Raw genomic sequence first — 55,307 nt, 5'->3', positions numbered from 1 at the left:
ACGTCGAAGTGCTCGGCCACGCACGTCTTCACGTCCTGCAGCAGCTCGGCGGCGTGGCCGTCCCGGAAGCACTCGTCCTCGACCACCACGTGCGCGCTGATGGTGGGCAGGCCCGTGGCCACGGTCGAGGCGTGGATGTCGTGGACGTCCACCACGTGGTGCAGGCCCATGATGTGCTCACGGAAGAGGTCCAGATCCACGCCCTGCGGCGTGAACTCCATGAGCACGGCCGCGGTCTCCCGCATGATGGTCACCGCACGCGGGAGAATGAGCGCGGCGATGAACAGGGCGGCCACGGTGTCCGCCCGCTGGAATCCGGTGGTGGCGATGACCACGGCCGCCACGATCACGCCCAGCGAGCCCAGGGCGTCGTTGGCGACCTCCAGGAACGCCGCCCGCATGTTGAGGTTGGCGCCCCGCCCCGAGGCCAGGACCAGGATGGCGACCACGTTGCACGCCAGACCCGCCGCGCCGAACACGAGCAGCTCGGTGGGTGGGACGGTGTGCGGCTCCAGTAGGCGGCGGATTCCCTCCACCGCGGCGAAGACCCCCACACCCAGCAGCAGAGTCGCCTGGGCGAGCGCCGCGATCACCTCGCCGCGGCGGAAACCCCATGTCCGCCGGGAGTTCGCCGGGCGGCGCACGAGGTGTGCCGCGACCAGAGCGACGAGCAGGCCAAGGGCGTCGGTGAGTGCGTGCACGGTGTCGGTGAGCAGGGCCAGGCTCCCAGTCACCACCGAGCCCACGGCCTGCGCGACCACCATGCCCGCCGTGAGACCGAACGCGATCCAGAGCCGCCCGCGGTGGTCCCCGGCGGCTGCGCCGTGGTCGTGGCCGTGGGAGTGTCCGGCGCCCATCAGAGGGAGTCCCGACGCGGCGTCGTCGCCCCCGGGGCCTCCGCGCAGACCGGGTCCGCGCTGTGGAGCCCGGACGCGGGTGCTGCCGCGGGGAGCCCGTCCGGAGACTGGTGCACCGGGGCGGGACCCCCAGGGAGAGGCGGGTGGTGCAGGTGGGTGCACAGGACGGCGTCGGTGCCCGTGGCGTGCAGCAGGTGCTCCGCGGCCGAGATCACCGCAGCGAGTTCGTGGGGGTGGGCCAGCGAGTACCACGTGGCGCGGCCCTCGGGGCGGGTCTCGACGAGTCCGCACTCGCCCAGGAAGGCCAGGTGCTTGCTCACGGTGGACTGGGCGAGACCCATGTGCCCCACGAGATCCCGGACCCGGTGCTCGCCGGAGGCCAGGTGCTGCAGGACCGCCAGCCGCGTGGGCTCGCTCAGTGCCTGGAAGAGGTGTGCGTACGCGGTGGTGGCACGCGCATCGAGGGAGGGAAGGTCCTCAGGAATGATCGCCATAGGGCGATGATACAGCGTCACGCGGTGGTACGACCGCACAGGTGACATCTGCGCCGCAGGGAATTCACGTCCCAGCTGCCCGGGCCCTTTCAAGCGAGCGTTCGTTGGGCTGGACGCGGCTCACCCGCCAGACGACTCAGGATGAGTGAGTTCGTGCCTCCCTGGCGACCGTGCGCACCACGGCCGTCAGCGCGCGCACGAGGTCGTCGACACTCAGTGTCGACTTCGCTGGCGACCCGTCCGGGTCGGTCTCCGCGCCGACACCTGCCGACCCCCGGGACCTGACCGCGGGCACGTGGATGAAGGTGGCCGGAAGATCTGTGGCGTGCAGCGCGGACCAGAACACGGCATTGCACAGGAACGCGCCGGCATCGTTGGAGATCTCGGCAGGCACACCGGCTTCTTGAATGGCACTGGTGAGCACGGCGGGATCGATGCGGGACTCGAGGCGTTCGGGCCCCCGCGTGAGCGGGGCAGGGTCCCGGACCACGCCCTCGTTGTCGGGGATGCGCCCGTGTCCCATGTTCCTGGCCCAGCGCTCCGGGGTGACTGCCACTCGGCCACCCGCTTCGCCCACCGCCACGACCGCGTCCGGCCGGTGGGTCTCGACGGCCCGCAGCAGCGCGGGGCGCGCACCGGACCACGTCACGGGGAGGATGGCCGTCACCACCTGCGCGCCGTCAGGCGCGGTGAGCCCACCGAGCCGGTGGACGACGACGCCGCTCGCGTTCTCCCTCTCACCGCCAAAGGGTTCGAAACCGGTCACGAGGATTTTCATGAACTCACCGTATCCCCGCACCGCAGTTGAGCTGCGGAGATGGTTGCCCATGACGTCGCACCGTTCTGCACCGCGTGCTCGGGCCCGCGTGCCCCACGGTCCTTGCCGGGCGGGGGGGGTGGTGACACCGGGAGGGCACCTGCACCCACGACGAAGGGCCCCACCTCTCGGTGGGGCCCTTCGTGCCATCGGGTGGAGCCTAGGGGAATCGAACCCCTGACCTTTTCATTGCGAACGAAACGCTCTACCAACTGAGCTAAGGCCCCGAACAACAGGCATCACTGTAGTCCTCCCGGGCGGATTTCGCACATCAGCGGCCCGTGTGCCGCCCGCGGGCACCACGTGGGCCTGGTGGGGGAGCGCGAGCACCCGCCCTCTAGTCTGGGGGCATGACCGCAGCCGAACCAGCCCTGCCCCGCGACCCGTCTGCCCCGGACACGCCGGACACCCCGGCTGATCCCGTCGCACCAGGCCTCCACTCGGGTGCGAAGGGCGCGCCGGGTGTCCAGGCCACGGACGATGCCGTCGCACCGGCCTTCACCGTGGGCTACGTCCCCGGCGTGATGCCCGGCAAGTGGCTCGGGAGGTGGCGGGACCGCCAGCTCACGCCCCTTCTGCGGGACGAGCTGGTCCCCGCGGGCCAGTGGCGTGAGGTGCTGCAGGACGGCACCGTGACCGCGTGCTTCGTGCGCCTCGGCTGGTCACCCACGGACCCCAGCCTGGAGGAGCTGCGGGCCACCCACCACGCCGTGCACCTCTACGACGAGCTCCAGGTGGCCGTCCTGCCCACCGAGGACCTGCTGAGCGTCCTGGACTGCCTCACCACCGCCCAGCTCCGCGAGGAGTCCACGCCCCAGCCCCACGCGGACATCGACGACGCCGCCATGGCCGTCGAGCTCGCGGCCGCCGGTGTGGGGCCCGTGGTGCTGCCGATGTCCGTGGCGCGCCTGCACGCCCGCAAGGACGTGACCACCCGCGAGCTCACGGACGCCCCCGTCCTTCCCGTGGTGCTGGTGTGGCCGAAGACCGTGGACGAGGCCACCGAGGACGCGGTGCAGCGTTTCGTGGGCATTGTCCGGGGACGCAGGGAGTCCAGCGGACGGGACGAGGCAGTACCACCCCGCCGTGCGGCGTCGTCCGCGAAGGACGAAGGGCGCGGGGCGGAGACGGCCGTGGAGAAGACGCCGGAGAAGCAGCGCGGCGGCAAGGCACAGTCCGGGGGGTGGGCCAAGGCCGGAGCGAGCACCAAACCCGGTCTGCGGCGCAAGCCCGGCCGCAAGGTCAAGAACGGGCGGAACAGGAAGCGGCGCTGAGCCGGATCAGCCGTCGCCGCGGCGTTCGGAGGAGCTGGTGCCCTCACCCGTCTCGTCCCGGCTGGGGGTGCGGCCGTCCGGGGTGTGGCTGTCCTCCGCAGAGGTGTGGGGGAACAGGGGAGTGGTGCGCACCTGACCCGTGGTCGGTACGCGCGGCATCGGGAAGGACGTGGTGGGGGCGTCCGTGAAGGTCTCGGGCTCGGAACCGGTGCGCACCGTGACCTGGTGGGTCAGGGGGATGCGCAGCCCGTCCCGGTCCAGCATCTTCTTGATCCGCACGCGCATCACCCGGGCCACGTCCCACTGCTCGAGCGGTGCGGTCTTGACGGCCAGCCGGATGGTGATGCTCTCCCCGGAGATGTTCTCCACACCCCAGACCTCGGGGTCGGCCACGATGCTGGGGCCCACATCGGGATCGTCCCGCACGAGCAGCGCCTCGTGCTCGATCATGTCCGCCACGAGGTCGATGTTCGTGTCGTAGGGCACGGGGATGTCCAGCACGCAGCGGGCCCAGCCCTGGGACTGGTTGCCCACGCGCAGGATCTCGCCGTTGCGCACGTGCCACAGGGTGCCCTTGACGTCCCGCACCTGGGTCACGCGCAGACCCACGTTCTCCACCGTGCCGATGGCTTCCCCCACGTCCACGGAGTCGCCGATGCCCAGCTGGTCCTCGGCCACCATGAAGATGCCCGAGAGGTAGTCCTTCACCAGGGACTGTGCGCCGAAGGACAGGGCCACGCCCGCGATGCCCGCGGAGGCGATCACCGGGGCGATGTTGAAGCCGAGCTCCGAGATGATCATGAGGATGGCAATGGCCCACACGATGATCGTGGACACCGAGGCCAGCACCGCGCCGATGGTGCGCGCCCGCAGCGCCTGACGCTCCGAGGCCACACCGGCGTCCTGGACCCAGCGGGACTGCCCGTGGTCGAAGCGCTTGATGATCCGGGACTGAGTCCCCCGGGCGATGCCGCGGGTGATCTTGCGGATCAGCAGTCGCACCACGGCGGAGACCACCACGGCGCCGAGCAGCACCAGGAGCACGCGGAAGGGTTTGTCGAGCCAGAATTCGAGGTTGTGCATCCCCGCCAGGCTAGCCGCCCGGGGTGGGAGACCGCTCAGAGCCAGTCCTTGACCTTGAACACCACGTAGAGCACCACGCCCACGAGCACCATGAGCACGAGCGCCATGGGATAGCCGAATGCCCACTCCAGCTCGGGCATGGCCTTGAAGTTCATGCCGTAGATGGAGCCCACGATGGAAGGCGCGAACAGGATGGCCGCCCACGAGGAGATCTTCTTCATCTGCTCGTTCTGCACCATGGCGGCCTCGTTCTGCCGGGCCGTGGTGAGCGTGGAGTCCAGGCTCATGGCGTCCGTGAGCGAGGAGCGCATGGACTCGAGCTTGCCGCTCACCGCGATCACGTGGTCCAGCACGTCCCGCAGCCGGTGCTGCAGCTCCTCGTGGGTGCCGTACTTGGTGAAGCCCGCGAAGTAGCGCTGCATCACGTTGCTCAGGGGTGCCACGCCGCGGTGGAACTCGTTGATCTCGCGCGCGAGCTCGTAGATGCGCTGGGAGACGGTGGACTCCCCGGCGAACAGGGCGTCCTCGATCTCGTCGATGTCGTTCTCCAGCCCGGACAGCACCGGGAAGTAGTCGTCCACGATCTGGTCCAGCAGCGCGTACAGCACCCCGTCCGGGCCGAAGCACAGCAGCTCGGGGTCCGCCTCCACGCGCTTGCGCACCCGGCTCACCCCGCTGGACTCCGAGTGGCGGATGGTGATGACGAAGTTGGGTCCCGTGAAGATGTGGATCTCGCCGATCTCCACGGTCTCGGTCTCGTCCTGGTACACGGCGGGGCGGATCACGGTGAACAGCGTGCGCCCGTAGCGCTCCATCTTGGGCCGCTGGTGCGCCTGCACGGTGTCCTCCACGGCGAGTTCGTGAAGGTCGAAGTGCTGGGCGAGCGAGTCGATCTCCTCCGCCGAGGGCCGGTACAGCCCGATCCACGCGAGCACGGTGTCCTCGCCGCTCTCGCTCTCGGCGGGCCGGTCCAGCGTGCGCTGCAGCAGGTCGTACGTGCTCTCCAGGGAGCGCGGGGACTCCACTTTCCGGCCGTTGCGATAGATGGCGTTCTCCACGATGCTCACCCGCCCATTATGGGCCCCGCGCCCACTGCCTGCCGCACGGCAGCCGGCGCCGCAGTGCACGCCCGGACGACGACGCCGCTCGCGCCCTGCACGGGGCCGTCCCGCCTCCCTCCGGGCCACCGTCCGCCCCGTCCGGGGAGCACGGTGGCTCAGCTGGCGCCGGCTGACGGGCTGCCCACCGCGGGCCGGACGCGAGGACGCCCGCGTGCCAGGGGACGCCCCGGACGCGCCACTACACTGGCGCCATGAGCCAGCCGTTCGACTCCCGCGTGGGCGCCTACGCCCTGATCACCCGTGACGACCACCTGCTGCTGACGCACTGGAACCCCCGCCACCCGGACTTCGAGGGTGCGTGGACGCTGCCCGGGGGCGGGATGGAACCGGGGGAGCAGCCGGAGCAGACCATGCTCCGGGAGGTCTTCGAGGAGACCGGCTACCGCGTGGCCTCGGACGGTCTGGTGGGCGTGCACAGCTACTGGATGAGCCCCGAGCAGCGCCTGGACCCCACCACGCGCGGCAACCACGCGTGCCGCGTGCTCTACACCGCGCACATCATGAGTGGCGAACTCGCCGTGGAGCAGGACGGTTCCTCGGACGACGCCGCCTGGTTCCCGCTCGCGGAGGTGGGCGGCCTGAAGCGCCTGGACCTGGTGGACCAGGGCCTGCGCCTGGCGGGACTCGAGCAGTTCGTCGGGGAGCAGACCCCGCCCGAGGCGGTCGCCGAGCAGGACGTGTCCACCGAACCCGGTCACGACCGGTGACAGCCTCCTCCCGGATCCGGGCGGCCGCAGCGGCCACGGCGTTCTGTCTGGCGCTCGCCGGCTGCGGGGCCAGCCCGGAGCAGGCGGGGACGGACGCCGGTGGGGCGGCCACGGCGTCGTCGTCCGCCGGGGGCGGGACCGTGAAGATCGCCACCGGAGTGGACACCCAGACCCGCGTGCTCGCCCACTACTACCAGCAGCGACTGGCCGCCGACGGCGTGGCCGCCACCGTGGTGGACGTGGGCTCCTCCCGCGAGAAGATCTTCGCGGCGCTCCAGGACGGGCGCGTGAGCATGGTGCCGGAGTTCACCGGCGACCTCTACGTCTACGCCCGGCAGCACGGGCTCCCCGCGGACGCGAAGCCGTCCCCCTCGCCCACGGCCACCCCCAACACCGACGCCCCGCGCGGGTTGCTGGACTCCCTGGGGCAGCTGCTGGGCATCACGGGGGAGACGGGCCCCTCCGACGACGACGTCTACCGCGCCCTGCCGAACGTCCTCCCGAGCGGTCTGGAGGCGCTGGACAGCTCCGGTGCCCAGCGCACGGACCGGGTGGTCGTCACCGCCGCGACCAGCGCCCAGTACAACCTGGGGGACATGAACACCGCGGGCAAGCAGTGCGGCAAGCTCTCGGTGGGCATGGCTTCCGGGTACGCGGACAGTGCTCAGGGCGAGCGCGGGCTGAAGGCGTACTACGACTGCGCGCCAAAGGCCACACCCGAGTTCGGGACCACCGACGAGCTCGTGGACGCACTGCTCACGGACAAGGTGCAGGCGGCCGTGCTGCGCTCCTCGGAACCCGTGATCGAGGACGAGGCCCTCGTGGCGCTGGACGACCCCGACCGGCTGTTCCGCCCGGAGCGGGCCGTGGTGCTCGGCTCCGAGACCCTCGAGGACCGGGCGGTGTCCTCCGTGAACGCGGCGTCCGCGGACCTGCGCACCGAGGACCTCACGACCATCACGCGGCTCGCGGGCGGCTCGGCGCCGGCCATGAGCCCGGAGAAGACGGCGCAGTTCGTGCGGGAGCAGCCGCGCTGAGTGCCCCGGGCCGGGCTGCACCGCGTGGGCCCCGGGGTGTCACGCCCGGGGAGCGCCACGGACCCGCGAGTAGTCTGGCCCCATGGCAAAGGTGAAGCAGTCCGACAAGCTGAAGAACGTCCTCTACGACATCCGCGGCCCCGTGCTGGAGCAGGCGGAGCAGATGGAGGCGGCCGGTCAGCGCATCCTGCGCCTGAACATCGGCAACCCCGCACCCTTCGGTTTCGAGGCCCCGGACGCCATCCTGGTGGACATGATCAAGAACCTGCCGAACGCGCAGGGCTACTCGGACTCCCGCGGCATCTACTCGGCCCGCACGGCCGTGGTGCAGTACTACCAGACGCGCGGGATCATGAACCTGGACACGGACGACGTGTACCTGGGCAACGGCGTGTCCGAGCTGATCACCATGACCCTGCAGGCCCTGTGCAACCCCGGTGACGAGCTGCTCATCCCCTCACCGGACTACCCGCTGTGGACTGCCTCCGTGGCGCTGTCCGGCGGCACGCCCGTGCACTACATGTGCGACGAGGACAACGGCTGGAACCCGGACCTGGAGGACATGGAGTCCAAGATCACCAGCCGCACCAAGGGCATCGTGGTCATCAACCCCAACAACCCCACGGGCGCGGTGTACTCCCGCGAGACGCTGCAGAAGATCGTGGACCTGGCCAAGAAGCACGACCTCATCCTGTTCTCGGACGAGATCTACGAGAAGATCACGTACGACGACGCCGAGATGATCAACACCGCGAGCCTCACCGGTGAGGACGTGCTGTGCCTGACGTTCTCGGGCCTGTCCAAGGCGTACCGGGTGGCGGGCTACCGCTCCGGGTGGCTGGCCATCACCGGGCCGAACTGGCGCGCGGAGTCCTACCTGGAGGGCATCAAGCTGCTCGCCAACATGCGCATGTGCGCGAACGTCCCCGCGCAGCACGCCATCCAGACGGCGCTCGGCGGGTACCAGTCCATCAACGACCTCATCCTCCCCGGCGGGCGGCTCAAGGCGCAGCGGGACATCGCCCACCGCAAGCTCAACGAGATCGACGGCGTCACGTGCGAGCAGGCCCACGGCGCGCTCTACCTGTTCCCCAAGCTGGACGTGGAGAAGTTCGGGATCGTGGACGACGAGCGCTTCGCCCTGGACCTGCTCAAGGAGCAGAAGATCCTGCTGAGCCACGGCACCGCGTTCAACTGGGCGGAGCCGGACCACTTCCGGCTGGTCACCCTGCCGTCCGTGGACATGCTGGACACCGCGCTGGACCGGCTGGGCGAGTTCCTCTCCACCTACCAGCAGTAGGTCCGGCTCCTCCTCACCGGCAGCTTCCGGGGCTCACTCCCCGTCCGACGCCGCCCGGTCCCGGTTCTCCCGCCGGGCGCGGGCGGCGTTGAGCCGTTCCCGGGCGCCGTCGAGCCACTGCTCGCAGCGGGTGGCCAGCGCCTCGCCGCGCTCCCACAGCTGCAGGGACTCCTCCAGGGTGGTGCCCCCGGCCTCCAGACGGGAGACGATCTCCACGAGCTGCTCGCGGGCCTGCTCGTAGCCAAGGCCGTCGACGTCCGAGAGGTCCGGTGCGCCCTGCTGGGGATCGGTGTTCTGGTTCTGCTGTGCCACGGTGTGCCTTTCGCTGGGGTTCTCTGGGGATTCAGTGCTCGCCCGGCCGGCGGGTGCTGGTGCCGGTGACGTCCACGCCGAGCTCCCCGGACGCGAGCCGGACGGTGAGCGACTGGCCCACCTCCGCCCGGGTGGCGTCCGTGAGCACGGAGCCGTCCGGGGTCTGCACCACGGCGTACCCGCGGTCCAGGGTCTGCTGCGGGGACAGCGCGCGGACCCGGGCGCGCATCTGGGCCACGGAGTCCTGCGCGCGCAGGGTGAGGGAGCTGGCTGCGGACCACGCACGGGTGCGCCACCGGTCCAGGTCCTCCTCGCGCACCAGGATCATGCCGTCCGGCTGCGCGAGCACCGGGCGGGAGCGCACCGTGGCGAGGCCCTGCTGCTCACGCTCGATCATGGTGCCCACCGCCCGGTCCAGTGCGGAACGGGCCTGGGAGAGGCGCAGCCGCTCGTCCTGGACGTCCGGGACGATGCGCTTGCCCGCGTCCGTGGGGGTGGAGGCCCGGACGTCCGCCACGTGGTCCAACAGGGGCTGGTCGTTCTCGTGGCCGATCGCGCTCACCACGGGGGTGTCCGCGGCAAACACGGCACGCAGCAGGGCTTCGTCGCTGAAGGACAGCAGGTCCTCGAAGGCACCTCCACCGCGGGCGATCACGATCACGTCCACCTCGGCCATGCGGTCCAGCTCCTCGAGCGCACCGATGACGGCGCGGGCCGAGCCCGCTCCCTGCACCGGGACCTCGCGGATCTCGAACTGCACGCCCGGCCAGCGGTTGGTGGCGTTGCGCACCACGTCCTTCTCCGCGTCCGAGTTCCGCCCGGTGATCAGACCCACGCGGTGGGGGAGCACGGGAAGCGGCTTCTTGCGTGCGGGGTCGAAGAGCCCCTCGTCCGCCAGGGCCCGGCGCAGCCGTTCGAGCCGCTCCAGCAGGTCCCCGAGCCCCACGGGACGGATGTCCCTGCCCAGCATGGAGAGTCGGCCGGCCTTGACGTAGAAGTCAGCCTTGAGGCTCACGACCACCCGCGCGCCGCGCTCGAGGGGGCGTTCCAGGCGGGCCATCTCGTTCTGGAAGAGGGTGACGCTCACCGAGGCCTCCTCTTCCAGGTCCCTCAGGGTGACGTAGGAGACACGGGCCCGCTGGTTGACCTCGATCACCTGGCCCTCCACCCACGCCGCCGGGGCCTTCTGGATCCAGCCGTGCAGGGAGTGGGACAGCTTGCGCAGCGGCCAGGGGTTCTCCGGGGAGGTGTCCCTGGCCAGCTCGGGAAGTTCCGCGGGAGCATTCCGGGCGGGAGCGGCGTCGGCGGGGAACGAGGAGTCCATGACACATGAGTATCACCCACTGGGGACACGCACAGCCGCTCCTTCTCTACAGTGGAGCGGTGAGCTCCTCCGCCTCTCCCCGTCCCGCGGCCGTGGTCCGCGCGCTCGCCTCCGCCCTCCTCGCCGTCCTCGCGGGCGCAGGCTTCGCCGCGTGGCTGGGGCTGAGCTGGGTGCAGGCGCACGTGCTCTCGCCGTCCGGCTTCCAGGACACGGCCTCGTCCGTGGTCACCGACTCCGGGTTCCAGAACGAGCTCGTGCGCACCGTCCTGGACCGGGCCGCGTTCAGCGCGCTGGAGAACGTCCACACCGGCATCGCGCCCCTGGACCGGGCCGCGGAGAAGCTGCGGGAGACCGCGGTGAGCGCCGCCCAGACCTGGCTGACCGCGCCGGAGCAGCAGGGCACGTGGCTCGCGGTGCTGGACGACACCCACGACGCGAACGTCCCCGTGGCCGCCGAGGCCGGCCACGCCCCGGACGAGCTCGTGGTGGACGTCTCCGCCCTCGGCCAGGCGGTGCAGCGGCAGATCCAGGACACCACGGGCCTCTCGCCGGGTCTCGACACGCAGAACCTCACAGTGACCGTCCCCGGGGTGCACACGGGCGGCGTCGTGGACGCGCTCGTGTGGTGCGCGCAGTGGCGCCACGCCCTGCCGTGGCTCGCCGGCGCGTGCGCGGTGGCCGCGGTGGCGACGACGCCGCGGCGCTGGCTCGCGCTCGCCGGCGTGGGTCTCGCGGGAGTTGCGTGCGTGGGCCTCGTGCTCGGTGTGGCCCTCACGGCGGCCCGGACCGTGGTGGACGCCTCCGGGGTGGACCCCGTGGCGCACCTCGTGGTGGAGCGCGTGGTGGGCGTGCTCCGGGAGTCCTTCGTGGCGAGCAGCGTCACGGGCATGATCTGGGCCGGGGTGGTGGCGCTCGTGGGCGTGGCCGGCGCCGTGGTGCGTGTCCGTGCGGTCACCTACCATTGAGGACATGTCCACCGTGGTTGACCTGTCCATGCCCACCGTTCCCCGGGTGCGCCGCACTCCGGAGGAGGTTGCCGCCGCCGCGCCCGTGACCGGGCCTCGCAAGGTGCTGCTGGCCGCTCCGCGCGGCTACTGCGCGGGCGTGGACCGGGCCGTGATCGCGGTGGAGAAGGCGCTGGAGCACTACGGTGCGCCCGTGTACGTGCGCAAGGAGATCGTGCACAACAAGCACGTGGTGCAGACCCTGGAGGAGCGCGGCGCGGTCTTCGTGGAGGAGACGGACGAGGTGCCCGAGGGGGCCATGCTCGTGTTCTCCGCCCACGGCGTCTCCCCGGCCGTGGTGCAGTCCGCACAGGAGCGGAACCTGAACACCATTGACGCCACCTGCCCGCTGGTCACCAAGGTGCACCGGGAGGCCGTGCGCTTCGCGAAGAGCGACTACGAGATCCTGCTGATCGGCCACGTGGGCCACGAGGAGGTGGAGGGCACGTTCGGTGAGGCTCCCGAGCACATCCAGATCGTGAACTCCCCGGAGGACGTGGACACCCTCGAGGTGCGGGACCCGGACAAGGTGGTGTGGCTGTCCCAGACCACCTTGAGCGTGGACGAGACCATGGAGACGGTGAACCGGTTGCGCGCCAAGTTCCCGAACATGATCGACCCGCCCAGCGACGACATCTGCTACGCCACGTCCAACCGCCAGGCGGCCATCAAGGAGATCGCCCCGCAGGCGGACCTGGTGATCGTGGTGGGATCGGCCAACTCCTCCAACTCCGTGCGGCTCAAGGAGGTGGCGCTGGAGTACGGCGCCGCCCGGGCCGAGCGCGTGGACTTCGCCCACCAGGTGGACGAGTCCTGGTTCGAGGGCGTGGCCACCGTGGGGGTGACCTCCGGTGCATCCGTGCCCGAGGTGCTCGTGCAGCAGGTGCTCGACCTCCTGGCCGAGTACGGCTACGGCTCCGTGGAGGAAGTGGTGACCGCCCAGGAGGACATCCTGTTCTCCCTGCCCAAGGAGCTGCGGGCCAAGCTCGCCCAGGACGGGGACACCACCCGCGGTCTGGGCGGTCGCGGCACCCGCCCCACACGCTGACCACAAGGCTCCGAGAGCTGGGCCCTGCGTCAGTCGGTCACGAACTCCGTGGCCGTGACCGGGCGGGGGACGGCGTCCACGGGTTTCGTCCCCAGCGCCTCGAAGTCCGTGGCCGTGGGGTCCAGCTCCGCGATCTTCCGCGCGGAGGGCAGCACCCGGGACTCCAGTGAGCCCACCAGCTTGTTGTAGCCCTCCACGGACCGGCGCAGCGAGCCGCCCATGTCCGAGAGGTGCTTGCCCACCGCCCCCATTCGGTCGTAGAGCTCCCGCGAGAGCCGGTACAGCTCCCGGGCGTTGTCGGTGAGCGTGGCCTGGCGCCAGCTGAACGCCACCGCCTTCAACGAGGCCAGCAGGGACACCGGAGACACCAGTGCCACGTTGCTGCGTGCGGCGTGGTCCAGCAGGGTGGCGTCCGCATCGAGCGCCGCGGCCAGGGCGGACTCCACGGGCACGAAGCACATCACCAGCTCCGGGGAGTTCTCCTCCGCGGACCAGTACTTCTTGGTGCCCAGCGTGTTCACGTGGGAGCGCAGGGCCTTGGCGTGGGCGGCCAGCAGCTGGGCGCGGCGCTGCTCGTTCTCGGGGGAGCCGTCCGCGGGAACCGCCTGGGCGTCCAGGTAGGCGCTCATGGGCGCCTTGGCGTCCACCACCACGGACTGCGCGCCCGGGAGGTTGACGACCATGTCCGGGCGCTGCACCCCGGTGTCCGTGGAGCGCACCGTCTGCTCCGTGAAGTCCACGTGACGGGTCATCCCGGCGGCCTCCACCACGCGGCGCAGCTGCATCTCACCCCAGGCACCGCGTGCCGTGGTGGAGCGCAGGGAGGACTCCAGGGAGCCGGTGGCCTGCAGCAGCTGCCGGTCCGTGGTGCGCGCCGCCTCCAGGGCCTGGGCCACGGCGCCGAACTGCGCGGCGCGGTCCCGTTCCAGCTGGTTCACGTGGCGCCCCACGGAGGAGAGCTGCTCGTTGAGCGGTGCCAGGGCACGCATGACGTCCTGGTCCTGCACGGCGCGGGCCTCCAGGGACTCCACCCGGTCCGCCAGCTGATCCCGCGCGGACTGGGCGGCCGCAGCCTCCTGCAGGGCCTGGAGGCGCTGCTGCTGGGCCTCCTCCAGCTCCGACTCCCGGTGAGTGTTCCTCAGCGAGGCCAGGACGTAGCCGCCCACACCGCCCACCACCAGGGCGAAGAGCGCCCACAACCACCACACCTGAGACATCACGGAAGCATCCATGCGGTCACTGTGACAAGGGCGTCCGACACGCACAAGCGACGGGGCAGGGGGTATCGTCCGGGCCCTGGACCGGTGCCCTGGGTGGTTGCCAGGGTCCGCCGGGGGCATCGACGCTTGGTGGCGCGGCCGCACAGGGTTGCACGGCAGGTCTGGACGGAGCTGACGACCATGCGCAGGCAGACGGCGCCCCTACAACCACCCGTTGCGTGCCGCCACCGTGGCGGCCTCCGTCCGGTTGGCGGTTCCCGTCTTCCCGATGGCCGAGGACAGGTGGTTGCGCACCGTTCCGGCGGAGAGGTGCAGGGCTCTGGCGATCTGCCCGGCGGACGCCCCGCCCGCAGCCTCGCGCAGCACGTCCCGTTCCCGCGCGGTGAGGGGATTGGGCCCGGCGAGCAGGGACTTCTCCGCCAGCGCGGGGTCCACCACCCGCAGCCCAGCGTGGACCCTGCGGATGGCCTCGGCGAGCTCGGGCGCGGGGGTGTCCTTGACCACAAAACCGGACGCCCCGGCGTCGAACGCGCGGCGCAGGTAGCCGGGGCGGTCGAACGTGGTGACGATCAGGCACCGCGTCCCACGTCCCGCCGCGACGATCTGCTCGGTGGCCTCCAGGCCGGTCAGCCCCGGCATCTCGATGTCCAGCAGGGCCACGTCCACGCACTCCTGGGCGGCGAGTGCCACGGCCTCGTGCCCGCCCGCCGCCTGCGCGACCACGGTGAGGTCCGGCTCCAGGTCCAGCAGCGCGGCGAGACCCGCGCGCACGAGGGCCTGGTCGTCCGCGACCAGCACACGGATCACGCTCATGCCCGGAACACCTCCACGGTCGTGCCGCCCCGGGGGTTCCGGGTGACGGTCACCTCACATCCTGCCGCCCGCGCACGCTCCCGCATGCCGCGGATTCCGTTGCCCTCGCGGAGCTCCGGCTCGCGGGCCTCCGCCTCGGCATTCCCGGAGCACGACGACGCCGCGTCGCCGGTGGGCACGAGACCGCGGGCCCGGGCGCCGTCGTCCGCAACGCGAAGCGACGTGCCCGTGAGCGTGACCCGGCAGCGGGAGGCACCCGAGTGGCGCACCACGTTGGTGACCGCCTCGCGCAGGATGCCCGCGAACGCGGAGCGGGTGGTCGGGTCCAGGGCAGGCACGGAGGAGGGTAGGTGCGGGGTGATGCCCGCGGCACGCAGCGCAGCCCGGGCCTGCACGAGCTCCACGCCCAGGTCCAGCTCGCGCATCCTGTCCACGGTGGAGCGCACGTCGGTGAGGGCCTCGCGGGACAGGGCCAGGACGTCGTCGAGCTCGGCGACGGCGCGCTGCGGGTCGGTCTCCACGAGGCGCTGGGCGAGCTGGGCCTTGACGGTGATGACGGTGAGGGAGTGGCCCAGGATGTCGTGGACGTCCCGGCCCACCTCCTCGCGCTGCCGGGAGACCGCGAGCTCCCGGGTGAGGCGTTCGTGGGCCTCCGAACGCTCCATGGCCACGCGGGAGGCCAGGATGATGAGCCAGGCGGGCAGCACGGCGAACAGCGGCCACACAAGCTGGTCCCGGGGCAGCAGGGTTAGCGCGGGGACCAGGGCGAGAAGCGCCACCACCACGGAGGCGGGGACGCCCTGGCGCAGCGGCAGCCGGAACACGAACAGGGCCACGAAGAACGGCGCGGTGCTGCTGGGAGCCCACGGCGAGGCGGGGACCACGAGCAGGAGCGCCAGGACCAGGACCGCGCTCCAGAGCACGGCGTTGAGCAGCGGGCCCACCTGCGGAACCAGGATCTGACGGACCCAGGACACGGTGTACAGCACGGCGAACAGGACCAGCCCCGTGAGGCCCAGGGTCTTGAGGCCGGTGGATGCGGTGCTCTGCACCAGCGCGGTGGCCGGGAAGAGGAGGAACACCAGCCACACCACGGCGTAGAGCAGGTCCGAGCGCTCGTGGTGGGGCTCCGGGGTGCGCGCCTCGCGGGGGCGGTTGGCAGAGGTGCTCACCGGCGGGCCGTGGCCTTCCGGGCGGCCAGCAGGGCGGCGGCGCCGAACACCAGGGCCCACGCCACCGTGTTGGCGAGCAGCAGCCACACGCTGTCGGTCTGGATGCCGTCCATGGTGGTCACGGTTCCTTCTGTCACGGGGTACCGGGCGAGTCCCACGATTCCATACACGGGGGTGAAACGGGCCACCTCCAGCAGTCCGCCCGAGAGCGGCATGAACACGTTGCCGAAGAACCCCAGGACCACCAGGCACCCGCTCGCCGCGCCCACGGCGGCGTCCGAGCGGAAGATCAGACCGGCGGCCAGGCCGTAGAGGGCGAACACCGAGGACAGCACCACAGCCAGGACGCCGCTCAGCACCCAGCGCCAGAGGTCGTCCATCGCGGCGTTCGTGAAGAGCCCCACGGTGAACACGACGAGCACGGGCACCACCGCAAGGGTCATGGCCACCGTCACCTTGGTGGTCGCGTAGCCCGCGGTGCCCATGGGCGTCAGCGCCAGCTGGCGGCCCCAGCCCTGCAGCCGTTCCACCGCGGCGCTGCCGGCAATGCCGGTGGTCGCGGTGATGGCGCCGTACGCGGCCATGGAGACCATCACGTACGCGGAGACGTTGCCACCGGGCAGAGACGCGGAGGACCAGCCCTGCGCTACGCCGAACAGGACGAACAGGACGGCGGGCAGCACGGCCACGAAGAACATGTTGGAGACGGCGCGGAGGTTCCGCAGGACGTCGTAGGCGGTGTAGGTCAGGGACATGGCGGTGACTCCTGGGTCGGTGGTTCGGGATGGATGGGCGGGGTCATGCGGTGTCGTCGTGGCGCAGCAGCGCGGCGAACGCCTCGTCCAGGCCACCGCGGGACACCTCCAGCTCGCTCGCCGCGGTGCCGGTCAGCACGGCCCGGGCGACGGCGTCCGCGTCCTGGGTACGCACGCTCACCCGCCCGTGCGCCCGCGTGACCTTGGAAGCGCCAGGCAGCGCGGGAACCGGCTCGTCACTCGGCCACGCGAAGCTGACCGTGTGGTGGCGGGACGTGCTGCGCAGCTCGTGGACGGAGCCGTCGAACGTGATGCGCCCGGCGTCCATGAGGACCACACGGTCCGCCATCTGCTCGGCCTCCTGGAGGTAGTGCGTGGCGAACACCACCGTGAGCCCGTCCGCGGTCTGCGCTCGCAGCGCCTCCCAGAACGCGGTGCGGGAGGCCACGTCCATGCCCGCGGTGGGTTCGTCCAGCACGAGCAGCTCGGGGCGGGGGAGCAGGGCCAGGGCGAAGCGCACGCGCTGCTGCTGACCGCCCGAGCACTTGAAGATCTTCCGGCCGGCGAACTCTGCGGCGCCGGAGCGTTCGAGGGCCTCGGCCACGGGCAGGGGGTCCGGGTAGAGGGACGCGATCATGGTCACCGCCTCCCGCACGGTGACGTCCGGGAGCAGACCGCCCACCTGCTGCACGGCACCCACGCGGCCGTGCGACGTCGCGCTCCGGGGCGGCTCTCCGCACACGGCCACGGTTCCGGCGGTGGGGTCCGTCATGCCCAGGACCATGTCCAGCAGGGTGGTCTTGCCCGCGCCGTTGGGGCCCAGGAGGGCGACGACGGCGCCGCGCGGGATCTCGAGCGAGACACCCTTCACGGCGTGGACCGTCTCGGAGCGGGTGTGGAAGGTCTTGACGACGTCGCGGACCTCGATCGCGGGGTTGGCCGATGGTCGCGGGGCGGGGGTGGTGGCGGTGTTGGTGCGGTTCATGGGTCCAGACTCGCCGCTCGGGGAGGGGCGGCGAACTGTCGGTTGTCACGAGTGGGGCATGACATGTGTCAGGGGTGGTTTCGCAGGTGCCCGGCGGGTCGGTGGTCTGGTGGCCACCGTGCCGGTATCTGGTGATCCGAACGGACAGGGGCGGCTTTCGCCCTGGGGCGGCACCGCCCGGCCTACGGTGGGGCGTGCCGGTGGCCCGGACGGAAAGGCGAGGTGGGGCGCGGAGTCGCGTGGCGACGTCGTCGGGCGGCGCCGGTAGGATGCGGACCGTGGCTCTTACTATTGGAATCGTCGGTCTGCCGAACGTCGGAAAATCAACCCTCTTCAACGCGCTCACGCGCAACACGGTGCTCGCCGCGAACTATCCGTTCGCGACCATCGAGCCGAACGTGGGCGTGGTGAACCTGCCGGACGAGCGGCTGGACAAGCTCGCGGAGATGCACGGTTCGCAGAAGATCGTGCCGGCCACGGTGTCCTTCGTGGACATCGCGGGAATCGTGAAGGGCGCGTCCGAGGGGGAGGGGCTGGGCAACCAGTTCCTGGCCAACATCCGCGAAGCGCACGCGATCGCCCAGGTCATCCGCGTGTTCGACGATCCGGACGTGATCCACGTGGACGGCAAGATCGACCCGGCCTCGGACCGCGAGACCATCAACACCGAGCTGATCCTCGCGGACCTGCAGACGCTGGAGAACGCGATCCCCAAGCTGGAGAAGCAGGTCAAGATCAAGAAGGGCTCGCCGGAGCAGCTCGCGGCGTACCAGGCCGCGGAGAAGGTGCTGGCGGAGGGCCGCACGATCTTCGAGGCCGCCGGGCCCGAGAAGTTGGACACCGACAACCTGCGCGAGCTGAACCTGCTCACCGCCAAGCCGTTCATCTACGTGTTCAACGCTGACGAGGGCGTGCTGTCCTCGCCCGAGCGCCAGGCCGAGCTGGAGGCGCTGGTGGCGCCCGCACAGTGCGTGTTCCTGGACGCAAAGCTCGAGGCGGATCTGGTGGAGCTCTCCGAGGAGGAGGCCCGCGAGATGCTGGAGATGGAGGGCCAGGAGGAGTCCGGCCTGGACAAGCTGGCCCGCGTGGGCTTCTCCACCCTGGGTCTGCAGACCTACCTCACCGCCGGCCCCAAGGAGGCCCGCGCGTGGACCATCAACCAGGGCGACACCGCCCCCAAGGCTGCCGGAGTCATCCACTCGGACATCGAACGTGGCTTCATCAAGGCGGAGATCGTCTCCTACGACGACCTCATGGCCGCCGGATCCATGGCCGACGCGAAGGCCGCGGGCAAGGTGCGCATGGAGGGCAAGGAGTATGTGATGCAGGATGGGGATGTGGTGGAGTTCCGGTTTAACGTCTGACTAAGTCGTAGACCAAAGCAATGGAAATAAACTTCCCAAAGGGGGTTCCCCAAGGTGGTAGCTCGAATGTAGGTGGATTTAATTTGGAAACGAATGGGCTAGCTCGTGAGCGAGAACTCTGGCGCCTGCAAAAGTCCTCCGCACCCGACCTCAAGGTGTCTAAGGAGATCCTTTTCGATCGTGTATTAGACCTTTTAGAGGTTCTCAAAGAGGCAGGGACAGTTCGTCTCGATGAGGCGGCAACGATTTCCGGTAATTCCCAGGGACGCACATGGAGGAGCATCGGATCCCCTTTGGTTGCCATGGGGCTGGTGCAAAATCAGGGTGGAAGATTGGGCCTCTCGCATGAGGGGAGGTCGCTACTCTCCTCGCGATCAAAGGTGGAACTGGCCAGCATACTCGCCTCACGGGTAAGGCTGTTCGGGGAGTTGCTCTTGGCTCTGACTGAACGACCATTGACTACTAAAGAAGCACTCGACTATTTGGTCGAAAAATACCACCTAAGTACTTGGAAATCGGTAGCCAATATTCGCACCAGGACTACCTGGCTGGAAGTTTTGGGCATGGTTGAATGGCTTCCTGAAAATAAACTGGGTGCAACACAGCTAGGCCGGACAGTGGTTTCAGATTGGCAATTGGTGAGCCCCGTAGCTACCTATTTTGAAGAATCTGATTCAAACATAAAAATTCCCCCCGCGCCCGCTGAGGTGCAGGCGCTGTTGGACAACCTGCGCGACCATCCAGAGGCGCACGCCAGTCGGAATACCTACAATATTTGGGTGCCGAGCCCTGCGTCTGACCCATGCAAAATTGAGAACATGCAAACGTGCGTTAGTTTTGCGCTCGATCCAATTTCCCGCGAAGAACTACTGGCCTTCATTTCTACAAGGTTTGGTCTTAAGCGCAGCAGCGTGGACTCCATGATGCCTTTCATGCGAGCTGCGGGCTTAATCCAAGAAGTGAGGCGCGGCATTTATACAGCAACTCCTGCAGCCGCTGCTTGGATTAGGTCCGGTTCGTATATTGATTTTGTGCGCATCCTTCACGGCCATATGAGGTTCGTCGGAGAAATCTTGGTTTTCGCCAAGGACGGGGTGCCGCGAGCTGGTGTGTACGAAAGAAGCACCCAGTTTGGTATGAATCGTGAAAAATCTCGATGGATAATTAATTTCCTTGTAGAGGCTGGACTGCTCGTTGAATCCTCATACTCCTCGATACGAACAACATCGCTGGGGCGGCTATTCGTCGAAGACCTCCCGGTTTCGGAACCGACCGAAACCGCTTCCCCGGCTGAACCCCTAGTTGCCGGCCTTCAGCAGGGCAAACCTGATGACTCCCGAAATGACTCAATAGCGGTAGCAGCATTGGACGTGAAAAAGTGCGGAGTCGACCCTGGCGCCGGTCGCCGTGGGGCAGGTTCGGCACTGGAATTCGCGATTGAACGAATGTTTTCTCTGGTCGGGTTTGAGGCTAAAAAAATTGGCGGGTCAGGTGATACGGATGTTGTAGTTAGATGGACCGAGGAAAGTGGCGACATTCGTACAGCTATAATTGATGCCAAATCCACGTCATCGGGAGTCATATCGCATACGAGCGTAAGTGACGTGGCAATTAGTTCTCACCAGAAGAAGCACTCCGCGGATTATGTTGCCATCGTCGCTCCAGGGTTTGCTGAAGGCACGTTGACGGAGATCGCCTCACGCAAATCGTGGAGTTTGATTTTGACTGAGGAGCTCGCTGAACTTCTGGAGGCTGCTTTTTACCTCGGCCTGCCGACGAGCGTTATAGCACATATCTTCCGGGCGCCTAACGGTCCTCGCCAACTTGCAGAAGTGATCGAAACTTATCGTCGGAATAATGATATTATAAAGCTTATAATACATCGGGTCTGCGAAGAGTGGGACAATGCCGAGCCCGTGTCCGCCCGGGACATATCGCTTATTGAGAGGAATTCAAGTATTGCGCCCACTGTTGATGAATTAGTGGCTGGATTTGAAACTCTGACAGTGTCTGCAGCTGGTGCGCTGGAGGTGGTGGAGGAGATTCCAGATCCAAAGCACCGGACATATCGGCCGGGCGAAATTCAGGCCACAGTGAATAGGCTGAGGACGTTGGCTGATTCCTTAGAATATGGCGCATTTGGGCTCCCCTCGATTTGGGATTAGAGGCGCGGTGGTGTGTCGATTGCGCTAGGTTTCAGCGGAGACTCACTGGGAGGGGCCGAGATCGTTGGCTACCATTGACAAAATCGCGCCGATCCACCCAGGGGAAGTTCTCGTGAAAGACCTTATCGGCTCTTCAGAGCTGAGTGTGGGGTGAGGCATCGAGCCCACCGGTGATGAGCAGCATCCGCAGTCGGTAGTGCTCAAAGTTGCGGAAGCCACGCGCGATACGACGCCCGAGCTCGATGATGTCGTTGATGGCCTCGGTGCCACCGTTGCTCGCCCCGCCGGTGTCGAAGTGCGCCAGGAACGCGGTCCTCCAGCGGCGTAGTGTCTTACGCAGTCTGTCGATCTCCCCGATCGGGCACCCTGGCAGCTTGTCGATCAGTTGCTCGGCCAGGCGCCGGCCCTGAGCAGGCGTGGGCTGGTGGAAGACATCGCGCAGGTCCTGGCAACACTGGTAGGCGACACTCGACGGCCACATGATCCGGGTGCACAGCGAACGCTGCAGTGAGCCGGGCCCGTTGGCGCGGGGTGAGGCGTTCGCGCCCGGCTCGGAGAATATGGCGGATCCCGTAGAGTGGGTCGCCCTTGCGTCGTCGGTGTCCGAGAGTCTCTTGCTGGATCCGGCGGCGGACGTCATCAGCCGCTGCCCCTGCGAGCTTGACGATGTGGAAGGCATCCAGCACACACATGATGTCTTCGAGCTGGTCGTCGATCGCGTTCTTGAAGCCCTGGAACGGGTCCAGCGTCGCGATCTCGACCCGGTGGCGGAACATCTCGCCGCGCTCGTCCAACCAGTCGCGGTAGACCTTGCCGGATCGCCCCGGGACCAGGTCGAGAAGCCTGGCGGTGGGGTGGGGGCCTCGCGTCGGATCGACCATCCCGATGAGCTCCTCCGGGCCTCGGCGGCGCGGGTCGCGGTGGTGCCAGATGTGCTCATCCACACCCAGAACCTGCATGCCATCGAACCTGGAGGGATCACCCGCGGCCTGGGGCAGGACGGGCTGGATCCGGGACCAGAGCGTGTTCCAGATGGTGCCGAGCTGCCGGGCCAGGCCTTGAATCGTCGCGCCCTCGCGCCGGAGCTGACCGATCGCCCACCGGATCGCACGTGAAGCGCCCTGGGTTTCGTTCCGTGGTTATAACGCAACGGGCGCTACGTCGTGATTGAGATTGTAAGCGGTTTCCGCCTCGACCGGAGTGGCGTATCCGAGTGCCTCGTGCAGCCGGGTCGTGTTCCACCAGTGGACCCAACTCATCGTGGCCAGCTCGACCGCCTCGGTGGACTCCCATACCCGTTTCGCGTGGGTGAGTTCGGCTTTGTAGAGCCCGTTGACCGTCTCGGCCAGGGCGTTGTCGTAGGAATCCTCGACTGTGCCCACCGAGGCGCTGACTCTGGCGGTGATCAGCGCATCCGAGTAGGCCAGACTGACGTACTGGCTGCCCCGGTCGCTGTGGTGTATCAATCCCCGGTTGCCTCGACTGGCGCCGGTGTTCAGCAGGGCATATTCCAGGGCCAGTAACGGCAACCCCACGGTGTGTAGTGAGGCGGAGACTGCCCAGCCCACGATCTTGCGGGTGAACACGTCGGTGACGAATGCCGTGTAGCAGAACCCGCCCAGGGACCTGACGTAGGTGATGTCCGCGACCCACAACTGGTGCGGGCGTTGAGCAACGAATCTGCGTTCGACGAGGTCCGGGCGGGTGTCCGGGGCCGCACCAGCACGGGTGGTCACGGGCTTGCGCCCGCGCCGGACCTCGTGGAGGCCGGCTGTTTTCATCAGGCGTGCGATCTGGTCCCGCCCTTTATTCCAGCCGGCACGGCGCATGGCCTGGTGCATCTTCCGCGCCCCGTACACACCATAGTTCTGGGCATGGATCCGGTGAACCTCGGGCAGCAAAAGCTCCTCCCGCAGGGCGCTGGCCGATGGTGGTCTCGTTTTCGAGGCCCGATGGCCGCGGGAGATGATGAATCCACACTCCGTCGCACCCATGGTGCGGCAGATGGCCTCGACCGGCGAACTGATCCCGGTGTTCGTCGATGAACCAGGTCATCTCGTTGTGGGGTGCCTCGAGTTACGCTGCGAAAAAAGCCGAGGCCTCGCGCAGGATCTCATTCGCCCGGCGCAGCTCGAGGTTCTCTCGCCGTAGCCTCTGGATCTAAGTGGCCTTGGAAGTGCTCAACCCGGGGGCGGCACCGTGATCGATACGGTTCTGGTTCCACCAGTTCTGCAATGTACGGGTGGAGATCCCGCCGAGGGCTCCGCCCACGGCGGTACAGGCGACCCAGCCCGAGCACTGTTCAGCCTGGATTCGTTCCTCGATGAGCTGCAGGGCGCGGGCCTTGAACTCGGGACTGTACTTCTGTGGCATGATCCGATCCTCCTTGAGGAAGTAGCTCGGAACGAAACCCAGGGCGCTTCACAAGATCGATCAAGTGACACTCGCTCGTAGCGAGTCAACCGAGGTCGAGGTCGCCGTTGAGCCACTCGTATGTGCGTTGCTTGTCCGCCGTGGGGTCGTCGTTGACGACTGATGAGAGATACCGGTCAAAAGCATCCTCCGACGGTGAGTGAGTGTCCGCAGGGACGTCAGTGTCGTCGTCCATAGCGACAGCCGCCGTCCCGGTGACAAAGAGGGATGTGAAGAGACGCGCGGTACCCAGAAGCTCTGCGAGTTGGGCACAGGTCTGTTCAGTCCGCGTCCTGATGGCTCCTCGTAGAAGCCCGCTGCTCGTCTCGGGCCACGCGGTGTCGCAGACACCTTCAGCCTCGGAGTAGCGAGCGAGCTCGATGGTTGTGATTGTGGGGCGGACCTCGCCGACCAGATCAGGGTTCGTCTCGAGATCGGCGTTCAGACCTGAGAGTACTTGCTGGAAAAGATCGTAGAGTCGGCCGAGTGCCGCGAGCGTCATGAGGCTACGGGGGTAGTCGGGGTCGTCTTCATCAATTTGCGCGGGGACGTCGCCAGCGCGGGCGAGGACTCCCCAGGCCCAGGGGATCCATCCTTGGTCGTCGCGGAAGTCCATGCCCTCGGTGATTATCTCGAGCAGGTGCTCAGGGATCGAGGCTGGGGTATCGGGTGCGGTGCTCATGGAGTCTCCGTCCGTCTCTGGCTGGCCAATGTTGAGCATCGCACACGGGGCCGACACGTAGAAGGCTGAGGGACCAGGAGCAGTCCCGATCTACGGGTACTAAGGGGGCGTGGGTCGTGACCCTAGCCGGTCGAAACGCGACGTCCATGAAGGTGGCCAGGTTGCGGCAATGCAGTGGCGTTCTGCTTAATTTGGAGCATGCGTTTCGCCTAGTTAGACATCTGCTAATGGTATGGTTCAGCCATGTCGTACACCCGTCGCATCGTGGACCTCGAGCTGGATGACCTCTTTGGAGGGGTGGCGGCCCTCGCGCTGGACGGCCCCAAGGCCGTAGGCAAGACCACGACGGCGGAACAACGGGCGGCTGGGCTGGTGAAGCTGGACTCCAAAGCCGTTCGCGAGCCCGTCGTAGCGGATCCGCAGATCATCCTCCGCCGTCCTCGCCCGCTCCTCGTCGATGAGTGGCAGAAGGTGCCGGAGGTGTGGGACGTCGTTCGCCGTGCCGTGGATGAGGATGCCGCAGGCGGGCAGTTCCTTCTGACCGGTAGCGCGAGTCCGCAGGACGGGACCGTGCAGCACTCGGGAGCCGGTCGGATCGGCCGCCTGCGCATGCGTCCCATGACGCTCGCGGAGCGTGGTCTGGTTACGCCGACCGTGAGCCTTGCTGCTGTTCTGGCGGAACGTGATGCCATCCAGGGTGAGTCGACGATGGGGCTGCCCGAATACGTGGAGGAAATCGTCGCCTCGGGTTTTCCGGGGATGCGCGGCTTGAGCTCCCGCGCCCGGGGCTTTCAGCTCGACTCCTACCTGCGCAATGCTGTGGAGCGCGACGTGCCAGAGCAGGGCCTGGCGGTCCGTCGCCCGGAGGCCATAATGGCCTGGCTGCGAGCGTATGCTTCCGCCACTTCGACGACGGCGAGCTACTCCCAGATTCTCGATGCGGCGACCCCTGGTCACAGCGACAAGCCGGCACGGGCGACCGCCGAGTCCTACCGCCAGGTGCTCGCCTCGTTGTGGCTTCTCGACCCTGTGCCGGCCTGGACCCCGACCGGCAGTCCGATGACTCGCCTCGGGCAGGCTCCGAAGCACAACCTGGCGGATCCTGCTCTTGCAGCTCGCCTCCTCGGCCTGGGCGCTGATGCACTGCTGGGCGGCAAAGGGGAGCCACTTCGTCCCCAGGCGGGTTCCATGCTAGGGATGCTCTTCGAATCGTTGGTGACATTGTGCGTCCGTGTCGCTGCCCAGGCCGCAGAGGTCGACATCGCACACCTGCGGACGCGCAACGGCGACCACGAGGTGGACCTCGTGGTCGTGCGGCCCGACGGTGGCGTTGTCGGCGTGGAGGTGAAACTCGCGGCGGGTGTCAGCGACTCCGACGGCAAGCACCTGCGCTGGCTGCGCGACCAGCTGGGATCACGTTTCGTGGATGGTCTGATCATCACGACGGGTCCAACTGCCTACCGGCGAAGGGACGGCGTCGCCGTGGTGCCGCTCGCCCTGTTTGGCCCCTGAGGTAGGGATCGGCCAGAGCCGAATAGGCTGAGCGCGTGGTAGGGATTGAGGTCAGCCCATGGGACAGGTGGTGCCCGGAATGGGGCGGATCAATGGAGGTGCGGACAATGTCGAACTCGTCGACTACCACCGAGGCGGACCTGATCGAGCCGATCCACCCGGGAGAAGTCCTGATGGAGGACTTCCTCGAAGGATTCGGCATCACGCCGAACAAGCTCGCCGTCTCCATCGGGGTGCCTCCTCGGTGGATCAATGGGATCGTGCACGGCAAGCGGGGGATCACCGCGGACACGGCCCGCCGTTTGGCACGCTATTTCGGAACCTCGGCGGAGTTCTGGCTCAACCTGCAGAGCCTCTACGAGTTGGACTGCGCGGAAGACCGGGCGGGGGAGCGCATTGCGGCGATTACGCCGCTCGCCGTGGTGTGACTTTCGAGCTACCTACGGCCTAGCTTCCTTCAACAAGGCGCACGGCGTCCTGTACCGCTGTCCTCCTTGCCATGGGACACTGGGCGCATGAGCCAGACCATGAGCCTCGACCTGGAGGCGATCAGCCGTGCGGCAGCACGTCATGGTGTCGCAGAGCTGGAGCTGTTCGGGTCAGCGGTCGCCGGTGACTTCACTACTGACAGCGACGTCGATTTTCTGGTCGACTTCCTGCCCGATCGTGCGGATCCATTCGAGGACTTCAGCGGTCTCCATGATGAGCTCTGCCGGATAGTTGAACGCGACGTCGACCTGGTCGTCAAGCGCGCCATCCGAAACCCGTACTTCAGGGAGTCGGCACTGGCGCATACGGAGACCGTCTATGTTGCCCACCTCTAAAGCACACCTCTGGGGGTGCTCGCGAAGCTTGTCTGGCGATTCTCTCCTCCGTGGGCGGCATCGATAGGAATGAGTTTCAGGCCAACCTGCTGGTGCAGTCGGCCGTGGAACGCCAGCTGGAGATTCTGGGAGAAGCGTTGAACCGACTGCGGCGGACGGATCCGGAGACCGCTGCGGAGGTGCCTGACCTTGGCCGAATCATCGGCATGCGCAATGTCATCGCGCACGATTATGGCGTGGTGGACCATGCGATTGTGTGGTCGGTCGTTGACTCACGCTTAGCCTCCCTCGCGGTTCAGCTGGCTGAACTTCTCGAATCATGAGCTACGACAATCCCCACCTCGTGGCGGTCTACGACATCGACAATCCGGATGGGCCGGATCACGACTTCTTCCGGGAGCTGGCCACGAACAGTGGTTCTACGGAGATCACCGACCTGGGCTGCGGTACAGGCCTGCTCACGGTGACGCTTTGCGGTCCCGGCCGGGAAGTCACGGGGATTGATCCATCCTCCGCCATGCTCGAGCAGGCGCGTACCCGGCAGGGCGGTGACCGGGTGCAGTGGATTCAGGGCACCTCTGAGCAGATCTCCTCGAACAGCGCCGACATGGTGGTGATGAACGGCAACGTGGCGATGCACATTCTCAACGCGCAGTGGCAGACCGCGCTGTCCGACATTGCCAGGGGTCTCCGTCCCGGAGGCCTTCTCGCCTTCGAAAGCCGCAACCCCGCGGCTCGCGCTTGGGAGAAGTGGCAGCAGGAAGCGTCCTGGCGGGAGACGCCCGCCGGCATCCTGCGGGAGTCGTTGAGGACCGATCCGCCCGGCGAGGACGGCGTGGTGGTCATGCACAGTACCTACGAGTTCGACAACGGTTCCGTGGCGAACGACGACCAACGATTGCAGTTCCGAAGCCGTGAACGGATTGTCGAGGACCTTTCGATGGCGGGACTGAACGTCACGGCCGTGTATCGGGACTGGAATGGGGCACCATTCACCGGGGGCGCAGATCAGCCGCTCATGGTGTTCGTCGCCGCCCGGCGCGAGGGACTGGACCGTGACTGATTCGCTGTCATCGACAGGAGGTTTCTATGGCGAGGGGTGAATGGCGCGCAGAACGGGACGGCCAGGTTCCCGAGGACCTGTCTCGACTGCTGGGGACGGTTCCCGAGTGGTTTGGCCGGGATGAGGAAAACGCCAAGTACATCGACGCCGCACGCAGCAAGGAGACGTGGACCGTTCGCGATCCCTCATGGCGGGTCGTCGGTGTGACGCTTGTGGACCGTCACTTTCCCCATGTCGTCGAAATCCATCTCACTGTGGTGGACCGGAGCGTCCACGGTCATGGAGTGGGCTCCGCGATGCTGGATGCTGTCGAAACCAATTCCAGAGCACGTGGGGTGAAGCTCCTGGAGGTCAAAACTCTTGGCCCCTCGCACCCGGACCCTGGATACGCTCGCACGAGAAAATTCTATGAGAGGTGTGGGTTTCTCCCCGTGGAGGAAACCGCCCTGTGGGGCGAGGGAACTCCCTGTCTGATCATGGTGAAACCACTGGGCACCACGTAACTCAAGGAGTCGCCTGGAGATCCGTGTGGACGCGCTAGGGGCGTTGCTTGGAAGAATATAATGGGAGTCAGCGTCTCAGCGGGTGGACGACCTGATCGACATGCATCTGGGCAGGCCGAAAGGAACGTTAACCCCCATGGCAAAGGCCCTCAAAGACTTCGTGGCGGAGCATCCAGTAGATCGTGAGCGCGTCGAAGGGTACAAGGAACGGATGCTGTCAGACGCCCACGCCTACAGGCTTCGTGAGCGGCTGGGGGCGGGTGGGCTGCCCCAAGCGCCACTGGCCCAGCGCGACGGCGTCGGCCGACGGCAGAGCTGAGGCTGACGCCTGCCGCTCTCGGATTACGTGGGCCATCATTTTTCGTAGATGCTGACCCACAGCCGCTCCAGGACCTGGCGGTCTTCGACGTGGTGGAATCCCAGGCGCTCGTAGAGGCGCCGCGCGGGATGGTTGTCCCGTCCCGTCGCAACCACCGTGGCTCCTGCGCTCACCGAGCGGACGAGCGCGCCGGCCAGGCCCGGCGGTAGCGAGAAGGGGCCACGACGGGTCGTTCGATGTCTCACTGGCCGTCGGGGCACTAGGGCGTGTCTGACAAAGCCTTCGCCCAGGTGATGACGGAGTGCAGGATGATGGCGGCGCGGTAGGTCACAGCGTGTTTGTCGTACCGGGTCGCGATGGCGCGCCATTGTTTGAGCTGGCAGTAGCTGCGTTCGATGACGTTGCGGTTCTTGTAGTCGTCGGCGTCAAGGCTGACGGGCCTGCCCCCGCGTGAGCCGCGCCGTCGCCGGTGGCCTTCCTGGTCCTCGGGTTCGGGAATGACGGCCTTGATCCCGCGGGAGCGTAGGTGCGCGCGGATCGCTCGTGAGGAGTAGGCCTTGTCGCCCCGAAGCGCGTCGGGCCGGGTGCGGGGGCGTCCTACCGCCCGTGCCACGCGCAGCTGGTCCATGAGCGGAATGAGCATCGGCGAATCGCCTGCTTGTCCGGGAGTCAGCAGTGTGACCAGGGATCTTCCGTGGCCGTCGACGAGTTGGTGGATCTTCGTTGACAGCCCGCCGCGTGAGCGGCCCACGGCGTGTTCAGGCGGCTCGAGGCCCGGATTCTTGTAGTTCGATCCAGCCCCCTGTGAGGCGGGTGGTGTTCGTTGCGTGCTGGTGGGCGCGCGCGATCGTCGAGTCGACCGACAACGACCAGTCGATCAGACCTGCCGCGTCAGCAGCAGTAGTTAGTTCGGCGTGGATGCGGTCCCAGGTTCCGTCATCGGCCAGGCGCCGGTGCCAGGTCCATACCGTTTGCCACGGCCCGTACACCGTGGGTAGATCGCGCCAGGCGATGCCGGTGCGGTAGCGGTACACGATGCCCTCAACCATCGTGCGCGCGTCGGAGAACTTGCGGCCCGGCTTGCCCGTCGGGCGGGGCAGCAACTGCGCGATCAGTGACCACTGGGCATCCGAGAGAACCTGAAAACGTGACACGTCCTGATCGTTTCAGACCCCGCGACTAACCTTTGTCAGACACGCCCTAGCCACAGGCGTCAGCCGCCCATTGGTTTCCCACAGGGGATCGGAGCCCGTGCAGCGGGGCGAGCTCGGGCGTCGTCCAGGCATGCTGGTTCCCCGATTCTGCGTGAGGACGTGGCGACGGCCGGTCGTTGGACGCTGTGGCATCGGGTGTGGGCCTGTGCACGCGGGCATCATGTCCTCATGTCCCTGCAAGGCATCGCAGCCAACCGGCCCTTTCACATCGACTTCCCCGCCAGTTTGGTGGACGGTGCAACTTTGGCGCTGCTTGTCCAGGAACGTCACGAGCTCGAGGCCGTTCTCGGCGTGCCCGTGGTGTTCTCGGAGCCGCCCGGAGGATGTTTCCGGTGGGTGGCAGAACGGGTTGAACCCGGAGAAGTGCCCTCGCTGGCCTGGGACGCCGGGAGTGGCCGCCTTGTCAGTCGGGCGGCTGACAGCAACGGGCTCATGGCTACGTTCAGTCTGCTGCAAACCCTCGCGCACTCACCGGGCCCGCAGGTTTCTGCAACTCCTGCGGGCACGATCGACGAGGCAATCGAGCGCATCCGCACGGAGTGTGAGACCAGCTACCCGTACTTCACCCTGCGCGGACTGGACTGGGGCGCCCTGTGCGCCGATGTGATGGAGGACCGGCCCCGCACCTGGGAGGAGTTCATCCCCTGGGCTTCGCGCTGGGTGGCCCGGCTCGGCGATGCGCACACTGCCGTCCTTGATCACGACGCCGGAGTCTTCCACCCCCTCTACACCGCAGAGCTGCACGCGAACGGGGCCACGATGATCGAGGTGCCCCAGACATCGGCGGCCTTCGCTGCCGGTGTCCGCGTCGGATGGGTGGTGCAGATCGACGATCCTGCTCACTGGTTGAGAACAGTGGGTGCGTCTCCGCAGCAGCACCGGAGGATGGCGGCTCGCCGCGCCATGGCTTTCAACGGGCCCGAGCGCAGCTTCGGCGCAACGGATCCACGCACGTGCCGGTCGGTGACCTGGGTGGAGCGGGCGGTGCCGCACGCGCTCGAGCAGCTCATGACGGTGCGGAAGAACCGGGCTGGGGACGCCGTGGTCGTCCTGAGGGCCTTTGACCCGTCCGCGGGCATTGAATGCGTCCTCGACGAAGTGTGCGCTGCGGCCACACAGCGCCAGCACATGGTGCTCGACCTGCGTGGAAACGTGGGCGGTGACATCATGCTCGCCGGTCGAGTGCGGGACCGCTTCCTCAGGACCAGGACCATGGTGGGTAGCGCCGCATTCACGGATGGCCGCGGAGGGTTGTCGGAGCCGCAGCCACGCTGGGCCGAGCCCCCCGTCCACGGCGCGTGGCCCGGCACCCTCACCGTCAGGGTCGATGCCTCCACCTACAGCGCTGCGGAGGACTTCCTGGTGGGTGTGAAGGGCCTCGACCACGTCGCGGTCGTGGGGGAGCGCACCGGCGGGGGGCAGCGGCCGCCCGCGCACCGTCCCCCTGGGGCCCGGTTGCAGTCTCCGGATCAGCACGGCCATCACCTACGACCGACTGGGCAATCCTGTGGAGTTCCACGGAATTGCCCCCGACCGCTGTTCCGGTACGGACTGAGAAACGCGCGACTCCGCGAAGGACGACGGATCCCGGTGGACCTGAATGTTCTCGATGTCACAGCAGCTCACCCCGGTTGTGGAGGTAGGCTAACCAAGTTCGCGTACCGAGGGGGTAGCCCGCCTCTGACGAGCAATGGAACGAGCGGATCAACCGGAGGGGACCAGGCATGCATCTGCAGCCCAAGGATCAGGAGAAGCTTCTGGTGGTGGTCGCCGCCGACCTCGCGCGCAGGCGCCAGGCGCGGGGGCTGAAGCTGAACTATCCCGAGGCCATCGCGATCATCACCTACGAGCTCCTGGAGGGCGCGCGTGACGGTCGGACGGTGGCTGAGCTGATGAGCTGGGGAAGCACCATCCTCACCCGCGAGGACGTCATGGAGGGCGTCCCGGAGATGATCCCGGACGTCCAGGTGGAAGCCACGTTCCCGGACGGCACCAAGCTCGTGACCGTCCACGACCCCATTCGCTGACCCCCGCGAGGAGCACCCATGACACCCGGAGAGTACGTGCTGGCGGACGCGCCCGTCGTCTGCAACGAGGGCCGTGAGGCCATCACCATGGAGGTTCTCAACCGCGGGGACCGCCCCGTGCAGGTGGGCTCCCACTTCCACTTCGCGGAGGCCAACCGGGCCCTGCAGTTCGACCGCGACCGGGCCGTGGGACACCGCCTGGACATCCCCGCGGGCACCGCGGTCCGCCTGGAACCGGGCGACTCCACCACGGTGCGTCTGATCCCCCTGGACGGGGACCGCATCGTCCACGGTTTCCGGGATCTCATGGACGGGCCCCTGGACGCCCACGAGCCCGCCTCCCTGGACGACGACGCCGCAGCCGTCACCCCCGCGCGCCACCGCTCCGCGGCGGGGGACGCCCCGAAGCCGCTGCGCCAGCGGGGCGGCTTCTCCAACGAGACCCGCTGACCCCGTCCGGCCCACACCCGTCCGGCCCACCGGACGGCACGACGTCGAACAGCACGATGAACACGCAGAACAAGAAGGTCAACCATGAGCTTTGAGATGAGCAGGGACCAGTACGCGAGCCTGTACGGGCCCACCACGGGGGATGCGATCCGTCTGGCGGACACCGAGCTGTTCGCGCGCGTCGAGAAGGACCTCACGACCCCCGGTGAGGAGGCCGTGTTCGGCGGCGGCAAGGTGGTCCGCGACGGCATGGGCCAGAACGGCCAGCTCGTGCGGGACGTGGGGATCCCGGATCTGGTGATCACGAACGTGGTGGTGATCGACTGGACGGGGATCTACAAGGCGGACGTGGCGGTGCGGGACGGCCACATCCAGAAGATCGGCAAGGCCGGCAACCCCCACATCATGGACGGCGTGGACATCGTGATCGGTGTGGCCACGGACGTGGTCGCCGGCGAGGGCAAGATCCTCACCGCGGGTGGGATCGACTCGCACATCCACTTCATCAGCCCGGACCAGATCGAGACGGCGCTGGTCTCCGGGATCACCACCATGATCGGCGGTGGCACGGGCCCGAGCGAGTCCTCCAAGGCCACCACCATCACCCCCGGCGAGTGGAACATCCACAACATGCTGCGCTCCTTCGAGGAGTTCCCCATGAACTTCGGGCTGCTCGGCAAGGGCCACGGCTCGTCCATCTCACCCATGGCGGAGCAGATCAGGGCGGGTGCGATCGGACTGAAGGTGCACGAGGACTGGGGAGCCACGCCGTCGTCCATCAACACGTCCCTGCAGGTCGCGGACGAGTACGACGTCCAGGTGGCGATCCACACGGACACCCTCAACGAGGCCGGGTTCGTGGAGGACACCCGCGCGGCCATCGCCGGACGGGTGATCCACACGTTCCACACGGAGGGCGCGGGCGGCGGTCACGCCCCGGACATCATCGAGCTGGCGCAGGACCCGAACATCCTCCCGGCGTCCACCAACCCCACGCTGCCGTACACGCGCAACACCATCGAGGAGCACCTGGACATGCTCATGGTGTGCCACCACCTCAACCCGGACATCCCGGAGGACGTGGCGTTCGCGGACTCGCGCATCCGCAAGGAGACCATTGCCGCGGAGGACGTGCTGCAGGACATGGGCATCTTCTCCATGACGTCCTCGGACTCGCAGGCCATGGGCCGCGTGGGTGAGGTGGTGCTGCGCACGTGGCAGGTGGCGGACTCCATGAAGCGCCAGCGCGGGCAGCTGCCCGAGGACGAGGGCTCGGTGGGGGACAACCACCGCATCAAGCGCTACATCTCCAAGTACACGATCAACCCGGCCATCGCCCACGGCGTCTTCCACGCGGTGGGCTCCGTGGAGGAGGGCAAGTTCGCGGACCTCGTGCTGTGGGAGCCCAAGTTCTTCGGGGTCAAGCCGGACCTGATCATCAAGGGCGGCCAGATGGTCCACGGGGTGATGGGCGATCCGAACGCGTCCATCCCCACCCCGCAGCCCCGCTGGTACCGCAAGGCGTTCGGCGCGTACGGCAAGGCGGCCGCGCGCTCGTCCATCACGTTCATGTCCCAGGCCTCCATCCAGGCGGGCGTGCCGCGCTCGCTCGGTCTGGAGAAGGTGGTGCGTGAGTGCCGGGACATCCGCTCCCTCACCAAGGCGGACATGAAGTTCAACGGCGAGACGCCGCAGCTGCGCGTGGACCCGGAGACGTACGAGGTGCGCGTGGACGGCACGCCCGTCACGTGCGAGCCCCGCACGGAGCTGCCGCTCGCCCAGCGCTACTTCCTGTTCTGAGGCCCCGGCGGCGCGGCGGCGTCGTCGTACCGGCACCCCCGGAGGACGACGACGCCGCACGGCCCCTCGGCGGGCCGCGGCACCCTCCCACCTGGCCGGCAGGCAACCAGGCACCTTCAGAACCACTGCAATCGACGGAAGGAGACCCATGATCGTCACCGAGATCCTGGGCAACATCCACGACGCCTCCGGCCAGGAGCTCGTGGCCGGGCGGCACGTGGAGAAGGTGGTGCTGCCCAGTGCGGAACTGGTCAAGCGCATCCAGCGCCTCACCACGGACCACGGCCACGAGCTGGGACTGCGGCTGCCCGCGAAGGCGCCGGACCTGAAGGACGGGGACGTGCTGTCCGTGGCGGGCGGCCCGCAGGACGGCAACGCCGTGGTGGTCCAGGTGCTCCCCACGGACGTGCTGGTGATCGGGGCCCGGTCCATCGTGGAGATGGCGTTCGTGGCGCACAGCCTGGGCAACCGACACCTGCAGGCGCAGTTCTTCGGGCCGGAGAGCGAGTACGAGGCCGAGGTGATGGTGGTGCAGTACGACCACACGGTGCAGGACTTCCTGGACCACCACGAGGTGCCGTACTCGCGCCAGGAACGGGTCATGCCCGTGCCGTTCCGCCACGCCGAGCACACGCACTGATCCGGTGGTGGAACCCTCCCTGTCCGGGGTCCTGGGGCTGATGCAGCTCACGGACTCCGCGCTGCCCACCGGGGCGTTCAGCCACTCCCTGGGCTTCGAGACGTACATGGCCGCGGAGCAGCTGGAGGACGAGGCATCGTTCTCCGCGTGGCTCGAGATGTTCGTGGACCAGCAGCTCACGTTCACGGACGCGCTGGCCATCCGCCTGGTCTACGCGGCGCAGGACTTCGAGCGGATCGAGGACCTGGACGACCTCGTCACGGCGCAGGCCCTTCCCCGCCAGATCCGGGAGGGCGGCATGACCATGGGCCGCCGGTTGCTGAGCATCGGCGCACGCAGCTACCCGGGGGACTGGGTCCGGCGCTACCAGCAGGGCGTGGCCGAGGAGCGCATGCACGGCCACCAGGCCACGGTGTGGGGTGTGCTCGCCCGGGGCCTGGACGTTCCCGAGGACACCGCGGTGGCCTCGCACGTCTACGCCACCGTGATCTCCCTGACCCAGAACGCGGTGCGCGGCATCCCGCTGGGCCAGAACACCGGCCAGGCCGTGATCCGGGCGGCGCAGGACTGGGTGGGGCGCGCCGTCGTCACCTCCCGGGAGCTCGTGGTGGCGGGGATCGCGGAGGAGGTCCTGGGTGCCGTGGCCCCGGGGCTGGAGATCGCGCAGATGAACCACGAACGCCAGCGGGCACGGCTCTTCATGAGCTGAGCGGCCGCCGCGCGGCCCGCGGGGGCGGCACGCCGGCCCGACGACGCCGCGCGGCCCCGCTGCGGGGAACGGTACCGGCTGCGGCGCGCAGCAACGAGCAGCACAGCAACGAACAGCAGAGAACGAGAACGCAGGAGGACAGCATGGATCCCGTCATCATCGGTGTGGGAGGCCCCGTGGGAGCGGGCAAGACGCAGCTCGTGGAGCGCATCACGCGGGCCATGAGCCAGGAGATCTCCATGGCCGCGATCACCAACGACATCTACACGATCGAGGACGCCAAGATCCTCGCGCGCAACTCGGTGCTGCCCGAGGAGCGGATCGTCGGTCTGGAGACCGGCGGCTGCCCGCACACCGCCATCCGCGAGGACACCTCCATGAACGAGGCCGCGATCGAGCAGCTGAAGAGGCGCTTCCCGGACCTGCAGGTGATCTTCGTGGAGTCCGGCGGGGACAACCTCTCCGCCACGTTCAGCCCCGAGCTCGTGGACTTCTCCATCTACGTGATCGACGTGGCCCAGGGCGAGAAGATCCCCCGCAAGGCCGGGCAGGGGATGATCAAGTCGGACCTGTTCATCATCAACAAGACGGACCTGGCACCCCACGTGGGTGCGGACCTGGACGTGATGGCCGCGGACTCCAAGGTCTTCCGCAAGGACAAGCCCTTCGCCTTCACCAACCTCAAGACGGACGAGGGCCTGGAGAAGGTCCAGGAGTGGATCCGCAACGACGTCCTCATGCTCGACCTTGCCTGAGACGCCCGCCACTGCCAACACCACGACGCCGCCCGCCGGCGCGGCGGCGGCGTCGCCCGCCTCGGGGTGGGCCGGACAGCTGCGCTTGACCGTGGCCGCGCGGGGCGGGCGCTCGTACGCCGCCCGCCAGTTCCACGAGGGTGCCCTGCGGGTGCTGCGGCCGCACTACCTGGACCGCTCCGGGCAGGTCACCTACACGGTGGTCAACCCGGGTGGTGCGTACTTCGGTGCGGACTCCTACCTGCTGGACGTGGCCGTGGAGCGGGACGCCTCCCTGGCGCTGACCACCCAGTCCGCGACCAAGGTGTACCGCACCCCGCAGGGCCCGGCATCCCAGGAGATGATCGTGCGGCTCGGGCCGGGGGCCGTGCTCGAGTACGTCCCGGACCAGCTGATCGTGTACCGGGGCGGGTCCTACATCCAGCGCACCCGGGTGGACATGGACCCCACGGCGTCCCTGCTGCTCGCGGAGGTCGTGACGCCCGGCTGGTCCCCGTCCGGGGAGTCGTTCGCGTACGACGAGCTGCGGATGCGCACCGAGGTGCGGGTGCTGCCACCGGGGGCCCCGGCGTCGTCGGCCGCGCCGGAGGGAGCGCCGCCTTCACCGGGAGCGCAGGTCGCGCAGGGGGTGGACCCCGCCGGGCCCGCGGCCGGTGCGCGCCCGCGGCGGCTCGTGGTGGACCAGCTGCGGATCCAGCCGGACGCCCACGGGGACATCACCGGCACGGGCTTCATGGAGGGCCACAGCCACACGGGACAGCTGCTGATCGCGGACGCCCGCCTGACCGACGAGGTGTACGAGCTGCTCACCGCCGCCGTGGACGCCTCCGAGACCCGCTCCGGCATCACCCGCGCCGGGGTGGGGGAGCCGTACGGGGTGCGCTGCGTGTGCGTGCGCTCCCTGGCCCACTCCACGCCGGCCATTGCGGCACTGCACCGTGCCGTGGTGGACCTGCTGCGCGAGCACTGGCGGGGGCAGCCGCCCCTGAACCTGCGCAAGTACTGAGGCGCCCCGCCACTCGAAGGAGAACCGTGTCCACCACGCATCCCACGCTCTACCCCCGCTACGTGACCGAGCGGCACCGCCTGCCGCTGCGCGTGCGGGTGGGCCTCACCCTCTCGGCAGTGGCGGCCCTGCACCTGCTGGCCGCCGGACTGCTGGCGACGGCGCTGGCACCCGGCGCCGAGCCCCTCACCCTGGGCGTGGTGCTCACCGCGTACGCCGCGGGCATGAAGCACAGCTACGACTGGGACCACATCTCCGCGATCGACAACTCCACCCGCAAGTTCGTCTCCGAGGGCATGAACCCCGCGAGCGTGGGCTTCGCGTTCAGCCTGGGCCACTCCCTGGTGGTGACGCTCGCCGGGGTCATGGTGGTGGCGGGGGCGCAGTTCGTGAGCGGGGCCTTCGAGGAGGGCAGCTCCGCGAACCACGTGCTCGGGCTGATCGGCGCCGGGGTCTCCGGGGTGTACCTGCTGGTGCTCGGGCTCTACAACGCGAGCATCTCCGTGGGGCTGCTCCGCACGGCGTCCCGGGGCGGGAGCACGGCGCGGGGCCACCGGCACGCCCTGGACGGCAACTGGGGTCTGGTGTCCCGGCTGCTGCGCAAGCCCCTGCAGCGCGTGCGCCGCCCGCGGGACATCTTCGTGCTGGGGTTCCTCTTCGGCCTGGGGTTCGACACCGCCACGACCATCGGCCTGCTGCTGCTCACCGTCACTGCGTCCCTGGCCGGCGTGCCGGCCGCCGCGCTGATCGGGCTGCCCGTGGCGTTCACCGCGGCCATGACCCTGTGCGACACCCTCAACGGTCTCGGCATGATGAAGCTCTACTCCACCGCACTCACCGAGACCGGCACCCGGATGCGCTTCAACGCGACCGTCACGGTGATCTCCGCGGTCTCCGCCCTGCTCATCGCCGTCATCACGCTCGGCGGGTTCCTCAACGACCTCCTGGGACTCACCGATCCGGTCACGACGGCGCTCGCGGAGGTCGACCTCGGGGACGCCGGGCTCGTGCTGATCGCCGTCTTCGCCCTGGTGTGGCTGTGGTTCTGGCGCGCGACGCGCGGGAGCACCGGGACGACGACGCCGGGTGAGCCGCCGGCGCGGCGCGGCGCCGGGCAGGCTTGCGGGCCGGTGCGAGCGGGCGGGGAGGCCTGAGATGGCGTCTGTTCGCCGCCTGGGCGAGCTGGTGGGCGTCCTCCTGCGGGGCGTCTCGCAGATCTTCTTCATCGACAACCCCTGGGCCGGGGGGCTTCTGCTGGTGGGCATGGGGTGGGTCCATCCGTGGGTCGCGCTGGTCGTGGCGACGGGTGCGCTTGGTCAGACCGTGGGTGCGTGGGCCCTGCTGGGAAAGGACGCGGTGCGCACCGGGATGATGGGCTACAACGGTGCGCTCGTGGGGGCGGCCGCGGCGGCGGCACTGGGCGCGCCCCTGCCCGCACTGCTCATGACGGTGGTGGGCGCGCTCGCGTGCGTTCCCGTGCACGCGATCCTGCAGCGGGTCCTCGGCTGCCGTGCCCTGGAATGGGTGCGGCTGCCGGTGGCCACAGCGCCGTTCTGCCTGGTGGCCGGAGTGCTCTTCGACCTGGTGCTGCCCCTGGTGCACCCGGGAACGACGAGCACCGGGGAGGGTGCCGCCGGCGCCGTGCTGGGGGCGTTCAACAACTTCTCGGAGGTCGTGCTCGCGGACGGGCTGGTTCCGGGTCTGCTGATCCTGGCGGCGCTGTTCGTGGGCGGGGTGCGCACCGGCCTGTTCGGGGTGCTCGGCAGTCTCGTTGCGCTCGCGGGCGCGCTGCTGGTCGGCGACGGCGTCGCGCACGTCTCGTCCGGGCTGCTCGGCTACTCCGCGGTGCTGGTGGCCATCGCGCTGGGTGCAGTGCTCTGGAACGACAAACCGCTCTGGGCCCGGCTCACTGGTGCGGTGGTGGGAGCGGCACTGACCCTGGCCCTGCAGCCGCTGCTCGCCCTGCTTCCCCTGCCGGTGTACACGTGGCCGTTCCTGCTGAGCCTGTGGCTGGTCATGCTAGTGGTTGCCGCGGTCACACGGACACGGCGTGCAGGCGCAGATACGCCCATGCGGACGGCACCCGCGCCCACGCAATGACAGAGATGGCGATGAGACCACCGAGCGGGGACACCCAGTTCAGATCCGGTCGCACCAGCGCTCCGCACGCAATGCCCGCCCAGAGGAACAAGAACGTCATCCCCGCCGCGATTCTGTCGTAGGACACGCGCGCGGCCGTCACCTGGACGGCGGGCTCCGAGGGCAGTGACCCGTGGTGGCGAGCGGAGGCCAGGGCACGCTGCCACCGTGTCTGATCCACGTGGGGGTCCGCCCTGGGCAGACCACGAGACCCAAGCGTGGCAGCCCGGAACATCACGGCCAGGGCGGTCACGATGATCCCCAGGGCCCACCAGTCGCGTCCGGCTTCCCGGGGCACGAACCACGCGAGGAACGGTGTTCCCACGAACTCGAGGACGCAGGCTGGGAGGGCCCGCAGCACGGTTCCGCGCGGACCGGGAAACACGGCGTCGTGGTCGGCCGCGTCGTCGTGGACTGTCCCCGATGTGGTCATGCGCTCAATCTAGAACAACGCGTGTTCAGGGGGCGGGACACGGGTCAAGGCCCGAGAGGCGGGAATCTTCCCCGGTGAGCCCTCGTTAACACGGGTGACCACATGCACGATCGTCCGAGACAGAAGGAAACCTCATGGCCTACCGCACAGAGAATCCAGCCACCGGAGTCGTGGAGCAGGAGTTCACCTCCGCCACGGACGCGGAGATCGCCCGCGCCGTCGAGCGCGCGGACGCAGCCTTCACGTCCTGGCGCGCCACCCCGGTGGAGCAGCGCGCGAAGGCGCTGAGCGCCGTCGCGGATGCGTACGAGACCCGCGGGGACGAGCTCGCCCGCGTGATCAGCACCGAGATGGGCAAGCCGTTCAAGCAGGCACAGGGCGAGGTGGCCCTGTCCTCCGCGATCTACCGCTGGTACGCGGAGCACGGCCCGGCCCTCATGGAGGAGGAGACCCTGGACGTGGGCGACAGCGCCAAGTCCGTGGTGGTCACCGAGCCCGTGGGTGTGCTCGTGGGCGTCATGCCGTGGAACTTCCCGCAGTACCAGGTGGCCCGTTTCGCGGCGCCGAACCTGATGCTGGGCAACACGGTGCTGCTCAAGCACGCCTCCATCTGCGCCCGCACGGGTGAGCTGATCGAGGAGATCCTGCACGCCGCAGGCATCCCCGAGGACGCCTACATCAACCTGTTCGCGAGCACGGACCAGATCACGGACATCATCGCGGACCCCCGCGTGCGCGGTGTCTCGCTGACCGGCAGCGAGGGCGCGGGCAAGGCCGTTGCCGTCACCGCCGCCCAGAACCTCAAGAAGAGCGTGCTGGAGCTCGGTGGCTCCGACCCGCTGATCGTGCTCGACGACGTGGACGTGGCCAAGACCGCCAAGACCGTGGCGACCACCCGCATGCGCAACGCGGGCCAGGCCTGCAACTCGCCCAAGCGCATCCTGGTGCCCTCGTCCATGGTCGACGAGTTCGTGGCCAAGGTCGTGGAGACCGTCGAGGGCATGAAGGTGGGCGACCCCCTGGCCGAGGACACCAAGATCGGCCCGCTGTCCTCCACCGAGGGCCGCGACGACGCCGTGGCCCAGGTGCAGCGCGCCGTGGAGCAGGGCGCCACCCTGCACACCGGCGGCAAGGCCCTGGAGCAGGACGGCGCGTGGATGTCCCCGGCCGTCCTGACCGGTGTCACCCGGGAGATGGACGCCTACAAGGAGGAGATCTTCGGCCCCGTGGCCGTGGTCTACTCCTACGACTCGGTGGACGAGGCCGTGGAGATCGCCAACGACTCCGACTTCGGCCTGTCCGGTTCCGTGTGGAGCGCGGACGCCGCGAAGGCCGAGGAGGTCGCGCGCCGGCTCGAGGTGGGCATGACCTACGTCAACGAGCACGGCACCACCATGCCGGGCCTGCCGTTCGGCGGCGTGCGCCGCTCCGGCTACGGCCGCGAGCTGGGCCGCTGGGGCTTCGACGAGTTCTCCAACACCAAGCTGGTGCGCGTGGCGGGCTGACCCCGCACGCACCACCACACGGGTGCCCGGGGTCGCGTGCTCGCACGCGGTCCCGGGCACCTGCCCTGTCGGACGACGACGCCGCGGCGCCACCGACCGCACGACACCAGCAGCCGCGGGGCCCCGCCCCGCCACGCGAAGAGAAGGAGCATCCCATGGCGGATCTGAAGAACCTCACCGAGCAGGAGCAGACCAACCTGGAGCTGGCCAAGGAGTACATGCGCATCGCCTACACCCCGGGTGAGGCCAGCGCCGACGCCGTGGCGCACCTGTGCGCTCCCGGCAACAGGTTCGTGGGACCCACCACGTTCCCGGGCACCGAGACGCTGGAGCAGTACGCGGACGTCCACGGCGAGCTCATGACCAAACTGGACGACCTGCACTTCGCGAGCTTCGACGTGGAGTTCGTGAAGGACGACCGCGTGGCCCTGCGCTACACCGCCCAGGGCACTCACAAGGGCGCCCCGCACGGCGACATCCAGCCCACCGGCCGCCAGGCCACCTGGACCGCGTGCGCGCTGTTCCGCGCGAAGGACGGCAAGCTCACGGAGTTCGTCAAGGAGTGGAACAAGCTGCCCATGTGGGAGCAGCTGGGCTGGCCCATCGAGGAGTGCCTGACCTACAACGACTGAGACGGTCGCGACGCCCGGTGCGTCGCGGACCCTGCGGCGGGGTCGCGGCCGGTGCGTGGCGCGCCGGTCGCGGCCCCGCGGCGTCGTCGGCCCCGTTCGAAGACGAAGAGCGCGCAGATCACCACGGCCATGCCCGCCAGGGTGACGCCGTGGAGGGACTGTCCGCGCACCATCCAGTCCAGCACGGCGGTCACGGCCGGGACCAGGAACTGCACGCTGGTCACCGTCACCACGTCCACGCGGCGCACGAGCCAGTAGAGCAGGCCGGTGGCGGCAACACCCACCACGGCGCCCATCCACAGCACCGGGCCGATCGTGGCCGGGGCCAGCGGTGGCAGAGCGGGGCGCAGCACCAGGGCCGCCAGCAGGAACACGGGAACGGCGGTGGTGCTCTGCAGGGCCAGGTTCGCGAGGACGCCCACGCGGGTGCTGCGCGCCTGCACCAGGGTGGCCGCGGTCAGGGCCAGCAGGGCGCCTGCGGCGGCGACCACGCCCCCCAGGGTGGAGTCCGCCCCCGAGAACTCGGGGGAGCACGCCAGGACCAGACCGCCGAGTCCCAGCAGGATGCCAGCCCAGGCCAGCAGGCCGCGCTGCCCCGTGACCACGGCGGTCAGCAGCGGCTGGCACGCCACCACCAGGGACAGCAGCCCCGGGGCGATCCCCGCGGCGAGTGAGCCGAAGAACAGCCCCTGGTACAGCACGTGCATGAGCAGCCCGGTGACGAGCACGGCACCCCACTGTCCACGCGTGCGGGGCAGGGGAGAGCGCACGAACGCCCACAGCAGCCACGCGATCCCCGCGGTGACCACGGCGCGCAGCAGCAGGAACACCGCGGGGTCCAGCCGGGTGAGCCCGAGGGCCGTGGCCACCGCTCCGCTGGACCACAGCAGCAGGAACAGCCCCAGGGCCACGGTGTTGCGGGGTCCGGTCACGGCAGTTCCTCCGGGTGTGGGTGGCGGTGGTCGGTCCAGCGTCCCGCGGCGGGAACGTCCCGGGAAGACCTCCCCGTGCGCACCGCTATACGCTGGGCGCATGACTCTGGAGCTGCGGCACGTGCGGATGTTCGCGGCGCTGGCCGCGGCGCCGTCGTTGTCGGGCGCGGCGCGCGCACTGGGGACCACCCAGCCCACGGCGTCACGCATGCTGCGGGAGATCGAGGCGGCCGTGGGGGTGCGGCTGGTGGAGCGCGGGCCGCACGGCGCGGTGCTCACGGCGGATGGCGAGGAGTTCGCGCGGCGCTGCGTGCAGGTCCAGGAGTCCTTCGACGCGCTCGTGGACCCCGCGCGCTGGCGCTCGTGGCCTGTGACGGTCGCCTACGCGTGGGCCGGACTGGAAGCGGCGTTCTCGGGTGCTGTGCGCTCGTGGAACGCCGCGCACCCCGACGCCCCGTGCCGCCTGGAACAGGTCCCCGCGCCCGACGCCGCCGTGGCCGGGGGCGCGGCCGACGTCGCCGTGGTGCGCGGTCCCGTCACGGCGCCCGGGGTGCGGAGCAGGGTGCTGTACCGGGAGGACCGGGTGGTCGTGCACTCGGGGGACAGCGCCCTGCACGAGAAGCCACGCGTGACGGCGGAGGACCTGCGGGGCGGCCACGCGGTGGTGAACGTGGACGGTGGCACCACCACCGCGCAGTGGGTGCAGGCGCTGCATCCCGCCGAGGTGGTGCCCGTGCACGGAGTGGATGAGTGGATCGTCGCGATCGCCGCGGACCCGCGCCGCTACGGGATCACCCCGGAGTCGACCATGCGCTACTACAACCACCCGTCCCTGGTGGTCCGTCCCGCCGCGGGGTTGGACCCCGTTCCGGTGCACGTGGTGTGGCGGGCGCAGGAGCGCTCCTCGGAGGTGGCGGAGTTCGTGCGGCTGGTGCTGAAGAGTGCGTGATGCCCGGGCACCGGGCATCACGGGCTCCCGGTCATGGTTCCGCCACGGTGCCCCGCCGCGCCCCTCCGAGCTCAGGGTTTCGGTGCCTCGCCACGGTGCAGACACACGCCCGGGCGCCGCCCCGGGCTCTTCACGACGGCCGTACAGTGGGAGGCAGATCACACGGAACCGGCGCGGAATCAGGTGGACCATGAGTGCTCAGGAACTGTTGGCGGACGCGGCACGGCGTCCCGTGGAGGCGGCCGAGGCCGCGGTGGAGAACGTCTCCGCGGAGGTCTTGAACCGCATGCCGGAGAACACGCACAACTCCATGTCCTGGCTGCTGTGGCACGCCGCGCGGCAGCAGGACGTGCAGATCGCTCAGCTGTGCGACGCGGAGCAGGTCTGGACCGCCGAGGGCTGGAGCGGCTCCTTCGGCCTGGACCGCGCGGCCGAGGACTTCGGCTTCGGGGACCGGCCCGAGGACGTCGCCCGGGTGCGCCTCTCGGACCCCGGGCTGCTCGTGGGCTACCTCCGCGCGGTCTGCTGCGCCACCGCCCAGTACCTCCGGAGCCTCTCGGACGAGGAGCTGGACGAGGTCGTGGACGACTCCTGGGACCCGCCCGTCACCCGGGGTGCGCGGATCGTCTCCACGATCGACGACGCCGCCCAGCACGTGGGCCAGGCGGCCTACGTCCGCGGGCTCGTGGACGAGGACTGGACCGGGCGCTACTGACACGTTCCGGATTCCTGTTCATGAAACGACATGGAAACCCGCAGTTCACCTAGACTGGGTCTACTGACTATCGGCCCCAGGGCTCACGGTGCCGACGTCCATTCCGGGAGACACGATCAACCTATGGCTCGCTCACGCGCACGTTCCACCCCCGCCAGGAAGCCGTCCATGGCTCTCATGGCGTTCACCTCCTTCCCCCTGCTGGTCGCGGGGAGCGTGGCGCTGAGCAACGGCACCGAGGTGGCCCCCTGGCAGCCCGCCATGGCGCAGGACCCCCAGGGGCCCCAGCGTTCCGCGCACTCCGGCCGGGCCGACGACGCCGCGCAGCCGGTTGCCCCCTCGCTCTTCGCCGCCACGCCGGACCACGCCGCCATCTCCGCCGCCCAGGACACGTCGCTGGTGTCCCTCAGCAACAAGACGGCTGTTGCGAACGGCAGCAGCGGTGCAGGGGGAGCGGCCTTTCCCCCCGTGAGCTCGGCCGAGCACGCACCGCCCATCTTCGACGGCGAGCTCCCCGTCAACACGCTGATCGCGCCCGCCCAGCCGGTGATCGTGCTCAAGGGCGGGGAGTTCGGCTGGCGCACCGCCCCGGACGACGGCCGGCACGAGCTGCACAACGGCACGGACATCTCCGCCCCGGAGGGGTCACCGGTGGTGGCCGCCATGGACGGCACTGTGACCGCCGTGTTCTGGGACGTGTGGGGCGGCAACCGTGTGGAGGTCTCCCACGCCAACGGCATGAAGACCACCTACAACCACATGAGCAAGGTCATGGTCCGGGTGGGGGACCACCTCAAGGCGTCCGAGCAGCTGGGCGCCGTGGGGCACACGGGCCTGCGCGTGACCGGACCTCACCTGCACTTCGAGACGTGGGTCAACGGCAAGGTGGTGGATCCGCAGTCCTTCGACTGGAAGGTCGGGGAGAAGATCATCCCGGCATCCCGTCCGGCCTACTCCAACGCGGACCAGGCCGGTGCGGCGCAGCCCCCGGCAGCGACCAGGCCCGGCACGGACGGCGGTCACGCCCCCAAGAAGGCACCCGCCAAGTCCCAGGACCAGATCAGGGCCCTGGGGCAGAAGACGGCACCGGCGAAGGAGACCTCCAAGGGGCAGAAGAAGGCGCCTGCCAAGAAGCCCGCGACCACACCGTCGCAGGGTTCGGGTAACGGGCGAACCGTGGCTGACGGGAGCGGGAAGCAGCCCCCGAAGACCGGTGCTCCGAGCAAGCCCCACCCCCCGGTGGTTCACCCTCCCAAGACCCCGACCGTTCCCAGGCCCTCCGCCGGTAAGCCGGACGATGGTGCAAAACCTGGGCCGGTCCCCCAGCCCAAACGGCCGGTCAAAGACAAGCCACCGGTAACCCCTCCAGAGCCCAAGCCCGTGGATCCGCGGGTGGCTCCCATCAACAGCCTGGGCACCAAGATGCAGCTGCAGCAGCGGACCCAGGCTACGGTGGGCGCGCACCTGGCGCTGCCCGAGAAGCAGCAGGTTGAGGCCTACAGGGTTGGCTCCCCCCTGGACGTGGAGCTCAAGGCTCTCCTTGCCCAGGGGAGCACGCTCAAGGTGCCCACCACTGACCCCTACATGGTGAAGCTGCTCGCGGCGAGCAACGCGGTGACGGCGGCGTCGCCTCCGCCCGGGAGCACGAAGCCCGTGAACTCCGCGCTCACCAAGGCCGCGACGGATGCCCTGGCGGCACTGCGGGCCGAGGCGCTCAGGGCACCTGTCTACCGCCCTGCCGCTGCGACGGTTCCGGGCGCCGCGACGAACCCCGGGGCTGCTGCACCCGGGGCGGCCGCGCCCGCAGCCCCTGCCGCCCCCGGAGCCGGCGCCCCTGCGGCTCCCGTGAAGTAGCCACAGGAGTCACCCACAGAAGCCCCTCAGACACCGCGGGCCCCGCACAGCGCATCGTCACCGTGCGGGGCCCGCGGTCGTGCGGGGGCGTCAGGCGCGGCGCACCCGCACCCCGGTGCTCGGGCGGGTCAGCATGTGGGTCCAGGAGAAGGTGAGGTCGTCCTGGTCGCTGGGCAGCTGCACCTCCGGACGGCACAGGGCCACCACGGCGGCGGAGAGGGACGTGACCGCGATCTTCTCGCCGGGGCAGCGGTGACCCGTGCGCACGTCCGCGCCGCCCTGGGGGATGAACGTGGGGATCGCCTCGGCGTCCTCCACCCCCAGGAACCGCTCGGCGTCGAACGTGGCCGCCCGGTCCCAGGACGCCGGGTCCGTGTTGGTCCCCAGGATGTCCAGGACCACGCGCTCGCCCTTGTGCACGGGGCAGCCCTGGATCTCGGTGTCCTGGGTGACCTCGGCGGGGAGCATGGGCACGAACGGGTACACGCGGCGGACCTCCTGCGCGAAGGCCACGGCCTCGGGCACGTCCAGCAGGGTGCCGCCGCGCTGCTCGGACGCCGCGCGGATGCGCTCCACCCACTCGGGGTGCTCCACGAGCGCGGTGGCGGCGAACGCCGCGAAGCGGGCCACGGCCACGTTCGGGCGGGTGAGGTTCTGCAGCTCGATGCCCGCGGTCTTGGCGTCCACCAGCTTGCCGTTCTCGTCCACGAGCCCGGCCATGTGGGCGAGCACCGAGTCCTCGGGCGCGGCGACCTTCCCCGAGCGCACGTCCTTGATGAGCGCGGCGAAACGGCGGTCCAGGGCGATCCGGTCCAGCCGGGAGACCAGGTGGTTGGCGGGACGCCCGAAGGTGTCCAGCAGGCGGCTCATGCGGTGGGCCCAGCGGTCCATCTCCGGCACGCCCCACTGGATCCCGGCCCAGCGGAAGGACGCGCGGCCGAAGGCGATGGCGGTGCTGTCGTAGACGGTGTCGCCGTCCTTCCACCGCTTCACGAGGTCCTCGAGCTCCTGCGCCACGTACGGCTTGTACGCGGCCACGCGTTCGTCCTCGTACGCCATGTCCGCGAGCTGGTTCTTGCGCACCCGGTGGGCCTCGCCGTCCAGGCCGTGCACGGCGCCCGCCCCGAAGAGCGGGCCCTGCACGACGCCGGGCATGGCGCCCTCGCGCTGCACACGGGACGTGTCGTAGAAGAGCTTGACGCCCTCCTCGCCGCGGACCAGGACGGTCTGCTTGCCCAGCAGCGGCATGCGCACGGGGCAACCCGAGTCCGCGGACAGGCCCGCGCGGCGTCGTGCGCGGGAGGCGAAGAGGTAACCGGAGCGCAGCAGGGAGAGGCCCTGCTCGGAACGTGTCTGGCCGAACTGTGAAGTCATGCCTCCAGTATGGGGCCGGGAGCTGACGGGCTGCGCTCAGGAACGGCCGCGCACCCGCAGTGCGCCCGCGAAGAGGAACGCCAGCACGCCCATGAAGGGGAAGACGAACAGCGCGGTGCGCAGCCCCACGGCGTCGGCGAAGAGACCCACGAGGGGCGGGGAGATCACGAAGACGATGCGCATGCACCAGCTCACGAGCGTGAGCCCGGTGCCCGGTTTCAGACCCGGTGCGCGGTCCGCGGCGGCGTACGCGGTGGGGACCATGGTGGCGCAGCCGAAGCCCGCGAGCGCGAAGCCCGCCAGAGCCACCCAGGGGGCGGGGACCAGGGCCACGGCGCCGAGTCCCACGAGGATCAGCACGCCGCCGATGCGGGTGACCAGCACCGCGCCGAGGGCGTCGATGAGCCGGTCGCCCAGGATGCGGCCCACGAACTGCGCCCCCACGAGGCTCACGTACCCCAGGCCCACCATGCCCACGGGGGCGGAGAGGACGTCCCGGAGGTAGACGGCGGACCAGTTGGACCCCACGTCCTCCACGAGCACCCCGGACATGGCGATCACGGCAATGGGCAGCAGGGCGAGCAGCGCGGCACCGGTGCCGCGCGGGAGGCGGGGGAGCCCGGCGGTGTCCAGGGGGACGCTCTCGGCCTGGGCTGCGGCGTGGGAGTCGGGGTCGTCCGGCACGGCCCAGCGCATGGCCAGCACGGCGACCGCGGAGAACAGCACCGCGCTGGTGAGGAAGTGCCACACGAATGGCACGTGCAGGGCCGCGGCGCCCGTGCCCATGAGCCCGCCGATCACGGCACCCACGCTCCACAGGGCGTGCATGGAGTTGATCATGGAGGTCCCGGCCAGCCGCTGCACCCGCAGCCCCTGGGCGTTCTGGGCGGTGTCCACCACGGCGTCCAGCACCCCGGCGAGGAAGAGCCCCGCGCCGAACACCGCCAGCACCGGTACGGATCCGGCCACGCACACCGCGGTGGCCAGCAGCACGGATCCCACGGCCGCGGTCCGGGCGGTCCCGAAGCGCCGCAGGATGGGCGCGGGCAACGGCCCGGCCACCACGCCGCCGATCGGAAACGCGATCAGTGCCAGCCCGTACATCGCGTTGGAGAGCTCGAACATGTCCTTGATCTCCGGCAGCCGCGGCAGCAGGTTCGAGAAGATCGCGCCGTTCGTGAGGAACAGCAGGGACGCGGCGATCCGCGCGCGGGTGATGCGCGCGGGGTCCATGGAGGGGGAGGCGGCGGGGACAGACACGTCCCCAGGCTACGGGCCGGACCGTGAACGCCCGAAAAGGTGTATGCAGACGTATTTACTTTGGGTAGGTAAGGCGCTACGCTTCAGATGTTACTAATGCAAAATCATGAGAGAAGCCCGGAACATGACCGCTGAGTCCACCCCCCAACGTAAGAAGTCCATCGCGTGGCTCGTGCCGGCAACCCTGGGCGCCGGTGCGCTGGTCCTCAGCCTGGTCACGGGCTCGCTGGGCGCGTACACCGCGTCGATCAAGAACGACAACAACACCGCCGGCGCCGGCGGGTTGACCATGCAGGAGACCGGGCCCGGTGCGGACGGCACGAACGTGACGTGCGACAGCTCCGAGGGGACCAACAACGTTGCCACGTGCGCCACCATCAACAAGTACGGCGGCAAGACCACGATGGCCCCCGGGGACGTCTCCACGGTCAACATCACCCTGAAGAACACCGGCAGCATCGCGGCCAAGGCCGCCACGCTGACCCCGGGGGCCTGCACGCAGACTCCCGCCGTGGCTGCCGGCAAGGGCGACCTGTGCGGCCTCATGAACGTGGTCATCACTCAGGACGGCACCGAGATCTTCAGGGGCACGGCCAAGGAGCTCGCGGCCAAGTCGAACTCCCCGATCACGCTCACTGCACCCGCGGCCGGAGCGTCGAACGCGTACAAGATCACCACCACGCTGCCCGTCTCCGCGGACAACACCTACGCGGGAGTTACCATCTCCCAGCCCCTGACCTGGACGTACACCGCCTGATCCCCTGAGCACCTCTGCAGACGCCGGCGCCGGTCGCCGGCGTTTGCCGTTGCCACCGATCAGCGACGTCGCCGTCACCCCGCCCACCGGCCGGGTGACGGCGTGACCACGGAAAGGCCCCCATGTCGTCACCTCTTCCCCGGGACGAGCCGGACGCGGATGCCCCGCGCACGGAACCGCTGGCCGTCGTCGACCCCGAGGAACGGTCCCCCGGGGTCGGCGACGACGTTGCGGCACATTCCGAGGCGGGGGCCGAGGGCGTCCCCGGGCCCGAGGACGACACGGCGGAGGACGGTGACGACGCCGCGCAGCCCCGCGGCGGACGCACGGCACGGATCATCGGGTGGGTGGGCGCCGTCGTGCTGAGCCTGTTCGTGGTCCTGTGCGTGGTGCTGGGGCTGGGCGGGTACCGCGCGTACATCATGGAGACCGCGTCCATGGGCACCTCCGCGCCGGTGGGATCCCTGGTGGTGACCCAGCCCGCCGAGGTGGCGGAGCTGCACGCCGGGGACATCGTGACCGTGGCGCCGTCCACGGGCGGAACCACCCACACGCACCGGGTGGTCTCGGTGGACGGGGCCTCCGCCCAGACCCAGGGCGACCTCAATGGCACGCCGGACCCCGAACGGGTGGTGCAGGGCAACCTGGAGGGCCGCGCTGTCGTCGTCGCACCGGTCATGGGGTGGGTCACCAAGATGCTGCCCATCGTGCTGGTGGTGCTGCTGGTGAGCATGCTGCTGACCGTGCGCGTGCGCGATCCACGGGCGAAGTTCCGGTACCGCGCGCTGGGGCTGTTCTGCGGGGTGGCACTGTCCGTGGTGATCGTCCAGCCGCTGCTGGGGGTCCAGCTGCTGAGCATGAAGACGGACCAGGACGCGGACGGCCCGTTCGCCGAGGCCCACGTGGTCAGCACCGGCATCTTCCCGGTGAGCGTTGCACCGGCGGAGGACCGCGGCACGGCCACGGACGTCCTCGCGCCCACGGGTGCGGACGGGATGGCCCGGGCGGACGAACCCTCCGACGGCGGCAAGTTCACGTTCTACCCGCGGGTGGAGCTGACCCCGGGGTGGTGGCTGGGCGCGGTGCTGTACTGCGCAAGCCCGTTCGTGCTCTTCGGGATCCACCAGCGCGTCACGCGCCAGAAGGAGGAGGTCCCCGCATGAGCGAGTCCTCATCGCAGAGCATGCGGAAGCAGAGCCCCGAGCAGCGTGCTCGGCTGCTGCGGGTGGCCCTCGGGCTGCTGGTGACGGTGGCCCTGGTGGTCATCCCCCTGGTCACCCCCGGCACCCTGGGGCGGTTCACCGCGGCGGTCAACAACACGGCCAACTCGGGCACCGTCATGCCGTTCTTCTCGTGCCGCGAGGCGCTGACCAAGGAGACGGGGCGGGTCTTCGCCTACCAGTTCAACGAGACCAGGCCCACGAACCTGGTGGATGGCAGCAACAGCAGCACCGCCTCCTCCTACGTGACGCCCAGGAACACGGCCACGGCGTGCAAGCACGACACCGTGGGCTACCTGGAGTTCGCCGGGAACACGAAAAGCCCCTCAATCGTGCGCAACACCACGTCCGTGACCCCGCCGCAGACGTACACGCAGGAGCTGTGGTTCCAGTCCACGGGTACACAGGGCAACCTCATGGCCCTGACGAACAACGACACGTATCCCCAGGAACTGAAGTTCGACCGCGAGCTCTACGTGGGTGCCTCCGGCAAGCTGAACATGAGCAACTACGTCTCGGCCACCGGCGGATTCGAGCGTGTCCAGAGCCCAGCGACCGTGGCGGACGGCAAGTGGCACCACGTGGTTGCCACGCGGGATCCCGCCGCCGGTTTCGCCTCGGTCTACCTGGACGGTGTGCTCGTGGGCAGCACCCCTGCCACCGGAACGCTGGAGACGTATTCCCCTGCCCGCTGGCGGATCGGGTGCGCCCGCGTGGACTCCTGGCCGGACGCCCCCGCCAAGTCGGCGGAGTGCTTCAAGGGCAACATCGGCTTCGCGGCGGTCTACAACCGCGGCTTCACCCAGCAGGACGTCACCAACCACTACAAGGCGGGGGTCTGGGGCCCGTAGCAGGCGGGGGCCGGTCCACGTTCCCGGCTGCGCCCGTACCCGGCGGGTCTCTCAACGGACAAAAGCCCCGCGGCCGCCTGGTCTGCGGTGCCGCGGGGCACCCGCCCGGAGCCCGTACGCCCCGGACGGGAGTTCTAGTTCTCGCGAGCCGGTGAACCGGACTCGGACAGGTCTTGCTCCGGCTGGTCGTCGCGGTCCTGCCTGGTGCCGGGGGAGCGCCAGCCGTCGTGCCACGCGTTCATCCACCCGGAGTCCTTCACGCTCATGGGCGTGCCCTGGAGGTAGAGGCAGGGCCTGTCGCGCGGCGCGGCCTTGCACACGGTGTCCGCGTCGTGGCCGCGCCCTGTCTCTTCCACGGCCCCGTGCGTCGTCGACGACGTCGCCCGCGGCCTCTCCGACGCAACAGAGCTCGACGACGCGCTGGGGCTCGCGGGCGTACCCCCGCCCGACGTCGCCCGCGGCGTGGCCGAGGTGGACGGCTCCGCCGTCGCGAACAGGGACGGGGTGCTGACCTCGGAGGGCAGGGGGCTGTAGTCGTACGTCCCGTAGTACTCCAGGGACGAGTCGTCCGTGGGATCCGACGGGTCCGAGCCGACCGGGTCCGTGGTCGCCGGGTGCCGCGGATCGGTGAAGTCCTTCTGGCTGCCCTGCGGGTACCAGTAGTCCGCGGTGGGCATGGTCACGCCGTAGTAGCCGGAGCCCCCCGTGATGGAGGCGCGCTTCGGGGAGGTGCCCTGGGTGTCCACGAGCACCATGCCGTTGTCCGTGTGGGCGTCCAGCCGGTTGCTCACGTGCACGCCGTCCAGCAGCACCCGCCCGTTCGTGGATCGGGCGTCCACCGTGGCGGCCTCCAGGTCGTTGGCCTCCACCGAACCGGTGTCCGTGCTGGCGACGACGTCCTTGAACGTGCCCTCCACGGAGAGCGCGTCAGTGGTGCCCTGAAGATCCAGGGAGACCGGCGCGGAGTCCTCGGGGACGGTGACGGAGACGCTGCGGTTCGAGGACCCTCCCAGACCCCAGCCGTTGGCTGCGGCGCCCAGGTCGAGGGACAGCGCGCCGTCGTGCAGGGAAGGGGAGGGCGCGCGGTCCGGGATGTTGATTCCGGCCTCGGACCACAGCACCTGCACGCGGTCCGCGGTGGCGCTGGTGTGGACGTAGACGGCGGCGTCGGCCGCGTCCACATGGATGCTCTTGACGGCGGCGGGCGCGGTCCAGGACCCGTTGTGATCCTGCGTCAGGGCGAGTGCGCCGGTGACGCCCGCGCCGCCGACCAGCAGGCCGATCGCGGCCACGCCGCCCACCACGGCGGTGGCGGTGTTCCACGCGCGGCGCTCGCCGCGGGGGAGGGGACGGTCCTGACGGGGGTCCTGCGCGGGCAGGGAACCGGAATCCGGGGTGGCCGGGGAGGGAGTGTGAGTGCTCATGTCGTGTCCTAGAGGGAGTGGTCCGAGTAGCCGAGGTACTTGAGAACGGCCAGAACCCTGCGGTTGCCGGTCTCCGAGGTGACGCCGAGCTTGGCGAAGATTGAGCCGATGTGCTTCTCCACGGCCGACTCGGTGAGGTACAGGTTCGCGGCGATGGACGCGTTGGACAGTCCCTGCGCCATGAGCCCCAGCACCTCGCGCTCGCGCGGGGTCAGCAGCTCCAGGTCCTCACGACGCCGCGAGCGCACCAGGATCTGCGTGAGCACCTCCGGGTCCAGCACGGTGCCGCCGGAGCCGACGGTCTGCACGGACTCGAGAAACTGCTCCACGTCCGCCACGCGGTCCTTGAGAAGGTAGCCCAGGCCCTCGCGGCGCGAGGCGATCAGTTCGGACGCGTAGCGCTCCTCCACGTACTGCGAGAGCACGAGGACAGCCACGTCCGGGTGGGCGGAGCGGATCAGCACGGCGGCGCGGATCCCCTCGTCGCTGAACGAGGGCGGCAGCCGCACGTCCACCAGGGCGAAGTCCGGGCGGTGCTCCTCCACGGCCTTCACGAGCCCCTCGGCGGTATCCGTCTCCGCGACGACGTCGTGCCCCGCGTCTGTGAGCAGGCGCACCAGTCCGGCGCGCAGCAGGACGGCGTCCTCGGCGATCACGATGCGCATCTCAGTTCTCCTCTCCGGTGCTGCCGAGCGGCAGCTCCACGATCACCTCGGTGGGCCCGCCCGCGGGGGAGTTCACGAAGAACCTGCCCCCGGCGGAGCGGATCCGGTCCCGGATGCCGGAGAGGCCACCGCCCGGAACCACCTGGGCACCGCCGCGGCCGGAGTCGCGGACCCCCGCCACCACCACGCGGGTTCCAGGAGCCGGGCCGTCCTGCACGGACACGGCCACGTCCGCGGAGCGCGCACCGGAGTGCTTGACCGCATTGGTGAGGCTCTCCGAGACCGCGAAGTAGACGGCGGCCTCCGTGCGCGGGTCCAGGCGCGGCACGGTCACGGCAACGTCCACGGGGAACGGGGCCTGCGCCGCGACGGCGGAGAGGGCGGCGTCGAGCCCCCGGTCCTCCAGCACCGCGGGGTGGAAGCCGCGGGCGAGCCGACGCAGCTCGGTGATCGCGGCCTTGGTGGTGCCGTGGGCCTCCGCCACGAGCTCCTTCGCGGCCGCGGGGTCCGTGTCGATCTTGGACTTCGCCATCGAGAGGTTCATGGCCACCGAGACCAGCTGGGGCTGGACGCCGTCGTGCAGGTCCCGCTCGATGCGGGAGCGCTCAGTCTCCGCGCCGCGCACCGCAGACTCCTTCGCGGCGGACTCGTACTCCGCGCGGCGCTCGGACTCCATGGCCTCGCGGCGCAGCCGGGCGGCCTCGCTCTGGCGCAGCAGCCCCGCGGAGAGACCGCGGTGGGCCAGCGTCAGCAGCACGCCCAGCAGGATGCCGAGCACCACCGCGAGCACCGAGCCCGCGACCAGGGCCCACGGGGGAACGTCGCCGGCCTGATCCATGAGTGTGCGCACCACGGAGTCCGCCGGCATGTACAGCGGCGTGGTGGCGGCGGCGATCCCGGCCCCGGCCACTACGAACGGCACCAGCATGAGCCAGCCCAGCAGGCACGTGATCGTCAGGTGCAGCATCCCCAGCCACAGGGAGCCGTCGCTGGCGTCCAACCAGATCTGGTGGGGGATCCGCACCCAGTCCGTGCGCGGTGTGCGGCGCCGCTGGGGGTCGCGGATGTCCAGACCGAACGACGACGCCGAGCGCCGCCGTTCCAGCCACACCGCCGCCACCATCACGTAGACCGTGGCGGCCAGCACCAGCACGCCCAGACCGAGCGCCGGGACGGTGGTCACACCGGCCACGAGCAGTGCACCGATCAGGCACAGCAGCGCCGTGTTGAGCGCCGCGTCCACCACGAGGTCCAGGGCACCGAAGAACAGGGTCTTGGGGGAGAGCATGCGCCACTCGCGGATCGCGGGCACGTGCCCGCCGGGCGGCACATTTTCTCCGGTCGGCGCCTGGCCGAGGCCGTCGGCGTCGTCGCCCCCGGTCACGGGGCGGCTCGCGCGGTCCGCGGGGCGAACGCCGCCCCGGTCTGCCAGACCTTCCGGGCGGCCCACGGGAGGCAGGGCGCGGTGCTCCACGGCGTCCTCGCGGGAGAGCACGCGGGTGGAGCCCACCGACGGGAGATCCGTGGTGGCCTGGCCCTTCGCGGTGGCGGCGGAGTGCGCGGCCTGATCGGCCTGCGCAACCTGATCGGCTTGCGCGGTGGCCCGGGGCGTGGTCTCGGCAGTGGAGCGCGCACCCCGTGCGCCGGAAACGTCCCGAGAGTCGGCGTATGGCTCGGCGGTGGCGGTCACCGACTCGGCCGCCGTCTCCGCAGGCGGCAGCGGCCGGGTGCCGTCCGAGGCCGGGGGAAGGGGTTCGGTGGCGTCCCACGGCGGGGTGGGTCGCGAGGCTGGTGTGCTCATGGCCTCCACGCTACGGACACCCCACCCG

At 69.3% G+C, this 55,307-nt stretch carries 56 protein-coding genes, 1 tRNA gene and 1 pseudogene (1 of these 58 running past the window's edge); 33 read left to right on the top strand and 25 right to left on the bottom strand.

The window, feature by feature from the left end:
- The 4 genes from CWC38_RS00280 to CWC38_RS00265 all read right to left on the bottom strand — a co-directional run.
- On the bottom strand, positions 1-857 hold the 5' portion of the coding sequence (locus CWC38_RS00280; RefSeq protein WP_121844860.1) for a cation diffusion facilitator family transporter. The gene continues 79 nt to the left of window position 1, outside the view; only the first 857 of its 936 coding nucleotides appear in the window; its start codon is at positions 855-857; its stop codon lies off the left edge, out of view.
- Positions 857-1,351: an ArsR/SmtB family transcription factor gene (locus tag CWC38_RS00275; RefSeq protein ID WP_121844859.1), complete on the bottom strand. Its 495-nt coding sequence runs from the start codon at positions 1,349-1,351 to the stop codon at positions 857-859. Before CWC38_RS00275 ends, CWC38_RS00280 begins: the two co-directional genes overlap by 1 nt.
- A gap of 136 nt (positions 1,352-1,487) precedes the next feature.
- Positions 1,488-2,129: a pyroglutamyl-peptidase I gene (locus CWC38_RS00270; protein WP_121844879.1), complete on the bottom strand. Its 642-nt coding sequence runs from the start codon at positions 2,127-2,129 to the stop codon at positions 1,488-1,490.
- 193 nt (positions 2,130-2,322) lie between these two features.
- A tRNA-Ala gene (locus CWC38_RS00265) sits at positions 2,323-2,395 on the bottom strand.
- A 123-nt stretch (positions 2,396-2,518) separates the two neighbouring features.
- Here CWC38_RS00265 and CWC38_RS00260 point away from each other — a divergent pair.
- On the top strand, positions 2,519-3,442 hold the full coding sequence (locus tag CWC38_RS00260) for a type 2 periplasmic-binding domain-containing protein (protein ID WP_121844858.1): 924 nt from the start codon (positions 2,519-2,521) through the stop codon (positions 3,440-3,442).
- A gap of 6 nt (positions 3,443-3,448) precedes the next feature.
- On the opposite strand, the gene CWC38_RS00255 is transcribed toward CWC38_RS00260, so the two are convergent.
- On the bottom strand, positions 3,449-4,525 hold the full coding sequence (locus CWC38_RS00255) for a mechanosensitive ion channel family protein (protein ID WP_121844857.1): 1,077 nt from the start codon (positions 4,523-4,525) through the stop codon (positions 3,449-3,451).
- 35 nt (positions 4,526-4,560) lie between these two features.
- Complete coding sequence (gene corA / locus CWC38_RS00250) at positions 4,561-5,592, bottom strand: magnesium/cobalt transporter CorA (RefSeq protein WP_121844856.1); 1,032 nt, start codon at positions 5,590-5,592, stop codon at positions 4,561-4,563.
- Between the two features lie 245 nt (positions 5,593-5,837).
- Here corA and CWC38_RS00245 point away from each other — a divergent pair, with 245 nt between their 5' ends.
- From CWC38_RS00245 to CWC38_RS00235, 3 genes are all read left to right on the top strand, one after another.
- Positions 5,838-6,353, top strand: coding sequence for an NUDIX hydrolase (locus CWC38_RS00245; protein WP_121844855.1), 516 nt, complete (start codon positions 5,838-5,840; stop codon positions 6,351-6,353).
- Entirely contained in the window at positions 6,350-7,390 is a 1,041-nt protein-coding gene (locus CWC38_RS00240) for a glycine betaine ABC transporter substrate-binding protein (RefSeq protein ID WP_121844854.1), read from the top strand. Before CWC38_RS00245 ends, CWC38_RS00240 begins: the two co-directional genes overlap by 4 nt.
- Positions 7,391-7,472: 82 nt before the next feature.
- Complete coding sequence (locus tag CWC38_RS00235; protein ID WP_121844853.1) at positions 7,473-8,690, top strand: pyridoxal phosphate-dependent aminotransferase; 1,218 nt, start codon at positions 7,473-7,475, stop codon at positions 8,688-8,690.
- A 33-nt stretch (positions 8,691-8,723) separates the two neighbouring features.
- On the opposite strand, the gene CWC38_RS00230 is transcribed toward CWC38_RS00235, so the two are convergent.
- Together CWC38_RS00230 and xseA are read right to left on the bottom strand one after the other, a co-directional pair.
- Positions 8,724-9,002, bottom strand: coding sequence for an exodeoxyribonuclease VII small subunit (locus tag CWC38_RS00230; protein ID WP_121844852.1), 279 nt, complete (start codon positions 9,000-9,002; stop codon positions 8,724-8,726).
- A gap of 31 nt (positions 9,003-9,033) precedes the next feature.
- Positions 9,034-10,326 (bottom strand): exodeoxyribonuclease VII large subunit, encoded by a 1,293-nt coding sequence (xseA, locus tag CWC38_RS00225; protein WP_121844851.1) that lies wholly within the window; start codon positions 10,324-10,326, stop codon positions 9,034-9,036.
- A gap of 59 nt (positions 10,327-10,385) precedes the next feature.
- Between xseA and CWC38_RS00220 the strand changes: the two genes are divergently transcribed.
- Positions 10,386-11,291 (top strand): hypothetical protein, encoded by a 906-nt coding sequence (locus CWC38_RS00220; protein WP_121844850.1) that lies wholly within the window; start codon positions 10,386-10,388, stop codon positions 11,289-11,291.
- A 4-nt stretch (positions 11,292-11,295) separates the two neighbouring features.
- Complete coding sequence (locus CWC38_RS00215; RefSeq protein ID WP_121844849.1) at positions 11,296-12,378, top strand: 4-hydroxy-3-methylbut-2-enyl diphosphate reductase; 1,083 nt, start codon at positions 11,296-11,298, stop codon at positions 12,376-12,378.
- A gap of 29 nt (positions 12,379-12,407) precedes the next feature.
- On the opposite strand, the gene CWC38_RS00210 is transcribed toward CWC38_RS00215, so the two are convergent.
- From CWC38_RS00210 to CWC38_RS00190, 5 genes are all read right to left on the bottom strand, one after another.
- Entirely contained in the window at positions 12,408-13,610 is a 1,203-nt protein-coding gene (locus CWC38_RS00210) for a DNA recombination protein RmuC (protein WP_240624958.1), read from the bottom strand.
- 189 nt (positions 13,611-13,799) lie between these two features.
- Positions 13,800-14,411: a response regulator transcription factor gene (locus CWC38_RS00205; RefSeq protein WP_121844847.1), complete on the bottom strand. Its 612-nt coding sequence runs from the start codon at positions 14,409-14,411 to the stop codon at positions 13,800-13,802.
- Entirely contained in the window at positions 14,408-15,583 is a 1,176-nt protein-coding gene (locus CWC38_RS00200; protein WP_121844846.1) for a sensor histidine kinase, read from the bottom strand. Before CWC38_RS00200 ends, CWC38_RS00205 begins: the two co-directional genes overlap by 4 nt.
- Positions 15,580-16,338, bottom strand: coding sequence for an ABC transporter permease (locus CWC38_RS00195; RefSeq protein ID WP_121844845.1), 759 nt, complete (start codon positions 16,336-16,338; stop codon positions 15,580-15,582). The genes CWC38_RS00200 and CWC38_RS00195 overlap by 4 nt, the downstream gene beginning before the upstream one ends.
- A 43-nt stretch (positions 16,339-16,381) precedes the next feature.
- Positions 16,382-17,323: an ABC transporter ATP-binding protein gene (locus CWC38_RS00190; protein WP_121844844.1), complete on the bottom strand. Its 942-nt coding sequence runs from the start codon at positions 17,321-17,323 to the stop codon at positions 16,382-16,384.
- Positions 17,324-17,601: 278 nt separating this feature from the next.
- Between CWC38_RS00190 and ychF the strand changes: the two genes are divergently transcribed.
- Together ychF and CWC38_RS12000 are read left to right on the top strand one after the other, a co-directional pair.
- Positions 17,602-18,687: a redox-regulated ATPase YchF gene (gene ychF / locus CWC38_RS00185; RefSeq protein ID WP_121844878.1), complete on the top strand. Its 1,086-nt coding sequence runs from the start codon at positions 17,602-17,604 to the stop codon at positions 18,685-18,687.
- Between the two features lie 20 nt (positions 18,688-18,707).
- Positions 18,708-20,852, top strand: coding sequence for a hypothetical protein (locus CWC38_RS12000; protein ID WP_124106129.1), 2,145 nt, complete (start codon positions 18,708-18,710; stop codon positions 20,850-20,852).
- A gap of 133 nt (positions 20,853-20,985) precedes the next feature.
- On the opposite strand, the pseudogene CWC38_RS00180 reads toward CWC38_RS12000, so the two are convergent.
- The 4 genes and pseudogenes from CWC38_RS00180 to CWC38_RS00170 form a co-directional block, all read right to left on the bottom strand.
- Positions 20,986-21,970 (bottom strand): annotated as a pseudogene (locus CWC38_RS00180) (ISL3 family transposase); the annotation flags it as partial.
- Between the two features lie 21 nt (positions 21,971-21,991).
- Complete coding sequence (locus CWC38_RS00175; protein WP_439108820.1) at positions 21,992-22,846, bottom strand: IS3 family transposase; 855 nt, start codon at positions 22,844-22,846, stop codon at positions 21,992-21,994.
- A 166-nt stretch (positions 22,847-23,012) separates the two neighbouring features.
- Positions 23,013-23,225 carry a hypothetical protein gene (locus tag CWC38_RS12690; protein ID WP_439108819.1) on the bottom strand — a complete coding sequence of 71 codons (213 nt, stop codon included), beginning with the start codon at positions 23,223-23,225 and terminating at the stop codon, positions 23,013-23,015.
- An 85-nt stretch (positions 23,226-23,310) separates the two neighbouring features.
- Positions 23,311-23,946 (bottom strand): hypothetical protein, encoded by a 636-nt coding sequence (locus CWC38_RS00170; RefSeq protein ID WP_121844843.1) that lies wholly within the window; start codon positions 23,944-23,946, stop codon positions 23,311-23,313.
- A gap of 243 nt (positions 23,947-24,189) precedes the next feature.
- Between CWC38_RS00170 and CWC38_RS00165 the strand changes: the two genes are divergently transcribed.
- The 7 genes from CWC38_RS00165 (at position 24,190) to CWC38_RS00135 (ending at position 28,167) form a co-directional block, all read left to right on the top strand.
- Positions 24,190-25,458 carry an ATP-binding protein gene (locus tag CWC38_RS00165; protein WP_121844842.1) on the top strand — a complete coding sequence of 423 codons (1,269 nt, stop codon included), beginning with the start codon at positions 24,190-24,192 and terminating at the stop codon, positions 25,456-25,458.
- A gap of 107 nt (positions 25,459-25,565) precedes the next feature.
- Positions 25,566-25,886, top strand: coding sequence for a HigA family addiction module antitoxin (locus CWC38_RS00160; protein WP_121844841.1), 321 nt, complete (start codon positions 25,566-25,568; stop codon positions 25,884-25,886).
- Positions 25,887-25,973: 87 nt separating this feature from the next.
- Positions 25,974-26,282: a nucleotidyltransferase family protein gene (locus CWC38_RS00155; RefSeq protein ID WP_240624957.1), complete on the top strand. Its 309-nt coding sequence runs from the start codon at positions 25,974-25,976 to the stop codon at positions 26,280-26,282.
- A gap of 32 nt (positions 26,283-26,314) precedes the next feature.
- Positions 26,315-26,605, top strand: coding sequence for a HepT-like ribonuclease domain-containing protein (locus CWC38_RS00150; protein ID WP_338067511.1), 291 nt, complete (start codon positions 26,315-26,317; stop codon positions 26,603-26,605).
- Entirely contained in the window at positions 26,602-27,345 is a 744-nt protein-coding gene (locus CWC38_RS00145) for a class I SAM-dependent methyltransferase (RefSeq protein ID WP_121844838.1), read from the top strand. The genes CWC38_RS00150 and CWC38_RS00145 overlap by 4 nt, the downstream gene beginning before the upstream one ends.
- A gap of 26 nt (positions 27,346-27,371) precedes the next feature.
- Complete coding sequence (locus CWC38_RS00140; RefSeq protein WP_121844837.1) at positions 27,372-27,848, top strand: GNAT family N-acetyltransferase; 477 nt, start codon at positions 27,372-27,374, stop codon at positions 27,846-27,848.
- A gap of 82 nt (positions 27,849-27,930) precedes the next feature.
- Positions 27,931-28,167: a hypothetical protein gene (locus tag CWC38_RS00135; protein WP_124106128.1), complete on the top strand. Its 237-nt coding sequence runs from the start codon at positions 27,931-27,933 to the stop codon at positions 28,165-28,167.
- 259 nt (positions 28,168-28,426) lie between these two features.
- Here the strand turns inward: CWC38_RS00135 and CWC38_RS00130 are convergent.
- Positions 28,427-29,321 (bottom strand): IS5 family transposase gene (locus CWC38_RS00130; RefSeq protein ID WP_121844835.1). Its coding sequence is split into 2 segments (ribosomal slippage): positions 28,427-28,969 and positions 28,971-29,321, totalling 894 coding nucleotides; the frame shifts between segments, so codons are not numbered across the junction.
- 228 nt (positions 29,322-29,549) lie between these two features.
- Between CWC38_RS00130 and CWC38_RS12645 the strand changes: the two genes are divergently transcribed.
- From CWC38_RS12645 to CWC38_RS00080, 10 genes are all read left to right on the top strand, one after another.
- Complete coding sequence (locus tag CWC38_RS12645) at positions 29,550-31,190, top strand: S41 family peptidase (protein WP_121844834.1); 1,641 nt, start codon at positions 29,550-29,552, stop codon at positions 31,188-31,190.
- A complete protein-coding gene (locus CWC38_RS00120) occupies positions 31,106-31,408 on the top strand; it encodes an urease subunit gamma (protein ID WP_121844833.1) in 303 nt (100 codons plus the stop codon). The genes CWC38_RS12645 and CWC38_RS00120 overlap by 85 nt, the downstream gene beginning before the upstream one ends.
- Positions 31,409-31,426: 18 nt before the next feature.
- On the top strand, positions 31,427-31,858 hold the full coding sequence (locus CWC38_RS00115) for an urease subunit beta (RefSeq protein ID WP_121844832.1): 432 nt from the start codon (positions 31,427-31,429) through the stop codon (positions 31,856-31,858).
- 84 nt (positions 31,859-31,942) lie between these two features.
- On the top strand, positions 31,943-33,658 hold the full coding sequence (ureC, locus tag CWC38_RS00110) for an urease subunit alpha (RefSeq protein ID WP_121844831.1): 1,716 nt from the start codon (positions 31,943-31,945) through the stop codon (positions 33,656-33,658).
- Between the two features lie 148 nt (positions 33,659-33,806).
- Complete coding sequence (gene ureE, locus CWC38_RS00105) at positions 33,807-34,298, top strand: urease accessory protein UreE (RefSeq protein ID WP_121844830.1); 492 nt, start codon at positions 33,807-33,809, stop codon at positions 34,296-34,298.
- 4 nt (positions 34,299-34,302) lie between these two features.
- Positions 34,303-35,007, top strand: a complete 705-nt coding sequence (locus CWC38_RS00100; RefSeq protein WP_121844829.1) for an urease accessory protein UreF — start codon at positions 34,303-34,305, stop codon at positions 35,005-35,007.
- 143 nt (positions 35,008-35,150) lie between these two features.
- Entirely contained in the window at positions 35,151-35,762 is a 612-nt protein-coding gene (gene ureG / locus CWC38_RS00095; RefSeq protein ID WP_121844828.1) for an urease accessory protein UreG, read from the top strand.
- Positions 35,755-36,768: an urease accessory protein UreD gene (locus CWC38_RS00090; protein WP_121844827.1), complete on the top strand. Its 1,014-nt coding sequence runs from the start codon at positions 35,755-35,757 to the stop codon at positions 36,766-36,768. The genes ureG and CWC38_RS00090 overlap by 8 nt, the downstream gene beginning before the upstream one ends.
- A gap of 26 nt (positions 36,769-36,794) precedes the next feature.
- Positions 36,795-37,922 carry a HoxN/HupN/NixA family nickel/cobalt transporter gene (locus tag CWC38_RS00085; RefSeq protein ID WP_121844826.1) on the top strand — a complete coding sequence of 376 codons (1,128 nt, stop codon included), beginning with the start codon at positions 36,795-36,797 and terminating at the stop codon, positions 37,920-37,922.
- A 1-nt stretch (position 37,923) separates the two neighbouring features.
- Entirely contained in the window at positions 37,924-38,868 is a 945-nt protein-coding gene (locus tag CWC38_RS00080) for an urea transporter (RefSeq protein ID WP_121844825.1), read from the top strand.
- Here the strand turns inward: CWC38_RS00080 and CWC38_RS00075 are convergent.
- A complete protein-coding gene (locus tag CWC38_RS00075; protein WP_121844824.1) occupies positions 38,804-39,340 on the bottom strand; it encodes a hypothetical protein in 537 nt (178 codons plus the stop codon). The two genes, CWC38_RS00080 and CWC38_RS00075, sit on opposite strands and share 65 nt — an antisense overlap.
- A 134-nt stretch (positions 39,341-39,474) precedes the next feature.
- Between CWC38_RS00075 and CWC38_RS00070 the strand changes: the two genes are divergently transcribed.
- Both CWC38_RS00070 and CWC38_RS00065 read left to right on the top strand, forming a co-directional pair.
- Positions 39,475-40,845 carry an NAD-dependent succinate-semialdehyde dehydrogenase gene (locus tag CWC38_RS00070; protein ID WP_121844823.1) on the top strand — a complete coding sequence of 457 codons (1,371 nt, stop codon included), beginning with the start codon at positions 39,475-39,477 and terminating at the stop codon, positions 40,843-40,845.
- A gap of 155 nt (positions 40,846-41,000) precedes the next feature.
- A complete protein-coding gene (locus tag CWC38_RS00065) occupies positions 41,001-41,477 on the top strand; it encodes an ester cyclase (protein ID WP_121844822.1) in 477 nt (158 codons plus the stop codon).
- On the opposite strand, the gene CWC38_RS00060 is transcribed toward CWC38_RS00065, so the two are convergent.
- Entirely contained in the window at positions 41,465-42,409 is a 945-nt protein-coding gene (locus tag CWC38_RS00060) for a DMT family transporter (RefSeq protein WP_165860305.1), read from the bottom strand. The two genes, CWC38_RS00065 and CWC38_RS00060, sit on opposite strands and share 13 nt — an antisense overlap.
- Before the next feature lie 100 nt (positions 42,410-42,509).
- Between CWC38_RS00060 and CWC38_RS00055 the strand changes: the two genes are divergently transcribed.
- The 3 genes from CWC38_RS00055 (at position 42,510) to CWC38_RS00045 (ending at position 45,927) form a co-directional block, all read left to right on the top strand.
- Entirely contained in the window at positions 42,510-43,358 is an 849-nt protein-coding gene (locus tag CWC38_RS00055) for a LysR family transcriptional regulator (protein WP_165860304.1), read from the top strand.
- A gap of 190 nt (positions 43,359-43,548) precedes the next feature.
- A complete protein-coding gene (locus CWC38_RS00050) occupies positions 43,549-44,073 on the top strand; it encodes a mycothiol transferase (RefSeq protein WP_121844820.1) in 525 nt (174 codons plus the stop codon).
- A gap of 168 nt (positions 44,074-44,241) precedes the next feature.
- Positions 44,242-45,927: a M23 family metallopeptidase gene (locus CWC38_RS00045; RefSeq protein ID WP_121844819.1), complete on the top strand. Its 1,686-nt coding sequence runs from the start codon at positions 44,242-44,244 to the stop codon at positions 45,925-45,927.
- Between the two features lie 90 nt (positions 45,928-46,017).
- Here CWC38_RS00045 and CWC38_RS00040 read toward each other — a convergent pair whose 3' ends face one another.
- Together CWC38_RS00040 and CWC38_RS00035 are read right to left on the bottom strand one after the other, a co-directional pair.
- On the bottom strand, positions 46,018-47,301 hold the full coding sequence (locus CWC38_RS00040; RefSeq protein ID WP_121844818.1) for a cytochrome P450: 1,284 nt from the start codon (positions 47,299-47,301) through the stop codon (positions 46,018-46,020).
- Between the two features lie 36 nt (positions 47,302-47,337).
- A complete protein-coding gene (locus CWC38_RS00035) occupies positions 47,338-48,561 on the bottom strand; it encodes an MFS transporter (protein ID WP_240624956.1) in 1,224 nt (407 codons plus the stop codon).
- Between the two features lie 124 nt (positions 48,562-48,685).
- On the opposite strand from CWC38_RS00035, the gene CWC38_RS00030 reads away from it, so the two are divergent.
- The 3 genes from CWC38_RS00030 to CWC38_RS00020 all read left to right on the top strand — a co-directional run bounded on the left by CWC38_RS00030 (position 48,686) and on the right by CWC38_RS00020 (position 51,389).
- Entirely contained in the window at positions 48,686-49,318 is a 633-nt protein-coding gene (locus tag CWC38_RS00030) for a hypothetical protein (RefSeq protein ID WP_121844816.1), read from the top strand.
- Between the two features lie 122 nt (positions 49,319-49,440).
- A complete protein-coding gene (locus tag CWC38_RS00025; RefSeq protein WP_121844815.1) occupies positions 49,441-50,481 on the top strand; it encodes a S24/S26 family peptidase in 1,041 nt (346 codons plus the stop codon).
- Complete coding sequence (locus tag CWC38_RS00020; RefSeq protein ID WP_121844814.1) at positions 50,478-51,389, top strand: LamG domain-containing protein; 912 nt, start codon at positions 50,478-50,480, stop codon at positions 51,387-51,389. The genes CWC38_RS00025 and CWC38_RS00020 overlap by 4 nt, the downstream gene beginning before the upstream one ends.
- A 134-nt stretch (positions 51,390-51,523) precedes the next feature.
- On the opposite strand, the gene CWC38_RS00015 is transcribed toward CWC38_RS00020, so the two are convergent.
- From CWC38_RS00015 to CWC38_RS00005, 3 genes are read right to left on the bottom strand one after another with little or no spacing between them, the layout of a single operon-like run.
- Positions 51,524-52,813, bottom strand: coding sequence for a DUF4097 family beta strand repeat-containing protein (locus CWC38_RS00015; RefSeq protein ID WP_121844813.1), 1,290 nt, complete (start codon positions 52,811-52,813; stop codon positions 51,524-51,526).
- Positions 52,814-52,821: 8 nt separating this feature from the next.
- Positions 52,822-53,478, bottom strand: coding sequence for a LuxR C-terminal-related transcriptional regulator (locus CWC38_RS00010; RefSeq protein WP_121844812.1), 657 nt, complete (start codon positions 53,476-53,478; stop codon positions 52,822-52,824).
- A gap of 1 nt (position 53,479) precedes the next feature.
- Positions 53,480-55,279 carry a sensor histidine kinase gene (locus tag CWC38_RS00005; protein ID WP_240624955.1) on the bottom strand — a complete coding sequence of 600 codons (1,800 nt, stop codon included), beginning with the start codon at positions 55,277-55,279 and terminating at the stop codon, positions 53,480-53,482.
- Positions 55,280-55,307 lie beyond the last annotated feature (28 nt).

The sequence above is a fragment of the Kocuria tytonicola genome (assembly GCF_003687455.1).
Taxonomy (GTDB): domain Bacteria; phylum Actinomycetota; class Actinomycetes; order Actinomycetales; family Micrococcaceae; genus Kocuria; species Kocuria tytonicola.
Note: the sequence above shows the minus strand (reverse complement) of the source record. Positions and strands in the feature narration are given on the sequence as shown.

Excerpts from the sequence above, each read along its gene's own strand:
- CWC38_RS00030 (WP_121844816.1), top strand. The coding sequence starts at position 48,686 with ATGACCGCTGAGTCCACCCCCCAACGTAAGAAGTCCATCGCGTGGCTC.
- CWC38_RS00245 (WP_121844855.1), top strand. The coding sequence starts at position 5,838 with ATGAGCCAGCCGTTCGACTCCCGCGTGGGCGCCTACGCCCTGATCACC.
- ureE (WP_121844830.1), top strand. The coding sequence starts at position 33,807 with ATGATCGTCACCGAGATCCTGGGCAACATCCACGACGCCTCCGGCCAG.
- CWC38_RS00215 (WP_121844849.1), top strand. The coding sequence starts at position 11,296 with ATGTCCACCGTGGTTGACCTGTCCATGCCCACCGTTCCCCGGGTGCGC.
- CWC38_RS00120 (WP_121844833.1), top strand. The coding sequence starts at position 31,106 with ATGCATCTGCAGCCCAAGGATCAGGAGAAGCTTCTGGTGGTGGTCGCC.
- CWC38_RS00075 (WP_121844824.1), bottom strand. The coding sequence starts at position 39,340 with ATGACCACATCGGGGACAGTCCACGACGACGCGGCCGACCACGACGCC.
- CWC38_RS12000 (WP_124106129.1), top strand. The coding sequence starts at position 18,708 with ATGGAAATAAACTTCCCAAAGGGGGTTCCCCAAGGTGGTAGCTCGAAT.
- CWC38_RS00270 (WP_121844879.1), bottom strand. The coding sequence starts at position 2,129 with ATGAAAATCCTCGTGACCGGTTTCGAACCCTTTGGCGGTGAGAGGGAG.
- xseA (WP_121844851.1), bottom strand. The coding sequence starts at position 10,326 with ATGGACTCCTCGTTCCCCGCCGACGCCGCTCCCGCCCGGAATGCTCCC.
- CWC38_RS00145 (WP_121844838.1), top strand. The coding sequence starts at position 26,602 with ATGAGCTACGACAATCCCCACCTCGTGGCGGTCTACGACATCGACAAT.
- CWC38_RS00070 (WP_121844823.1), top strand. The coding sequence starts at position 39,475 with ATGGCCTACCGCACAGAGAATCCAGCCACCGGAGTCGTGGAGCAGGAG.
- CWC38_RS00040 (WP_121844818.1), bottom strand. The coding sequence starts at position 47,301 with ATGACTTCACAGTTCGGCCAGACACGTTCCGAGCAGGGCCTCTCCCTG.
- CWC38_RS00020 (WP_121844814.1), top strand. The coding sequence starts at position 50,478 with ATGAGCGAGTCCTCATCGCAGAGCATGCGGAAGCAGAGCCCCGAGCAG.
- CWC38_RS00115 (WP_121844832.1), top strand. The coding sequence starts at position 31,427 with ATGACACCCGGAGAGTACGTGCTGGCGGACGCGCCCGTCGTCTGCAAC.
- ureC (WP_121844831.1), top strand. The coding sequence starts at position 31,943 with ATGAGCTTTGAGATGAGCAGGGACCAGTACGCGAGCCTGTACGGGCCC.
- CWC38_RS00045 (WP_121844819.1), top strand. The coding sequence starts at position 44,242 with ATGGCTCTCATGGCGTTCACCTCCTTCCCCCTGCTGGTCGCGGGGAGC.
- CWC38_RS00235 (WP_121844853.1), top strand. The coding sequence starts at position 7,473 with ATGGCAAAGGTGAAGCAGTCCGACAAGCTGAAGAACGTCCTCTACGAC.
- CWC38_RS12645 (WP_121844834.1), top strand. The coding sequence starts at position 29,550 with ATGTCCCTGCAAGGCATCGCAGCCAACCGGCCCTTTCACATCGACTTC.
- CWC38_RS00260 (WP_121844858.1), top strand. The coding sequence starts at position 2,519 with ATGACCGCAGCCGAACCAGCCCTGCCCCGCGACCCGTCTGCCCCGGAC.
- CWC38_RS00140 (WP_121844837.1), top strand. The coding sequence starts at position 27,372 with ATGGCGAGGGGTGAATGGCGCGCAGAACGGGACGGCCAGGTTCCCGAG.
- CWC38_RS00155 (WP_240624957.1), top strand. The coding sequence starts at position 25,974 with ATGAGCCAGACCATGAGCCTCGACCTGGAGGCGATCAGCCGTGCGGCA.
- CWC38_RS00175 (WP_439108820.1), bottom strand. The coding sequence starts at position 22,846 with ATGGGTGCGACGGAGTGTGGATTCATCATCTCCCGCGGCCATCGGGCC.
- CWC38_RS00010 (WP_121844812.1), bottom strand. The coding sequence starts at position 53,478 with ATGCGCATCGTGATCGCCGAGGACGCCGTCCTGCTGCGCGCCGGACTG.
- CWC38_RS00195 (WP_121844845.1), bottom strand. The coding sequence starts at position 16,338 with ATGTCCCTGACCTACACCGCCTACGACGTCCTGCGGAACCTCCGCGCC.
- CWC38_RS00080 (WP_121844825.1), top strand. The coding sequence starts at position 37,924 with ATGGCGTCTGTTCGCCGCCTGGGCGAGCTGGTGGGCGTCCTCCTGCGG.
- CWC38_RS12690 (WP_439108819.1), bottom strand. The coding sequence starts at position 23,225 with ATGCCACAGAAGTACAGTCCCGAGTTCAAGGCCCGCGCCCTGCAGCTC.
- ureG (WP_121844828.1), top strand. The coding sequence starts at position 35,151 with ATGGATCCCGTCATCATCGGTGTGGGAGGCCCCGTGGGAGCGGGCAAG.
- CWC38_RS00160 (WP_121844841.1), top strand. The coding sequence starts at position 25,566 with ATGTCGAACTCGTCGACTACCACCGAGGCGGACCTGATCGAGCCGATC.
- CWC38_RS00015 (WP_121844813.1), bottom strand. The coding sequence starts at position 52,813 with ATGAGCACTCACACTCCCTCCCCGGCCACCCCGGATTCCGGTTCCCTG.
- CWC38_RS00065 (WP_121844822.1), top strand. The coding sequence starts at position 41,001 with ATGGCGGATCTGAAGAACCTCACCGAGCAGGAGCAGACCAACCTGGAG.
- CWC38_RS00055 (WP_165860304.1), top strand. The coding sequence starts at position 42,510 with ATGACTCTGGAGCTGCGGCACGTGCGGATGTTCGCGGCGCTGGCCGCG.
- CWC38_RS00210 (WP_240624958.1), bottom strand. The coding sequence starts at position 13,610 with ATGGATGCTTCCGTGATGTCTCAGGTGTGGTGGTTGTGGGCGCTCTTC.
- CWC38_RS00190 (WP_121844844.1), bottom strand. The coding sequence starts at position 17,323 with ATGAACCGCACCAACACCGCCACCACCCCCGCCCCGCGACCATCGGCC.
- CWC38_RS00170 (WP_121844843.1), bottom strand. The coding sequence starts at position 23,946 with ATGAGCACCGCACCCGATACCCCAGCCTCGATCCCTGAGCACCTGCTC.
- CWC38_RS00005 (WP_240624955.1), bottom strand. The coding sequence starts at position 55,279 with ATGAGCACACCAGCCTCGCGACCCACCCCGCCGTGGGACGCCACCGAA.
- CWC38_RS00275 (WP_121844859.1), bottom strand. The coding sequence starts at position 1,351 with ATGGCGATCATTCCTGAGGACCTTCCCTCCCTCGATGCGCGTGCCACC.
- CWC38_RS00050 (WP_121844820.1), top strand. The coding sequence starts at position 43,549 with ATGAGTGCTCAGGAACTGTTGGCGGACGCGGCACGGCGTCCCGTGGAG.
- CWC38_RS00165 (WP_121844842.1), top strand. The coding sequence starts at position 24,190 with ATGTCGTACACCCGTCGCATCGTGGACCTCGAGCTGGATGACCTCTTT.
- CWC38_RS00255 (WP_121844857.1), bottom strand. The coding sequence starts at position 4,525 with ATGCACAACCTCGAATTCTGGCTCGACAAACCCTTCCGCGTGCTCCTG.
- CWC38_RS00205 (WP_121844847.1), bottom strand. The coding sequence starts at position 14,411 with ATGAGCGTGATCCGTGTGCTGGTCGCGGACGACCAGGCCCTCGTGCGC.
- CWC38_RS00025 (WP_121844815.1), top strand. The coding sequence starts at position 49,441 with ATGTCGTCACCTCTTCCCCGGGACGAGCCGGACGCGGATGCCCCGCGC.